The organism is Porphyromonas sp. (assembly GCF_030529325.1).
In the GTDB taxonomy this organism is placed as follows: Bacteria; Bacteroidota; Bacteroidia; order Bacteroidales; family Porphyromonadaceae; genus Porphyromonas_A.
Window position 1 is genome coordinate 1 of sequence record NZ_JAUMXC010000014.1, and the last position, 48785, is coordinate 48785.

Annotated in this window: 36 protein-coding genes, 1 tRNA gene and 3 pseudogenes; 29 read left to right on the top strand and 11 right to left on the bottom strand. The window is 41.9% G+C overall.

Going from position 1 to position 48785, the window contains the following annotated elements; all coding sequences use genetic code 11:
• Positions 1-329: 329 nt before the first annotated feature.
• From gyrA to Q4A14_RS03575, 3 genes are all read left to right on the top strand, one after another.
• On the top strand, positions 330-2876 hold the full coding sequence (gene gyrA, locus Q4A14_RS03565) for a DNA gyrase subunit A (RefSeq protein ID WP_303169990.1): 2547 nt from the start codon (positions 330-332) through the stop codon (positions 2874-2876).
• Positions 2877-3043: 167 nt separating this feature from the next.
• A complete protein-coding gene (locus tag Q4A14_RS03570; protein WP_303169992.1) occupies positions 3044-4267 on the top strand; it encodes a lipopolysaccharide assembly protein LapB in 1224 nt (407 codons plus the stop codon).
• A 558-nt stretch (positions 4268-4825) separates the two neighbouring features.
• A complete protein-coding gene (locus Q4A14_RS03575; protein WP_303169993.1) occupies positions 4826-7672 on the top strand; it encodes a pitrilysin family protein in 2847 nt (948 codons plus the stop codon).
• 206 nt (positions 7673-7878) lie between these two features.
• Here the strand turns inward: Q4A14_RS03575 and Q4A14_RS03580 are convergent, their stop codons facing one another.
• Together Q4A14_RS03580 and Q4A14_RS03585 are read right to left on the bottom strand one after the other, a co-directional pair.
• Positions 7879-8328: a hypothetical protein gene (locus Q4A14_RS03580; protein ID WP_303169994.1), complete on the bottom strand. Its 450-nt coding sequence runs from the start codon at positions 8326-8328 to the stop codon at positions 7879-7881.
• A gap of 64 nt (positions 8329-8392) precedes the next feature.
• On the bottom strand, positions 8393-8674 hold the full coding sequence (locus tag Q4A14_RS03585) for a hypothetical protein (RefSeq protein WP_303169996.1): 282 nt from the start codon (positions 8672-8674) through the stop codon (positions 8393-8395).
• Positions 8675-9398: 724 nt separating this feature from the next.
• On the opposite strand from Q4A14_RS03585, the pseudogene Q4A14_RS03590 reads away from it, so the two are divergent.
• A pseudogene (locus tag Q4A14_RS03590) lies at positions 9399-9658 on the top strand (hypothetical protein); the annotation flags it as partial.
• A gap of 9 nt (positions 9659-9667) precedes the next feature.
• Here the strand turns inward: Q4A14_RS03590 and Q4A14_RS03595 are convergent.
• Positions 9668-10040, bottom strand: a pseudogene (locus Q4A14_RS03595) (PcfJ domain-containing protein); the annotation flags it as partial.
• A 182-nt stretch (positions 10041-10222) separates the two neighbouring features.
• Between Q4A14_RS03595 and ppdK the strand changes: the two are divergent.
• The 21 genes from ppdK to cbiB all read left to right on the top strand — a co-directional run bounded on the left by ppdK (position 10223) and on the right by cbiB (position 35387).
• Positions 10223-12952, top strand: a complete 2730-nt coding sequence (gene ppdK, locus Q4A14_RS03600) for a pyruvate, phosphate dikinase (RefSeq protein WP_303169998.1) — start codon at positions 10223-10225, stop codon at positions 12950-12952.
• 220 nt (positions 12953-13172) lie between these two features.
• A complete protein-coding gene (locus tag Q4A14_RS03605; RefSeq protein WP_303169999.1) occupies positions 13173-15185 on the top strand; it encodes an LptF/LptG family permease in 2013 nt (670 codons plus the stop codon).
• A 24-nt stretch (positions 15186-15209) separates the two neighbouring features.
• Positions 15210-16421, top strand: coding sequence for a bifunctional 3,4-dihydroxy-2-butanone-4-phosphate synthase/GTP cyclohydrolase II (locus Q4A14_RS03610; RefSeq protein WP_303170001.1), 1212 nt, complete (start codon positions 15210-15212; stop codon positions 16419-16421).
• Positions 16422-16864: 443 nt separating this feature from the next.
• Positions 16865-17978, top strand: a protein-coding gene (gene prfB / locus Q4A14_RS03615; RefSeq protein WP_303170002.1) for a peptide chain release factor 2 whose coding sequence is annotated in 2 segments (ribosomal slippage) — positions 16865-16927 and positions 16929-17978 — 1113 coding nt in all. Because the reading frame shifts where the segments join, the coding sequence is not laid out codon by codon here.
• Positions 17979-18023: 45 nt separating this feature from the next.
• Positions 18024-18590 carry an elongation factor P gene (gene efp / locus Q4A14_RS03620; RefSeq protein ID WP_303170003.1) on the top strand — a complete coding sequence of 189 codons (567 nt, stop codon included), beginning with the start codon at positions 18024-18026 and terminating at the stop codon, positions 18588-18590.
• A gap of 156 nt (positions 18591-18746) precedes the next feature.
• The gene (locus tag Q4A14_RS03625) at positions 18747-20252 is read left to right on the top strand and encodes an Mfa1 fimbrilin C-terminal domain-containing protein (RefSeq protein ID WP_303170004.1); all 1506 of its coding nucleotides are present in this window, start codon (positions 18747-18749) and stop codon (positions 20250-20252) included.
• A gap of 125 nt (positions 20253-20377) precedes the next feature.
• Entirely contained in the window at positions 20378-21031 is a 654-nt protein-coding gene (locus Q4A14_RS03630) for a rhomboid family intramembrane serine protease (protein ID WP_303170005.1), read from the top strand.
• A 14-nt stretch (positions 21032-21045) separates the two neighbouring features.
• Positions 21046-21720 carry a rhomboid family intramembrane serine protease gene (locus Q4A14_RS03635; RefSeq protein WP_303170007.1) on the top strand — a complete coding sequence of 225 codons (675 nt, stop codon included), beginning with the start codon at positions 21046-21048 and terminating at the stop codon, positions 21718-21720.
• A 2-nt stretch (positions 21721-21722) separates the two neighbouring features.
• The gene (locus tag Q4A14_RS03640; protein ID WP_303170008.1) at positions 21723-22841 is read left to right on the top strand and encodes an endonuclease/exonuclease/phosphatase family protein; all 1119 of its coding nucleotides are present in this window, start codon (positions 21723-21725) and stop codon (positions 22839-22841) included.
• A 33-nt stretch (positions 22842-22874) separates the two neighbouring features.
• The gene (locus tag Q4A14_RS03645) at positions 22875-23753 is read left to right on the top strand and encodes a phosphatidate cytidylyltransferase (RefSeq protein ID WP_303170009.1); all 879 of its coding nucleotides are present in this window, start codon (positions 22875-22877) and stop codon (positions 23751-23753) included.
• 292 nt (positions 23754-24045) lie between these two features.
• Positions 24046-24909, top strand: a complete 864-nt coding sequence (panC, locus tag Q4A14_RS03650; protein ID WP_303170011.1) for a pantoate--beta-alanine ligase — start codon at positions 24046-24048, stop codon at positions 24907-24909.
• Between the two features lie 5 nt (positions 24910-24914).
• On the top strand, positions 24915-26426 hold the full coding sequence (locus Q4A14_RS03655; protein ID WP_303170013.1) for a glycoside hydrolase family 10 protein: 1512 nt from the start codon (positions 24915-24917) through the stop codon (positions 26424-26426).
• 93 nt (positions 26427-26519) lie between these two features.
• Entirely contained in the window at positions 26520-27698 is a 1179-nt protein-coding gene (locus Q4A14_RS03660) for an AIR synthase-related protein (protein WP_303170015.1), read from the top strand.
• A 6-nt stretch (positions 27699-27704) separates the two neighbouring features.
• Positions 27705-28793, top strand: coding sequence for a peptide chain release factor 1 (gene prfA, locus Q4A14_RS03665; RefSeq protein ID WP_303170017.1), 1089 nt, complete (start codon positions 27705-27707; stop codon positions 28791-28793).
• Between the two features lie 24 nt (positions 28794-28817).
• Positions 28818-29330 (top strand): bifunctional adenosylcobinamide kinase/adenosylcobinamide-phosphate guanylyltransferase, encoded by a 513-nt coding sequence (locus Q4A14_RS03670; RefSeq protein ID WP_303170018.1) that lies wholly within the window; start codon positions 28818-28820, stop codon positions 29328-29330.
• 21 nt (positions 29331-29351) lie between these two features.
• Positions 29352-30368, top strand: coding sequence for a nicotinate-nucleotide--dimethylbenzimidazole phosphoribosyltransferase (gene cobT / locus Q4A14_RS03675; RefSeq protein ID WP_303170020.1), 1017 nt, complete (start codon positions 29352-29354; stop codon positions 30366-30368).
• A 226-nt stretch (positions 30369-30594) separates the two neighbouring features.
• Positions 30595-31389, top strand: a complete 795-nt coding sequence (gene cobS, locus Q4A14_RS03680) for an adenosylcobinamide-GDP ribazoletransferase (protein ID WP_303170021.1) — start codon at positions 30595-30597, stop codon at positions 31387-31389.
• Positions 31390-31393: 4 nt separating this feature from the next.
• Entirely contained in the window at positions 31394-31945 is a 552-nt protein-coding gene (cobC, locus tag Q4A14_RS03685; protein WP_303170023.1) for an alpha-ribazole phosphatase, read from the top strand.
• A 4-nt stretch (positions 31946-31949) separates the two neighbouring features.
• Positions 31950-33416 (top strand): cobyric acid synthase, encoded by a 1467-nt coding sequence (locus Q4A14_RS03690; RefSeq protein ID WP_303170025.1) that lies wholly within the window; start codon positions 31950-31952, stop codon positions 33414-33416.
• Positions 33413-34441 carry a histidinol-phosphate transaminase gene (locus Q4A14_RS03695; protein WP_303170026.1) on the top strand — a complete coding sequence of 343 codons (1029 nt, stop codon included), beginning with the start codon at positions 33413-33415 and terminating at the stop codon, positions 34439-34441. The genes Q4A14_RS03690 and Q4A14_RS03695 overlap by 4 nt, the downstream gene beginning before the upstream one ends.
• A gap of 31 nt (positions 34442-34472) precedes the next feature.
• Entirely contained in the window at positions 34473-35387 is a 915-nt protein-coding gene (cbiB, locus tag Q4A14_RS03700) for an adenosylcobinamide-phosphate synthase CbiB (protein ID WP_368492354.1), read from the top strand.
• A gap of 81 nt (positions 35388-35468) precedes the next feature.
• Here cbiB and Q4A14_RS03705 read toward each other — a convergent pair whose 3' ends face one another.
• The 3 genes from Q4A14_RS03705 to tsaD are packed head-to-tail and all read right to left on the bottom strand — an operon-like array spanning position 35469 to position 38537.
• The gene (locus Q4A14_RS03705; RefSeq protein ID WP_303170028.1) at positions 35469-36998 is read right to left on the bottom strand and encodes an ATP-dependent DNA helicase RecQ; all 1530 of its coding nucleotides are present in this window, start codon (positions 36996-36998) and stop codon (positions 35469-35471) included.
• 8 nt (positions 36999-37006) lie between these two features.
• Complete coding sequence (locus tag Q4A14_RS03710; RefSeq protein ID WP_303170029.1) at positions 37007-37501, bottom strand: CinA family protein; 495 nt, start codon at positions 37499-37501, stop codon at positions 37007-37009.
• Position 37502: 1 nt separating this feature from the next.
• Complete coding sequence (tsaD, locus tag Q4A14_RS03715; protein WP_303170030.1) at positions 37503-38537, bottom strand: tRNA (adenosine(37)-N6)-threonylcarbamoyltransferase complex transferase subunit TsaD; 1035 nt, start codon at positions 38535-38537, stop codon at positions 37503-37505.
• A gap of 545 nt (positions 38538-39082) precedes the next feature.
• On the opposite strand from tsaD, the gene Q4A14_RS03720 reads away from it, so the two are divergent.
• From Q4A14_RS03720 to Q4A14_RS03735, 4 genes are all read left to right on the top strand, one after another.
• Entirely contained in the window at positions 39083-40708 is a 1626-nt protein-coding gene (locus Q4A14_RS03720) for a glycosyltransferase (protein ID WP_303170031.1), read from the top strand.
• 75 nt (positions 40709-40783) lie between these two features.
• Positions 40784-41332 (top strand): 1-acyl-sn-glycerol-3-phosphate acyltransferase, encoded by a 549-nt coding sequence (locus tag Q4A14_RS03725; protein ID WP_303170032.1) that lies wholly within the window; start codon positions 40784-40786, stop codon positions 41330-41332.
• Between the two features lie 5 nt (positions 41333-41337).
• Complete coding sequence (locus tag Q4A14_RS03730; protein ID WP_303170034.1) at positions 41338-42138, top strand: nitrilase-related carbon-nitrogen hydrolase; 801 nt, start codon at positions 41338-41340, stop codon at positions 42136-42138.
• A gap of 145 nt (positions 42139-42283) precedes the next feature.
• Positions 42284-42358: transfer RNA gene (locus Q4A14_RS03735), tRNA-Pro, on the top strand.
• 157 nt (positions 42359-42515) lie between these two features.
• Here the strand turns inward: Q4A14_RS03735 and Q4A14_RS03740 are convergent.
• From Q4A14_RS03740 to Q4A14_RS03760, 5 genes and pseudogenes are all read right to left on the bottom strand, one after another.
• Positions 42516-43037 (bottom strand): hypothetical protein, encoded by a 522-nt coding sequence (locus Q4A14_RS03740; protein WP_303170035.1) that lies wholly within the window; start codon positions 43035-43037, stop codon positions 42516-42518.
• Positions 43038-43153: 116 nt separating this feature from the next.
• Positions 43154-43690: an HXXEE domain-containing protein gene (locus tag Q4A14_RS03745; protein ID WP_303170037.1), complete on the bottom strand. Its 537-nt coding sequence runs from the start codon at positions 43688-43690 to the stop codon at positions 43154-43156.
• A 189-nt stretch (positions 43691-43879) separates the two neighbouring features.
• Positions 43880-45220 (bottom strand): serpin family protein, encoded by a 1341-nt coding sequence (locus Q4A14_RS03750; protein WP_303170039.1) that lies wholly within the window; start codon positions 45218-45220, stop codon positions 43880-43882.
• A gap of 295 nt (positions 45221-45515) precedes the next feature.
• Positions 45516-46774, bottom strand: a pseudogene (locus tag Q4A14_RS03755) (IS5 family transposase).
• A gap of 223 nt (positions 46775-46997) precedes the next feature.
• The gene (locus tag Q4A14_RS03760) at positions 46998-48485 is read right to left on the bottom strand and encodes an IMP dehydrogenase (RefSeq protein ID WP_303170040.1); all 1488 of its coding nucleotides are present in this window, start codon (positions 48483-48485) and stop codon (positions 46998-47000) included.
• Positions 48486-48785: the final 300 nt, after the last annotated feature.

A 48785-nucleotide genomic window follows, 5' to 3' on the forward strand; every position in this document is an offset into this window, starting at 1 on the left:
GCCGTACCGGAAGGTGCGGCTGGAACACCTCCTTTCTGGAGTCTCTGAGATCTTGAAGTATAGACGATCTAAATATAAGATATCATACTGTGAGACTATTGACTTGCTTTTGCTCTTCAATATGAATTATATAGCATCTTTCGGTTGCCAAGACAATTGAAAGATGCTTTTTTGTCTCTTTTTCTCTGTTAATATTATGTTTTACTGTCTATGTGATTTCTAGAAAAATAAGTATCTTTGGGCTTATGTTAGTGCCGGTTGGATGGTATTATTCAATCATAATCCTGTAGGATGAAGTGGCACTTTTATTCAATTAATTTCTGTAGACAATGCAAGAAGAGTTTGAGAATAACAAGGATAGGGTCATCAAGGTAAATATTGATGATCAGATGAAGTCTGCGTACATAGACTATGCGATGTCCGTTATCGTGAGTCGAGCACTTCCCGATGTAAGAGACGGCTTCAAGCCAGTTCATCGTCGCATACTTTATGGTATGAATGAATTGGGTAATACTCCGGATAAGCCTTACAAGAAGAGTGCGCGTACGGTAGGGGATGTGATGGGTAAGTATCATCCCCACGGTGACGGCTCTATCTATATGGCTCTCGTACGCCTTGCGCAGGATTGGTCTATGAGATATATGTTGGTAGATCCGCATGGAAACTTTGGTTCTATCGATGGTGATATGCCTGCTGCGATGAGGTATACTGAGGCTCGCCTCGCACCTTTGGCGATGGAGATGCTATCCGATATCAATAAGGAAACCGTAGACTTCGTGCCCAACTATGATGATTCTACAACTGAACCATCCGTACTTCCCTCTCGCATCCCTAACTTGCTTGTCAATGGAGCCTCTGGTATCGCTGTTGGTATGGCTACCAATATGGCACCACACAATCTTACTGAAGCACTCAATGCTTCCTTGGCTTACATAGACGCTCGCGGGGAGATAACTGTAGATGAACTTATGGAGTATATCAAGGCTCCTGATTTTCCTACGGGAGGTATTATCTATGGTTATTCTGGTGTGAAAGATGCATTTCATACAGGTCGGGGACGCATTGTCATTCGGGGAAAGGCTGAGATCGAGACAAGCGCTCTCCACGATCAGATCATCATCAATGAATTACCTTATCTTGTCAACAAATCAGAGTTGGTTAAGAGTATCGCCGAACTCGTCACCACAAAGAAGATCGAGGGGATTTCTAACATAGCAGATGAAACAAGTAGCAAAACCGGTATCCGTATCGTTATCGATGTCAAGCGTGATGCTCATGCTGCTGTTATTCTAAACAAACTGTATAAATACACAGCGCTTCAGTCTTCTTTCAGTGTTAATAATATTGCTCTCGTTGATGGGCGTCCACAGTTGCTAAATCTGAAAGATTTGGTAGGAGAGTTCGTGAAGCATCGTACAGATGTTGTAACTCGCCGTACGAAATATGAACTGCGTAAGGCTGAAGAACGCCTGCATATTCTCGAGGGACGTATTATTGCGACAGACAATATCGATGAGGTTGTGTCTATCATACGTGCTTCGGCTCGTCAAAGTGAAGCAATAGAGAAACTGATGGAACGCTTCAACCTCTCTCAGATACAGGCTCGCTCTATAGTTGAGATGCGTCTTGGCCAACTTACAGCTCTTGAAATGAACAAATTGAGAGAGGAGTATGATGGTCTTGTCAAACAAATCGAGTTCTTCAATGAAATACTTACAAATGAGGATGCGCTTTACCGTATTATTTCTGAAGAGCTTATAGAGATACGTGATAAGTATGGTGATGTGCGTCGATCAGAGATTGTCTATGCTTCTGAAGAACTAAATCCCGAGGATTTTTATGCTGATGAAGAGATGATCATTACTCTCTCTCATTGCGGTTACATCAAGCGCACGCCACTTTCTGCATTTAGAGCACAATCAAGAGGTGGTGTGGGTGCAAAGGGATCAGATACAAAAGAAGAGGATTTTGTAGAATATATCTACTCGGCATCTATGCATGCGACACTGTTGTTCTTTACCGAGAAAGGACGTTGTTATTGGTTGAGAGTATTTGAGATCCCGGAAGGGTCTCGAACATCGAAAGGCCGTGCGATCCAGAATATTCTGAACTTAGACTCTGATGACAGGGTCACAACATGTATTCGAGTGAAGAACTTGACGACAGATACAGAGTATGTAAACTCCCATTATTTGACATTTGTAACTCGTAGAGGAACTATTCGTAAAACCACTCTTGAAGCGTTCTCACGCCCAAGAGCTAATGGTATCATTGCTATCGGATTGCGAGATGAGGATAAGGTCGTGTCTGTCTTGCTTTCAAATGGCAAGTGTGAGTTTATCCTTGCAAGTCGTAACGGAAAAGCTATTCGTTTTCACGAGTCTTTGTTGAGACCTCAAGGGCGTCAGACCATGGGTGTCCGGGGTATGCGTCTTGAAGAAGACGGAAAGGATGAAGTAATAGGAGCTATTTGTATTAAAAAACCTGAAGAAGAATCTATCCTTGTAGTATCCGAGAATGGATATGGTAAGAGATCGCAGATCGATGATTACCGTATAACAAATAGAGGGGCCAAAGGTGTAATAACTCTTAAGGTTACAGATAAGACAGGTGATCTTATTGAGATTAAAAATGTAACTGATGAGCATGACATAATGATTATCAATAAGTCCGGAGTGACCATCCGAACTCATGTCAGAGATATTTCTGTACAGAGTCGAAATACTCAAGGGGTTAGGTTGATTAACCTTGAACGTCGAGGAGATGAGATTGCGTCTGTATGTCGTGTGGAAGCTCAAGAGGAGGAATCCGGTGATGATGTCATTCAAGAAGTTGAAGGTGTTTTGACCGATAACCCTAAAGAATCAGAAGAGTAAAATAATTATTGAATTTGCTATTGATCATCTCTTCTGTATTAGTGATTAGTTATTTGGATATCTATGCTGACATGGGATTGTTGTGTGGTGTTGATGATTTTTTCCTAAATTTGGCGCTAAGGAGTAGATTTGATCGTAGTATTCACTTATAAAGTTAAATCATAAACATGAAAAGAGTATTTTTATTTGCCGCAATGTCTCTTGCCATAGCATCCCCTGCTTTGGCTCAGACGAAGAGTGTGAAGCAAGCAGAACGTATTGCAAAGGATGATAAACCTGACTTTGCTCAGGCTCGTAGTATCATACAGCCTACATTGACCAATCCGGAGACAATGAACGATGCTCGTGCTTGGTACGTTGCCGGTCTCATTGAAGAAAAGCAAGTAGATATGGAAAAGATCAACATGTCTTTGAGCAAGCCCTTTGATGAAGTTGCTTTCTACAGTGCATTGTATGCAATGTATCCATACTATATCAAGGCTGACTCTTTGGATGCTCTTCCCAATGAGAAAGGTAAAGTAAAAAGAAAGTTTAAAAAAGAGATTTACAAGGCATTGAGCGAAAATCATGGCTTCTTTGTCAATGCCGGATCTTTTTATTTTGACAAGGAAGATTATGACAATGCTCATAAGTTCTTCAAGCAATATTTGAATGTCAAGAAATTGGAAATGTTCCAAGGAACTCCAATTGCTGAACAGGACTCAATGTCTATGCAGATTGGCTTTTTCTCTGCTTATGCAGCTTCAAAAATGAAGGATAATCTCAAAAATGCAATTGCAGAGTACGAAGAGATCAAAAATGTTGATTATAGAAGAAATGATGTATATCAACTTCTTGCCTCTGCTTATATGGAACTTGGTGATTCTGTTAACTATGAGAGAATTTTGGGTGAAGGTGCAGCTATTTTCCCAAAAGAAAAGTATTTCGTGTTCAATCTGATTAATATTTTTGTCAGAAAAGGAGAGCATGAGAAGGCAAAAGTATTCTTGGAAAAGGCGATAGCCCAAGATCCTCAAAATAAGCAACTTTATAATGTGTTAGCGACCGTCTATGAACAAGGATTCAAAGATATTGCTAAAGCAGAGGAAATTTATGGGCAAGTTTTAGCACTTGATCCAACGTACGCTGAAGCTATCATAGGTCTTGGTCGTATTTACTATAATCAGGCCGTTGCGATCCAAAGTGAAGCAAACTCAATCAATGATGTCAAGAAATACAAGGCTAAGGACGCAGAGGCAAAAGTCCTCTTCAAGAAAGCTCTTCCTTACTTTGAAAAGGCCGTTGAACTTGAATCTACCAATACAGAGTATCTCATGGCTTTGCGTGGTATCTACTATAATCTTGATATGAATGATAAGATGGAAGAGATAGAAAAACGCATCTCTCAATAAATAGTCCATATTGAATTTTATAAGAAGGTCGCTTGAGTAATTCGCTCAAGTGGCCTTTTTCATTTTATCATCGGTTGGAGAATCATATTTGTATGGTAGCATAAAAAATCCTTCCTTTGCAGTTGGTAACAGCCGGGTTAAGAAGGCTTTTGGTAGTCCTTGACACTTCATTAGGTTTTACCATTTTAGCATTAAGCATGTAGTTTGAGACTCTCCTCAGAATGTAGAAGCTCATATGATACAAATATATCAATAGCTCAGGGCTTTATATCCGAACAGCATGACATTATGTGTAATGTGATCTCGTGATAGAATATTGAAGCTTGGGATATTATAAGTCTTTCTGTACTTCTTTTTATGGGAGTTTTGGATGGTTGTCTGTTTTTTGACATTATCATCCAATAAGATTATTTTGTTGGTATATCAAGGAGAATAATATACCCCTTATGATTTTTATGAAATAACTGTCTTGGTGTAAAAGATCAGATTTTCATAGACCACTATTATTATGACTAATGCTTAGATACGTATTTTACAACATTTTTATTGATAGCAATCATGACTTTTGAATCTATTGCATCACCGATCAAGGTAAAGGAAATAAAGTTGAAGAATGGTTTGACAGTGTGGTTGAATGAAGACCGCTCTCAATCCAAGGTTGTTGGCGCTCTTGTCGTCAAGATAGGGGCAAAGGACTCTCCTAACACAGGTATAGCACACTATTTTGAGCATATTATGTTCAAGGGTACCGACCGTATAGGTACTGTTGATTATGATGCCGAAAAAGTGATCCTTGATAAGATTGAGTCTAAATATGCAGAGCTCAAAACCAAGATCAGTGATGCCGAAAGACTTGAGGTACAGAAGGAAATAAATCAACTTTCAATAGAGGCTGCAAAATATGCCATCCCTAATGATTTCAGCAATCTCATATCCAAGTATGGTGGTACCAGACTGAATGCCGGTACATCTTATGATTATACGGTCTATCACAATGTTTTTACTCCCCAGTATTTGGAGCATTGGTGTGAACTCAATAGTGAGCGGATGATCTCTCCGGTCTTTAGACTGTTTCAGAGCGAGCTTGAGACTGTTTATGAGGAAAAGAATATGTATGACGATCGCATCCAAAGTGGTGTGATGAAAGCCATCATCGAGCGCATTGCAGCTCCTCATCCTTATCAGTATCCAATCACAGGAAGTACAGAGAATCTCAAGAATCCGGATCTCACAGAGATGAGGGCATTTTTTGAAAAATATTACATTGCCGGCAATATGGGGCTTATTTTGACCGGAGATTTCGATGCCGATACAGCTATTCCGATTATAGAGAGAACATTCGGACGTATACGTGCCGGTGAAGTGGAGCGTCCCGTAGCAGCTCCTCCAAAGCCTTTTGTCGGTGCCGAGAGGTTCACGGTCAAGTTCCCGATACCATTCATCAAAGGAGCGATGATGGCATGGCATACCGTACCTACGTATCATGAGGACAAGGAGGCTATTGATGTCATGGTAGCTCTGTTGTCCAACGAAGGAAAGACCGGTCTGCTGGATCGCTTGACGGTGGATGGTAAGGTCATGATGGCTCAAGCCGCACATGTCTCTTTGTTAGACTTTGGGGCGTTGCTCGTTTTTGCTGTGCCCAATCCTCCGCTTCAGCTTACCTCATCTGCTCAGAAGAAACTAAAGAATGCTGTATCTGCTATTAGGAACGGTGACTTCAGCGAAGACTTCTTTCAACGTGTCAAGAGAGAGCTCTTGAAGAACACTTTGCTGAGCCTTGAAGATCCTATTGAGAGAGCGCAGATCATGTATAATGCGTTTGCCTCGGGTTTGTCTTGGGATGGGTATGAGCAGAGACTTAAGCAGATGGAGATGCTTACAAAGGATGACATTGTGAGAGTCGCTAATATCTATTTAACTCATAATTATTTGGATATCAGAAAGAAGACTGGAAGATACCCTAAGGATAAGATTGCTAAGCCTCCTTTTGCGCCGATTCTTCCTCCTAATAGAGGTGCAGAATCACCTTTTGCTCAACAATTGGCAAAGTTGGCTGTGCCTGACAGTGATGTACACATACTTGATTTTGACAGAGATGTAGAGAGGATTTACCTCGGTGATAACAAACTGGCCACACTCTATGTCACGGAAAATAAGGTCAATGATATATTCTCTCTTGATATAGTATACCAATGTAATCAGTACAATGACCCAAGATTGCAGTATTTAGACGAATATATGACTCTTTTGGGATCAAATTCCAAGAATGCTCACGAAGTCAATGAGGCTTTTCAGAACTTGGGAGCGTCCCTCACATGGAGTGTTGCACGACGTGAAGGGGTACGTATCAGTCTGACAGGATATGATAAATATTTTGAGGAGACAATCCGATTGCTACATGACTTTATTTTCGATCCGAAGGCGGAGCAAAGGAAGATCAAGAAACTTGCAGATAACAAGAAGCTATATGACAAAAGTGTCAAAAAATCATCTGATGAACTTTCCACTCGTCTCTTTGAGTATGTAAGGTACGGGGATGCTTCTGACTTCAGACGGATGTTGACGCTTTCAGAAGTAAAGAAACTCAAAGGTGAAGATCTGTTACAACTTCTTCGTCAGGTGTTGAAGACTGAAGTTGACATCCACTATACCGGACAACTAAAGGCCGGAGAGATATCCGATTTGCTTTATAGTGCATTGAAAATAGGTGAAGTAAATAGGGCGGGGGATACACTCTCATTCTTGGAGCCTCTCAAGCAGCAGGAGACAAAGATCTTTGTCGTGAATGAGCCTAAGGTCAATCAAGCCGTGATCCGAGCATATGTTGGGATTGATGATCTAACCTCTAAGGAAATGGATAGTGCAGAGCTTTATACGACATACCTTGGAAGAGGCATGAATTCTCTTTTGTTTCAAGAGATCAGAGAGTATCGCTCCATGGCATATGGTGTTGGCGGTTATTTTGACTCTTTGGACCCTATATTTGAAAAGGAAAAGGGAGATCTTATCCTTTATATGTCTACTCAAGCCGATAAGACTGCTGATGCCATCTTCCTCCTTGACTCTCTTGTCCGACTTTCGCCCGAAGTTCCGGAGAGATATGAAAACGCACGGAAGTCTCTCATAAATATCGCGTATACAATGTATCCCGATATCAGGCGAAAGGGCAGAAGAATAAGTAATTTGAGACGTCGAGGATTCAAAAATGATATTGCTGTAGATTACCTGAATATTGCAGCCAATGTATCTCAAGAGGAGGTGAAAAGATTTCATCAGCATAAGATACAGGAGGCTCCGATAATTTATACGGTTGTCGGCAACACGAAATATATCGACATAAAGAGACTCCGACAGCTTGGAGAGGTGATCTTTCTCAAGGATAAAGACTTCTTGAGATTTTGATCTCTTAGGATAAGGCTGTAAAAAAGGTTGTCTAACTTAAAGAATAAAGTCGTCTAACTTTCGGAAGAAAGTTAGACGACTTTTTTTGTCTCTTCTCTGTCCTTGTATATCATTCGTCTAAAACTTCATTTCCTTATACGAGAGAGTTCTTAGGCATCTTAGATGATAATATGCCCCGGAGGTGACAATCCTTAGAAATGCTGATTTTAATCTTCCGTAGGCTTCTGAACGCTTCTATAAATCCTTATAGACAAAATCGTTTTGCCATTATAGAAGTTCCCAAATTGCATAGGTGTCAGGTCGAATGTTGTCTTGGTTTCATAGTGGTGGTAAAAGAAGTGCCCAAGCAATTCCTCTAGGAAAACGATATTGTTTGCCTCTAGAAGTGCCTTAAACTCCTTAATCATTTTCCAATCCCCTTCATAGTCCCAATAGGCTAGATTGATGTCTTTATAAAACCCATAAATCTGCTCAACCTGATCGACAAATGGGTGTCCCTCCGGTAGCTTATGTGGAGGATCTAGTTTGGTATAGAAGCGGTATGCTCTCGCTAATAGTGGAGAGTCTTCTTCTTTTGCATTGAAAAACCAAAAACGTGAAGGCGGGGTTGATAGTTTCGCGTCTTTTGTCCCGGCGTGCTGTTCTTCGTAAGTCAATACTCAGCTTTCTTTTTACCGTGTATGTTCTCTTTCACGTGTCCTGCGTATCCCTACAATCCTTTTAATGGCAATCCGGACTAAAATGTTGGATATGGTTGTGGCTGTTGAGGATCATACAATATATTGATGCTCGCTGCCCCCTCAGATTCATATTTGACAAAGGCATTGAAATGATCCTTTTCATTGGAAAACTCTGTCCTATTTTTTTGCTCTTCGTTTTCAGAAAACCATAGGACTCCATGAACTTCTCAAACTTTTCTCCACGGAAAAGGGCTTCATCCGAAGTAGGTATGCTCACGCTCATATAGTTGCTACTTGAGCTTTTCTTGAACTTATACTTCATGTATGGAAATGCTTTTACACCTGTATAGAAGCGATAGACTGTTTTTATTGAAGGTATTATTTGGGGTCAAAATAAGTGTATTCCCTTTGGCATTTTCATATTTTATCACGTCAGGAATTTTCGCCGGACTTTTCAGAATCGGAACTATCAGAGTCATCACTCCCTCTTGCTTTACAGATATCTCTTTCACACCCTTTTCTGTGTGTACAAGCGGACTCCCCTCTCACATACAGGGCTTCATTAGGCTCTGTTTCAAGAGTGAGAAAATTATCTCCTTGATTGTAGGACTCTTTCATCCAGGGTGTATTTTCGACTTTGAGATCAAGTTTACCGATATTGGAGTCAAATCTGAGTCTCTTTACAGTCGTATTAGGCCCGAGTGCGATTTCTTTTGCATCTATGTTGAATATAATATCTCATCTTCTGCATCTTGAGATATTTTTACTTTGCCGATACTATTCCCTGTTTTTACAATGATGTAAGCTATTCTGTTCACGGATAGGGATTATAATCGACTTTTATGAGAAGCCTATCCCTGTCTTTTTTCAGTGAAAATCATGTGCCTTCATGATCCGAAAGCGCGGACCATTGAGAGGCATTAGTCCTGATAGTTATGCTTTTTTCTGACGGATCTTTGGTAAAGTTGACCGTCATATCGGAAATATCAAGGGTGACATCATTGAAGATATTATCTTTCCCGAACGATACTAGAAAGAGCAGCAAAATAACGCACAATATTCGTTTTATCAATTTTGTTTGCTTATCCTGTTGCTTCCTCCTTTTCGCTCAGGAGAGCGGAAAGGCAATCTTCTCACTTCCATCATTCGAGCATGCCGTTATCTGTATCAAACACTTCGAAGGTTACATACTTTGAAAGGCTATCCCTATGTAGGTTATGGGCACAGACTTGTGCTCGAAGAGTAGCCTAGGGAGATGATGACGGAACGGCAGGCGGATTCCTTGGTTCGGGCTGACCTGATGAAGTATTTTGTATTCTACCTTTTCTCTTTGCTTACGGATTTTGCTTTGTCTGCTTTTGTGTCTTCTATGTAGGCTTGTGGGACAAGCAACTTTGGGCTGTGTATAGCCTTGCCTAATCTTTGGAGTATATCCACATAGTCGCAACATATTGAAATATTCTCTATCTCATAGCATGGTGAGTGGCTACGAGATAGGATTGCCAACAAGCATCAAATGTCCTAGAATTGAGAAGAAGGTATTTCAAATATTCAGTTCTATCTGCTTTCAGCTGGGCTTTCATACGGCTGTCAGATAACAATGGAGGAATAAAGATTGTAGGTACAGTACCGTGAAAATTTTCCTTGAACCCATTCTTGAGAAGTATATCCGTAACCTTGAAAAATGGGATTCTGATATTCGTGTTTTGATCTATTTGGGGGTGGGGGAAGTCTGTGATTTTGTTACACTTTGGCAGAAAATATTTATTCTGATATCAGGGTTAGATAAGTAATTATTCGTATTTTTGTAACACTGAATACATTAGATTGGCGTGATAAGCCTCATTTATTAAATCAAAACAAAACTTAAATGTCTACTAAAAGAGTTTATTTCTTCGGTAATGGTACTGCCGAAGGTCAGGCAGGCATGAAACTGCTATTAGGTGGAAAGGGAGCAAACTTGGCCGAGATGAATCTGATCGGTGTTCCGGTTCCTCCGGGATTTACTATTACCACAGAAGTGTGTAAGGAATATTATAGCTTGGGTAAGGAAGAGGTCATCAAACTTATCACTCCCGAAGTGGAGGAAGCCATTGCTAAAGTTGAGGACTTGATGAAGTCTAAGTTTGGTGATGTCGAAAATCCTCTTCTTGTTTCTGTACGTTCAGGTGCTCCTGCTTCTATGCCTGGTATGATGGATACAATCCTCAACCTTGGTCTCAATGATGAGGTGGTCGAAGGACTTGCTCGTAAGACGGGTAACGAGCGCTTTGCTTGGGACTCTTATCGTCGCTTCGTGCAGATGTATGGCGATGTTGTACTTGGCATGAAGCCCGTGAATAAGGAAGATATCGATCCATTTGAAGCTATCATCGAAGAGATGAAGGAAGCTCGTGGTGTCGAACTCGATACAGAACTTACTGTCGAAGACTTGAAGCTCCTCGTGGCTAAGTTCAAGGAGGCTGTCAAGGCACAGACAGGACATGACTTTCCTGCTTCTGCTTATGAGCAGCTTTGGGGTGCTGTCTGCGCAGTATTCAGCTCTTGGATGAATGAGCGTGCGATCCTATATCGCCAGATGGAAAATATCCCTGAAGAGTGGGGTACTGCTGTCAATGTCCAAGCAATGGTCTTTGGTAACATGGGTGAAACATCTGCTACTGGTGTTTGCTTCTCTCGTGATGCAGCAACTGGTGAAAACCTTTTCAATGGTGAGTATCTTATCAATGCACAAGGAGAGGATGTCGTAGCAGGTATCCGTACTCCAAGAGAAATTACAAAGATCGGTTCACAACGCTGGGCAGATAGAGCGGGTGTCAGTGAAGAAGAGCGTGTAGCTACTATGCCTTCTCTCGAAGAAGCAATGCCGGAGATTTACAAAGAACTCGATGCTCTCCAAACTAAGCTTGAAGATCACTACCGTGATATGCAAGATATGGAGTTTACCGTACAAGAGGGTAAGCTATGGATGCTTCAAACTCGTAACGGTAAGCGTACAGGTCTCGCAATGGTAAAGATCGCTATGGATCTTCTAAGAGAAGGGTATATCGACGAAAAGACTGCATTGATGAAGATCGAGCCTAATAAGCTTGATGAGCTTCTTCACCCTGTATTTGATAAGGCTGCTCTTGCTTCAGCCAAACGCATCACTCGTGGTCTCCCAGCATCTCCAGGAGCAGCAACAGGTAAGATTGTGTTCTTTGCTGATGACGCAGCTAAGCTTTACAACGAAGGTGGTCACCGTGTTATCCTTGTCCGTAATGAGACTTCTCCTGAAGACCTCGCAGGTATGCAGGTGGCAGAAGGTATTTTGACTGCACGTGGTGGTATGACATCTCATGCTGCTGTTGTTGCTCGTGGTATGGGTAAATGTTGTGTCTCTGGTGCCGGTGCGTTGAAGATCGACTATAAGGCTCGTACTTTGACCGTTGATGGCAATGTATATAAGGAGGGTGATTTCATCTCTCTCAATGGTACTACCGGTGAAGTGTATGAAGGTATGGTAGATACCAAAGCTGCAGAACTTGATCCTGACTTCGAGGCACTTATGGCTCTTGCTGACAAGTATGCTAAGCTTACTGTACGTGCCAATGCTGATACCGGTCATGATGCTAAGATCGCTCGTTCGTTCGGTGCACAAGGTATTGGTCTTTGCCGTACAGAGCACATGTTCTTCGAAGGTGATAAGATCAAGGCCATGCGTCGTATGATCTTGGCAGAGAATGCAGAAGGTCGCCGCGAAGCTCTTTCAAGAATCCTCCCATACCAGAAAGATGACTTCAAGAGCATCTTCCGTGAAATGAATGGTTTGCCAGTGACAGTACGTCTTCTCGATCCACCTTTGCACGAGTTCGTCCCACACGATCTAAAGGGACAGCAAGAAATGGCAGAAGATATGGGGATCTCTATGGAGCAGCTCCAACACCGTATCGAGAGCTTGAGCGAACAAAACCCAATGCTTGGTCACCGTGGTTGCCGTCTTGGTAATACATATCCTGAAATCACTGAGATGCAGACACGTGCCATCATCTCTGCAGCTCTTGAGCTCAAGAAAGAGGGTGTGACTGCGGTTCCTGAAATCATGGTACCTCTTACAGGTATCTTGTATGAGTTCAAGGAACAGGAAAATGTCATTCGTGCAACAGCAGAAAAGGTGTTTGAGGAAATGGGTGATCGTATTGACTTCACTGTTGGTACGATGATCGAAGTTCCTCGTGCTGCTTTGACAGCCAATAGAATAGCATCATCTGCAGAGTTCTTCTCATTCGGTACAAATGACCTTACTCAGATGACATTTGGTTATTCACGTGACGACATTGCTTCCTTCCTTCCTGTTTATCTTGACAAGAAGATTCTCAAGGTGGATCCATTCCAAGTCCTTGACCAAAACGGCGTTGGACAGCTTGTGAAGATGGCTACTGAAAAGGGTAGAGCGCAGCGCCCAAATCTCAAGTGTGGTATCTGTGGTGAGCATGGAGGTGAGCCGTCAAGTGTGAAATTCTGTCACCGTACAGGCCTCAATTATGTGTCATGTTCTCCATTCCGTGTGCCTATCGCTCGTCTTGCAGCAGCTCAAGCTGTGATTGAAGAGCAAGCGTAATCTTGTATAATATAATTCTGCAGGGGATGCACTCATGAGTGCATCCCCCGTTTTTTATATCAAGGGATAAACGTTTCTCTTACTTCTTGAATTGCGGGAGATTATCTTCAAAATTGGGGATGATAAGAGACTTATATGTCATTTTTACTTCTCTTTTTTCCTTATCTTTGTACTTCGTAAATACATAAGTTTTTATCGAACAGTGACCTAAAAAAGTTTTGTGAGTATTAAGAAGCTCTATATATACATCATCAAGACATTCTTGCCTTTGTTGCTTGTCTCCTTTTCGATCTCATGGTTCGTTGTGGTCATGCAGTTGCTTTGGAGATTTGTCGATGACCTTGTTGGAAAGGGTATCGATGCAATAATTTTTGTCAAACTGATGTTCTATGCAGCGATGACAGTGGTTCCTCTATCTCTGATACTCGCGATACTTGTGGCTTCACTTATGACTTTTGGTAATCTTGGGGAGCGTCTTGAACTTTTGGCGATGAAGTCTGCCGGGGTACCCCTTTACACCATAATGAAGCCGATTTTCATTTCTGTGATTGTGATATCTGTCGGCTTATTTATCTTTCAGAATGATTGGATGATTAAGTCTCAAGTGAAGTTTTGGACGTACTATTTTTCTATTAGGAATAAATCTCCGGAGCTCGCAATACCTGAAGGTGTTTTTTATAAAGATTTAAGTGGTTATAGTATCTACGTAAAGGAGAAAAATTCAGATTCTAAACTGCTTAAAGGTCTTATGATATATGATTATAGGTCAGGTATCAATGATGCAACTGTAATCCTTGCAGATTCAGGCCGTATATATAGCACAAAGGATAACAAAGCCCTCATATTGGAGCTGTATCGGGGTGAATCGTTTAAGAATCTTAGAAAGCCCTCTTATGTTGATCCGCAAGAGCTTATACCATATTTGAGAGAGAAGTTCAGACAAAAAACAGTACATATCAATTTTGATTCTAATATGGATATGTTCGATGAGGGGGCAATATCATCTCAGTTTGTTGGAAAGAATATTATAGAACTAAGACAATTTTCAGATTCACTGCAGTATGTCGTTGACTCTTTGGAGGTAGTTGCCGCAAGAGAAGTTGTCGGCAACTCGTATCAAACGAGGTTTCTATCCGTGGAAACAGGTAATTACTCTAGGGATGAAGTTTTGGTGGGGGAAGATGAGGATGCCGTTAGATCTGATACAGATGAGATTGTAAGAGGTGGAGATAAACAGTCTTTGTCCATTGCGGAGTCTTATCCTTCAAAATTTAAGGGCCTGCCAGTACCTTTGCAACAGAGATTCTCAATGAAAAAGAGACTTTCTGATATGGGAATGAAAGAGATGATAAATCTCTACACAAATACTGCCGAATTAATCTCAAATAGGTTGTCAATGACGAGTTTTTCTCGTTCTGAAAGAGAAGGGACGCTCTCAACTTTGCGCAAGAATGAGTTTGAATTTCATCGAAAGATAACTTATCCTGTGGCATGTATTGTCTTCTTTTTTATCGGGGCTCCTTTAGGTGCAATTATCCGTAAGGGGGGGCTGGGTACTCCAATTGTCACTGCAGTCCTTTTCTTTATTATCTACTATGTCCTTGAGACAATGGGCTTAAAGATGGCTAAGGATGGCAAGGTTGAGGTCTGGATAGGGATGTGGCTACCATCTATGGTGTTAGCTCCCATTGGTCTATGGTTGAGTTATATTGCAGCCAAGGATTCTGCAAAACTTAATCTTGATAACTATATTAATGCGGTGCGAAAGGTTCTTGGTACATCTACAATACGTAAGATCGTCTATAAGGATATTACGATGACAGATGTAGACTATCTTCAAGCTACAAAAGATCTGGAAGAGTTAGAAGTCAAGGTGAAAAATCATCTTTCTTCTCCTGCGATGTCTTATGCTGATTTTTTTCTCAACAATAATGGACATCTTCAGAGACAGGATATATTTAACCTGACAGAGAAAGTGGTAGATAATCTCTCTAATTCAAGAGACTATCTTCTTATAAACAGGTTAGCAAACTATCCTTATTTGAAGGATTTATCACGCACTCTGAGATTGAACAATCGGATTGGAAATCTGTTGCTGATGGTACTATTCCCATTAGGATTGACATTTTATGGGATCTATCTTTATCGAACTAAGGCCTACAGACGAGAGATGAATAATATCCTCATTACAAATAAACAGATTGTGGAGCTACTCCCTGGAAACAATGAATAATCAAACACTTATATCATTATTATAATGGAAAGAATATTAAACACGATCGAGGAAGCCATTGAAGATTTTAAGAATGGTAAAATCATCATTGTTGTTGATGATGAAGATCGTGAAAATGAAGGAGACTTTATCGTCGCTGCAGAAAAAGTAGATCCTGAGATCATTAACTTTATGATGAGATACGGCCGAGGAGTGCTGTGTACTCCTATGTCAGAGGAGCGTTGTGCACAACTCGAACTGCCTATGCAGGTGAAGGAGAATACGTCTGTACATGAGACTCCATTTACCGTCACCGTTGATCTTATCGGGCATGGATGCACTACGGGTGTTTCTATGTACGATAGAGCTATGACGATTAAAGCCCTTGCAGATCCTAATACCAAGCCTACCGATCTTGCACGTCCCGGACATATCAATCCGCTCAGAGCAAGGAGTAAGGGCGTGTTGCGCAGAGCCGGGCATACTGAGGCGGCTGTTGACTTTGCTAAGTTGGCAGGCCTTGAGCCTGTGGCTTGTCTCATTGAGGTTATAAACGAGGATGGTACTATGGCACGTTTGCCTGAGCTTCTTGAGATAGCGAAGAGGTTTGACTTTAAGATCGTTTCGATTGCGGATCTCATTGCGTATAGGCTCAAGAGTGAGTCAATAATGATAAAGGGTGTAGAAGTTGCCCTTCCTACTTATTTTGGTGAATTTCGTATTGTGCCTTTCAAGCAAAAAAGTAATGGTGTCGAGCATGTTGCGTTGATCAAAGGTGATGTCAGCAATGGTGAGCCTGTCCTTGTGCGTGTGCACTCCTCTTGTGCTACAGGTGATATTTTTGGATCTCAGCGATGTGAGTGTGGGGAGCAACTACATACAGCGATGCGAAAGATCCAGGAAGAAGGTCGAGGGGCTATTATCTACCTTAATCAGGAAGGGCGAGGCATCGGCTTGTGTAATAAGATACATGCTTACAAACTTCAAGATGAGGGTATGGATACTGTTGAGGCTAATATCGCTCTTGGTTTTCAGCCTGACGAGAGGGATTATGGTATCGGGGCCGAAATGCTTCGCGCTATGGGTATCCAAAAGATGAGACTCATGACAAATAATCCGACCAAAAGAGTCGGTCTTGAGTCTTATGGCCTCGAGATTGCAGAGGTTGTCCCTATTGAGATCTTGCCGAATAAGCATAATCTTACGTACCTTCAAACTAAAAGAGATCGTATGGGGCATAATCTTCATGAGCTTTGATAAGCTGATCTTTTACCAAGGAGTGAGTCCTTGAATACTGAGATAATGAGAGCCTGATATATATCATATCAAGCTCTCATTGTTTTAATCCTAAATTTATTGGTCTGGATGTGTTTTTTGATACCGGCAGACAAGAACATGTACAACAGTTAAAAGCGATATGCTTATCCTGACTTATTGATGTGTCTATATTATCGTAATAAGTTAGACGTCTGTTTTTTTATTTGTATTCTATGCTGGTGGACTGCGTGACCGGAGTTCCTGTAACAGGGTAATTTTTGTGTTGTTTGGCTTTCATGATCTTTAACATGAGTATAAGGTAGACATTCCTTACCAGATTCTAAGCCATGTAATATCTGTTAGTTATTGGGCGATTTTTCTTATTTTTGCAGTTCAAACAGAGTAAGTATAACCAACCATTGTATTAGAGTAACTACAATAATATGATTACATCAGACCAACTAAGCCAATTGTTGGAGCGCCGAGATGCGCTGAGGGGGTATCTTTGACATTGACCAGAAGAGAATTCAACTGGAAGAGGAAGAATTAAGAACTCAAGACCCTCATTTTTGGGATGATCCCAAGAAGGCAGAGTCCCATATGCAGATCATAAAGTCTCTTAAAAACTGGATAGAGGGATTTGAGAATGTCGATAGTATCGTAGAAGAGACAAAACTATCGTTGGATTTCTATAAGGAAGATCTTGTTACAGAAGATGAGGTTGATGACAACTATGCTAATGCTCTTAAAAAAGTCGAGGAGCTTGAGTTGAGAAATATGCTTCGTCGAGAGGAAGATCGGCTTGGGGCAGTGCTGAAGATCAACTCAGGTGCCGGCGGTACCGAGGGGCAGGACTGGGCGTCTATGCTTGCACGCCTGTATCAGCGTTGGTGTGAAGCTCACAATTACAAAGTCACAATCACTAACTGGCAGGATGGAGATGAAGCCGGCATCAAGACTGCAACTCTCCAAATAGAGGGTGATATGGCATATGGCTTCCTTAAAAGTGAAAATGGTGTCCATCGTCTTGTTCGTGTTTCTCCCTATAATGCACAGGGTAAGCGCATGACTTCTTTTGCATCGGTATTTGTTGTTCCACTTGTAGATGATACAATTGAGATAGAGGTCAATCCTGCGAATATATCTTGGGACACGTTTCGAAGTGGTGGAGCGGGGGGGCAGAATGTCAATAAGGTTGAAACAGGTGTACGTCTTAGATATATGTACACTGACCCTGACACAAAGGAAGAGCGTGAGATAATTATCGAGAATACCGAAAGCCGTTCGCAGCTTAATAATAGAGAGAATGCTATGCGCCTCCTTAAGAGCCAACTGTATGATCTCGAGCTCGAACGCCGTCGCAAGGCTCAGGCATCGATTGAGGATTCCAAGTTGAAGATTGAGTGGGGCTCTCAGATTAGAAGTTATGTCTTTGATGATAGACGAGTCAAGGACCATCGTACTAACTACCAAACAAGTGATGTCAATAAGGTAATGGATGGTGAAATCGATGAATTTATCAAAGCATATCTCATGGAGTTTGGTGGTGGAGAGTGATCTAGTGAGAAAATAAAGTAATCACGTAAAATAAATTAACTACTTATGGCTACTACAGCAGATTTTAGAAATGGTATGTGTCTGGATATTGATGGCAGCTACTATTTCATTATTGAGTTCCTTCATGTTAAGCCTGGTAAAGGTCCGGCTTTTGTGCGCACAAAACTTAAAAATGTAGAGACTGGTCGTGTCCTTGACAAGACTTGGAACTCTGGGGTTAAAGTTGAAGAGGTGCGTATTGAGCGCCGTCCTTATCAGTATCTTTACAAAGATGATATGGGACTTAACTTTATGCATCCTGAGACTTTTGATCAAATTCAAATCCCTGAGAAGAGCATCACAGGTGTGGAATTCCTCAAGGAAGGGGATATGGTCGAAGCTATGGTACATGCTGCGAGTGAAACAATTCTTACTTGTGAGCTTCCGGCTCATGTCACTTTGGAAGTTACATATACTGAGCCCGGCATCAAGGGAGATACTGCTACCAATACACTCAAGCCTGCGACTGTAGAAACAGGTGCAGAAGTGCGTGTCCCTCTATTCATTGAGACGGGAGAAAAGATCATCATCGATACAAGAGACGGATCATATCAGGGGCGCTCAAAGGAGTAAGCATAATATATATTGAAAAATGAAGGAGACTCGGAGATCAGATATAATCTTCCGAGTCTCCTTTATTTTAGGTTATGGTCTGTTGGAATTTAAGTTGAAAGGCATTATTTTTGCCATGAAAAATAACGTTTGAAAAGAATTATTAACCTAATTGCTATGATGAAAGCGATCACAAGAGTATTTCTCTTCTTTCTGACACTTATTTCCTGTCTGTCTTGTAAACAACCTGTGAAGTTGAATGAAGTAGACCTTGGCAATCAAGAGGTATCTGTGAGTATATCCACCCATTTTAGTTCGCTTTCCCTGGGACTTCGTTCGGAAGCCAGCAGTAGAGCTCAGTACATCGCCAATGACTTGAGACGTATTAGCTTTAATGGTATAAGAGTTGTCTTCTACTCTACAGATAGGGATGGCACCCCTAAAACTGTACTAAAAGTATTCGACAAAGATATTGAGTATGATAAAGAAGGATTAAGAGGTGCCGATGTCAACGAGAGTATTGTCGATGGAGGTTCACTTTCTCTAACCATTAAAGATATCAGAGTACCTGAGGACAACTATAGCGTCTTGATCATTTGCAACCCAACAGAGGAGTTTAAGAGCCGAACCCGAGAAGGACAAGCCTTTGAAGCACTCAAAGAAGACTTCGTACAGAGTCCTTTCGATGAGAACGGGCGGCTGTTGATGAAGTTTTTTACAAACTCAGAAAAGTTGATCAAGATCTCGAGGGACGATTTGGCAGGTTTACAGTCTCATAAAGTCCTTAGATTACGATCTGAGATGAAGCCTAACTTTGCTTATGCTTCTGTTTTCTGTAATGCCCCTGAGCTCCCGCATGGACACACTATTTCCAATGAACGTCTTGTCTTTTTTAGGGATGTCTCCAATAAGAAGTTCAGGCTTTTCCCGGAATATAAAAGCGTCTCTCTATCCAATGGAAAATCGGCACAGTATCCTATTGATGCTAACTTTTTAGGGATGTCCGGGAGAGAAGAACAACAACTCAGAGATAATTTTGCCTATGCTGAAGACTATGTTGATAAAGGGATCTTTTTTAAGTCTGTGACAAATGTCGTTGAGGAAAAGTTTCAAGGTTTTATTATTCCCGAGAATACGATGGATGGCTCAGATTTTCACGCCAAATGTGTGACGCGTCTGATTCTTGGAGTAACCTATTCTCCGGATCCAAATATTCCTATCGGTCAAGATTGGTTGACCGTTGATGGAAAAAACTATTCACGAACCACTTTTGAGCGGTTGGCAACGACAATAAAGGGTAAAAGTGCAAGCTCACAGACTTTCGAAGAAAAGAATATTATCAAGGCTTATGATATTTTGAAACCTTACTTCGAAAAAAAGGCAAAGTCCATAGAAGAAGGCTATTCTGATAAAAGTATACAATACTATAAGAAGGGTGTTTCTTACTATGCCATTCCTATTCGTCACTTTAAGGACAGTGAGGTCTCTGGAAAGAAGCAGACCGGAAGGTATGGAGTGGTACGTAACACTTTATACATGATCAATATCACTAAAATTAGTGGTCCGGGGCATGGGGATCCTCTATCATTTCCCCTCAATATGGAGTATGATGGTGAAGAAGGGACAGAGAGTAAAGTAACTTTCTCAGCTCCAAATATCATTGAGTATTCGGTGGAGCTTTAGACTCGGCTTCTCTACGATTAAGGGAACTGAGGTATGTAAAAAATGACTATTTTTGTGTACCGCAGAGCGTCGTTATCATAGCTCTTCTTGAGACAAGTTTTAAATTTTTTTATCCTCAATCATAGATGAACAATTTTTTCTCCTCCATACCTAAAGTAACCAAGAACTTAATCATTATCAATGTTATCGCTTATTTGGCGAGTTTGGCTCTGCCACGAGTAGGTATCGATGTCCTTAACTTATTGGGAATGCATTATTACGGTGCCGATGCATTCAGCATATATCAGATGCTGACCTACATGTTTCTTCATAGTACTTCCGGATTTGGGCATTTGTTTTTCAATATGTTTGCACTTTATATGTTTGGAGGACTATTGGAGAGAGTTTGGGGGGCTAAACGTTTTCTGATCTATTATATCATTACCGGGGTGGGGGCAGGTATTATTCAGCAGATAGTTTGGGCATTGACAACAGCCCCCTCTCTACCTGTATTTTATCATGATCTCTTGTTGACCATTGGAGCCAGTGGGGCTATATTTGGTATTCTTCTGGCGTTTGGCATGATGTTTCCCAACATGCCTCTATTCATTATGTTTATCCCTATACCCGTCAAGGCTAAATACGTTGTCATAGGCTATGGAATACTGGAACTACTGGCAGGTATTGCGGGTCGCGCGGGAGATAATGTTGCTCATTTTGCACATCTTGGAGGGATGTTGTTTGGTCTTGTTCTCATTCTTTTGTGGAGAAAGAAACACGGAAGAGATCAACTTTATTGATTCGAAGATAGTTTATGCAAGTTGTGTACAAGGCACTGCTTCCATTGAGCCTTTTTATAGCTTTTTTGTGTCTTCAGTCAGGTGTAGCTGATGTTACTGTGCTATGTTTATATGGGGATTGGGAAGCTTTGATCTCGCATCCATGGTCTATACTTACCTATGCTTTCATACATCTATCTGCTTTTCATCTTGTTCCTATACTTGGTGTCTTTTTTATTTTAATCTCTCTCACAAAAAAAAGGCTTTCAGTAAGCACGTATTATTTTTTGTTTTTTCTTGGTGTTATTTCGGGGGCACTGATGTTTATTTTGATTGAGTCTCTCTCCCCTGCCTCCATGCTTACATCTCTTACCGGTGCTTCAAGCGGTTTGACTGCATTGGTGGCCTATTGCTTGCTTAAGATGCCTCAGAGATATAATTTATTCTTGCGAATTTTATCTTTAGTTTTCATTATTATAGCAGATAGGCTTACTCTTTCTTTGTATAATGACTTAGGGTTTTATAGTCATCTCTCTGGTTATCTATTTGGGGCAGGTGTGGCATTATTCACAACTTATAGAACAAATAAAAATCGTAAATTAGTGGATCATAAGACTATTCTTATATCCAAAGCTAATAATTCCGGATATGCCTCTCTCTCTGACTCGGAAAAACAAATAATTCGGAAACCGGCAGAAGATAAACGCTAAAGATGATGCGTAAGTACAATATATTTGCAAAGACTAAATGGACTATTGAGCTTGTCTTGGAGATCATTCTTGTTGTTCTCTATGGTGGCTCTCTTTTGTCTCCTTATGTCTCTCCCCAAATAATTTCCATTCCTGCGGTCCTTAATCTCGCTTTCCCTGTCATATTAATTGTATTCCTTTTGATGACATTTATGCATCTGTTTAGGAAACGCTGGAAGTATCTTTTAATTCATGCGGTATTTCTTGTCATATCCGCAGGTTATATCAAAACCTATTATCCCATTACTTTTAATGAGTCCACATTACCCCATGATCTTAGGGTAATGACATATAATGTCGGAGGTTTTGCAGGGCGTAAGGATGCCCCAAGTATTCGATCAATTATTTTGGAGAAAGATGCGGATATTGTATGCCTGCAGGAGGCCATACTCTCACGAGATGAAGATGCAAATTCTTTGGAGTTTAGGAAACAGTATGGTAAGAGGTATCTATACCGGGATGCGCATTTTGATTACAAGACGCATACACAAGGATTGGTCTTGCTGTCCAAATATCCGATACTTAATAGGTTCGCCATTGAATATCCATATAAAACTGATGGTAATGCATCTGTAGCGTATCTTCTTAAGCTGCCTCATGACAAAACTCTGCTATTGATCAATAATCATATGGAGTCTTATCGCTTGACAAAAAAGGAGAAGGACTCCTATACAGATGTTACACGTCCTAATTTTTTCAAGCGCATACCAAGCCTTATAAGAGAGCTGTATAGTAGGCTTGGAAAGCCATTGTCTAAGCGCGCTCTTGCAGCCAAAGAGGTTCGTAAAGAGATCAATCGTCTTATGTCAGAACATCGCCCTGACTATATCATTGTTACGGGGGATCTCAATGATACTCCTATGTCTTATACTTACAGTAAACTTAGAGGCAGACTCCGAGATGCGTACAAAGATAAAGGGTGTGGCATTGGTGTCTCTTACAATGAACCTATATTCTATTTTAGGATAGATCATCTTTTTTATAATGAAAAGATGACTGTTTTGAGGGTTGATTTGCCTCGGTATGGCAAGAGCAGTGATCATAATCCACTCATTGCCGATTTTTCGTTGACAAAACCATAATTACTTAATAGAATTCTTATATCAAAACTTGTTATGAAGGTCTCCAATCTTTTAGCTCGGACTATTACCGGAGTCATTTACATTGCCATTATTCTGTCCGGGATATTGTCTGACTCCGTCATGATAGTAGGCATGGTTTTTGCAATCTTTGCAGGACAGGCCAATTTTGAACTACAAAGTATTATCGGAATTAATCGCAAAAGGCTGATGCTAAAAATAGTCCATGCCCTTATGACGATTCTTCTCTTTTATGTCATTTTTACCAGTTCGATGCAGGATGTCTCATATAGGGACTTTTTGATCCTATTGCTTCCGTACCTGGCGTACTATCTGTTTTATCTCACAGCTGAACTCTATCGCAATCGCCAAAATCCGATATATGAAGTCGGCCTCGCATTTTTCAGCCATCTATACATTGCTATTCCTCTTGGGATGTTGATGTTGCTGTGTGTAGACAAAGGGACTACCAGCGGCCTTGATTTGGGTAGTATGAGTTTCCATCGAACCTTTTGGCTCCTGCCCATTTTTGTTTTTGTCTGGCTCAATGATACCGGTGCATATCTCGTCGGGTCAAAGTTTGGTAAACATAAGTTATTTGAACGTATCTCTCCCAAAAAGACATTTGAGGGATTTGCTGGTGGGATACTTTTCACTCTCCTTGGAGCTGTTGCTTTTTATTATATATTTCCGGAAGTAACATCGGTATTTTACTGGTTGATACTTGCTTTGCTTGTAGGAGTTTTTTCAACTTGGGGAGATCTCTTCGAATCTTTTATCAAGAGAACTTATGGTGTAAAAGATTCCGGCAATATATTACCTGGTCATGGAGGGATTCTGGATCGTATCGACAGTATTCTTTTTGCAGCCATTCCGGCTTTTATGTTTATTGAAATCATAGTATATCTGAAGTAAATCAGGCTTTCAGAGATTCATCACATACAGCCCTCAAAGTAAGCTAAATGCCTACTTTGAGGGCCTTTTTGTCTGTTGACATGTATCCCCTTTATCCGGACATTCCGGAAGAGGCCTGAGAAAGTTGTCTAAGTTATCACATCAAGGTAGGCACATCGATTCATCAAGGTAGGCACAATGATTTTGATAGATGTATATATTGTTGTGGTGTTACAAAATCCGAAAAAGGCCGAGTTGTAGCATATGTTTTGTAACTTTGGGGTCTGTAGAATAACAAATGAAAGATAACGCTATGATCATAATAAGAGAAAAAGCCGCTCTTATAGAGGCTGTCAAAAAAGCTAAGTCTGAAGGTTTAAGCATCGGCTTTGTCCCTACAATGGGAGGATTGCATGCCGGGCATCTCAGCCTTATCGATAGGTGTAAAGCTGAGACTGACTTTTGTATTGCGAGTGTCTTCCTTAACCCAACGCAATTTAATGACAAAAATGACCTGATAACTTATCCACACGATCCTGTGCAAGATGAATCTCTACTTCAACTTGCAGGTGTAGATGTGATGTTTGCTCCTTCGGTTGAGGAAATGTATGATGCCGGAGAGACTGCTCCTAAGTTCAATATTGGTAGGGTGGCAGAGGTCATGGAGGGGGCACACCGTCCCGGGCATTTTGAGGGTGTTGTATGGGTGGTGAGCAAACTTTTCAGATTGCTTACTCCTGATAAGGCTTTCTTTGGAGAGAAGGATTTCCAGCAGATTGCCGTCATTCGCCGTATGACAGAGGTCTCTGAGGATATGAATCAGATAGAGATTGTTCCCTGTCCTGTTATAAGGGAGTCTGATGGACTTGCGATGAGTTCAAGAAATAACAGGCTTTCACTTGAACAAAGAAGTGCGGCTCCTGAAATTTTTGAAGCGCTACAAGCCGGAGTCGATGCGTACAAGTCAGGTGCGGGTATTTCTGAGGTTCATAAGCTTGTTGTTGATTTGATAGATCAACATCCTCTTCTCAAGGTAGAATACTTCAGTATCGTTGATGGACACACTCTTGAAGATGTGAAAAATTGGGATGATGCTGATGATGTGGTAGGGTGCATTACAGTATTTTGTGGAGATGTTCGCTTGATTGATCATATTCGCTTTATCTCTAAAGAATAACGGTTATGAGGAAATTCATAATCCTCGGGCTTCTGGCAATCTCTGCACTTTTTTACAGATCGATTGCTTGTGCTTCCGCAGGACTCCAAGTGGACAGTCTCACAGCCAAGAAGTATGAGGTGCGTGCAGTTTGGCTCACTACGATATTTAATCTTGATTGGCCGAAAAAGCCGGCACAGACCCTAAATGATGAAAAGCGGCAGCAGAAGGAGTTGTCTGCTTTTCTCGACAGGTTATACAATGCCGGCATCAATACTGTCTACCTGCAAGTCAGAGGTCGGGGAGACTTGATATATCCATCTTCAATAGAACCCATCAGTCCGGCAATAAAGGGTAAGTCCTTGAATGCCCTTTCCTACGATCCTCTCCAATATGCCATAGATGAGTGCCATAAAAGAGGGATGCGTGTTCATGCATGGCTTGTGACATTACCACTCGGAACCTCTTCGTACATAAAGACTTTGGGACACAATGCTTATGTCAAGATGTATCCCGGGCATTGTCTCAGATATAAAGGCGAATGGTACATGGATCCTTCATCAGAGCATACCATACGGCATTTGAAAAAAATAGTCAGAGAACTCGTAAGTCGGTATGAGATAGATGGTATCCAATTGGATTACATCCGCTATCCGTCCAACAAGGAGGATTTCCCCGATAAGTTAGCCTATGCAAAGTCCGGTACTTCTCTTAGTAAGGAAGAGTGGCGAAAATCCAATATTAATCGTATCGTTTCAGGTATATATGAGCAGGTCAAAGAGCTGCGTCCGGAGATAGAGGTGAGTGCTTCTCCTCTTGGTAAGTATAGAGAGGTCAAGGCCCTGGGTGAGGTGGGATGGACCGCTCTCGAAAGTGTACATCAAGACCCTCTCCAATGGGAAAAGGACACCAAGATAGATGCTTTGGCTCCTATGCTGTACTACAAGGAAAATTTGTTTTATCCTTTTGTTGAAGATTGGATCAATTTATTCAAGACTCCTATCATTGTAGGACTTGGTTCTTACAGACTGATGAGGGGCGAGGGTGACTGGAAACTATATGAAATCTTGGCTCAGGTAAGGTATGTACAGCAGCACCAAAAAACATCAGGCATAGCATTTTTTAGAGCGGATCAGGTTGCTTCACCTACATTTGGACTCTATGAGCAACTTAAAGACAGTCTTTTTGCTCGTCCCACACTTCCTTTTAAGGGCGATAGCCTTTTGATCGGAAATAAGCCTTCAGAGATAGAGGTTAGAGAAGAAAAAGAAGGACTTCGGATGTCTTGGCGATATGAGGTGTCGGCAGGAGATAAGGTCATGTATGTCGTCTATATCTCTCCTACTGGAGAAGTGAATCCGAATCAAGCCGGACACATGGTAGCACGAAGTCTTACAAATGAAGTTCTCATACCTTGGGCACATATTCCACAAGATACTCTCATTACATTTACCGTTTCGGTCTATAATGTGAGGAACGGCCAGGAAGCCGTTTCTACTGAAAAGCATGCTTATTATAGGACTTCGACGCAGAAATAAACTCTCTATCCCCCACCTTGTCAAACGGTTTGAGAGAGAGCATTTCAGTGTAATATTTGGTATATTTGTATCAGCAATAAATAATGAAATACTATGGCAACAATAAACCCCAGTGAAATGTATCGCCTCAGAGGTGTCTCCGCTGACAAAGAGGAGGTACATAAGGCAATAAAGAATGTGGATAAAGGGCTCTTTCCTCAAGCATTCTGCAAGATAATTCCCGATCTCCTTGGCGGTGATTCGGAGTATTGTAACTTGATGCATGCTGATGGAGCCGGGACCAAGAGTTCATTAGCCTATCTGTATTGGAGAGAAACCGGTGACCTTTCGGTGTGGAAAGGCATAGCGCAAGATGCCATAGTCATGAATATAGATGACTTGCTCTGTGTGGGGGCTACGGACAAGATACTCTTGTCATCGACCATCGGGCGTAATAAAAGGCTTGTCCCTGGTGAAGTCATCGGAGCAATCATCAATGGCACAGAGGAGATCCTTCAATCATTGAGAGACCAAGGCGTGGGGATATATTCTACCGGTGGGGAAACCGCCGATGTGGGTGATCTCGTACGTACAATCATTGTTGATAGTACTGTGACTTGTCGTATGCGTCGTGATGAAGTCATAGACAATGCTAATATCAAAGGAGGGGATGTCATCGTAGGGCTTTGTTCATATGGCAGGGCAACATACGAAGATGCTTATAATGGCGGTATGGGTAGCAATGGTCTGACCTCTGCTCGTCATGACGTATTTGCACACTATCTCGCAGAGAAGTATCCGGAGTCCTATGACACCGGACTACCTGACGATGTTATTTACTGTGGCAAGAAAAGTCTTACAGAGCCTGTTCCGGAGACAGATGTTGACTTTGGTAAATTGGTACTTTCTCCGACCCGCACATACGCCCCTGTCATTGCCAAGATACTCAAGCATCATAGGAAAGGTATCCATGGCATGATTCACTGCACCGGTGGAGGGCAGACAAAGGTCATGCATTTCGTCAAAGGAAAGAAGGTTGTTAAAGACTCTTGGTTCGAGATACCTCCTTTATTCAAGACGATCATGGAAGAGGGGAAAACTCCTCCTCAGGAACTATACAAGGTCTTCAACATGGGACATCGTATGGAACTTTATGTGCCTGCAGCATTAGCTCCTGAACTCATAGATATCTCTCGTAGCTTCAATATTGACGCGAAGATCATAGGCCGTGTGGAGGATGCAGAAAACAAACAGCTCGTACTGGATACTCCTTTGGGATATTTTGAATATTGATACTAAATGGCAGACGGACTTGACATACTCAAACGGACGGAAGGTCTGAAGGAGAGATTTGCTGAGGTCATGACAATGATCTCGGATCCTGACGTCATATCTGATAGAGCAAGATTTGAAAAACTCAGTCGTGAATACAAAGATTTGGAAGGTATTGTGATCACGACGGACAGGTATAGAATACTCTTAGGCCAACTTCAAGAAAATAGAGAACTCTTGTCTTCGGAAAAAGACGAAGACATGGTAGCTTTTATCAAAGAAGAAATCGTGTCTATAGAGGATGAGATCCCTCGTATCGAAGAGGAAATAAAACTCTTACTTGTACCCAAAGATCCTGAGGATAGTAAGAATACGATCATCGAAATACGTGGTGGCACGGGTGGAGATGAAGCTGCTCTATTCGCCGGAGATCTGTATAAAATGTATGTGCGCTACTGTGAGTCTCGTGGATGGAAGTGCACTACGACATCTATGAGTGAGGGCACACTGGGTGGGTTTAAGGAGATCGTCTTCACTGTCGAGGGTGAAGGGGTTTATGGGACTCTTAAATATGAGTCAGGGGTACATCGTGTACAGCGTGTGCCACAGACTGAGACGCAGGGTCGTGTGCATACTTCTGCAGCCACAGTGGCAGTATTGCCTGAAGCGGACGAGTTTGAGGTTGACATCAAAGAGTCTGATATACGTATAGACCTTTTCTGTAGCTCCGGAGCCGGAGGACAGTCAGTGAATACGACTTATTCTGCGGTGCGACTGGTACACATCCCTACAGGTATCGTTGTGCAGAGCCAAGATGAACGCTCACAGCTGAAAAATAAAGCTAAGGCAATGACAGAGCTTCGGACTCGTATATACAACCTTGAGCATCAGAAGTACTTAGATGAGATTGCCTCTAAGCGTAAAACAATGGTATCTACAGGTGATAGATCAGCAAAGATCCGTACGTACAATTATCCTCAAGGGCGTGTGACCGATCATCGTATCAACCTCACGTTGTATCAACTTAACGATATTATTGGTGGAAATATACAGCCTCTCATTGATGCCCTGACTGTGGCAGAAAATGCCGAACGCCTAAAATCCGCTGAGTTATAAACTCTCTCTTATCTTCTGACAGCTATGCGTAAGATTATATTTGTAACGGGAGGACAGCGTTCGGGCAAGAGTGCTTTTGCTCAAAGTCTTGCAGAAAGCCTTTCGAGTTGCCCCACATATTTAGCTACTGCAAGGCACTGGGATGCAGACTTTGAGAAGCGCATCCAACTTCATCAGGAGGCGAGGGGCGATAGTTGGGAGACTCTTGAGGAAGAAAAACACCTCAGCAGGCATAATCTGTCCGATAAAGTAGTACTACTTGACTGCGTTACTCTTTGGTTGACAAATATATATCATGATAATGATTATAAGATGCAGCCATCTTTGACAGAAGCCAAGGAGGAGTGGAACAAGTTTATCGCACAAGACTTCATCCTCATCGTGGTCAGCAACGAAATAGGTATGGGAATGCATGCGATGGATGAGTCCACCAGGCACTTTGCAGACATGCACGGATGGATCAATCAGCATATCGCCTCTTCTGCGGATGAGGTATATCTCACAGTCTCAGGAATCCCTGTCAAAATTAAGGGTTAAACTCTCTAAAATATTTTTCTGATGAAGACATTTGAAGAACAACTTTGGGAGAAAATAAATACTCGCACCAAGCCTCTTGGTTCTTTGGGTAAATTGGAGCAGATCGCATTCAAAATAGGAAAGATACAACAAAGTCTCTCTCCCGAGTTGCGACACCCCTCGATGCTCGTATTTGCCGCAGATCATGGAATTGCTGATGAGGGCGTGAGTCCTTGTCCTAAAGAGATAACATGGCAGATGGTGCAAAACTTTGTCAACGGAGGTGCAGGTATCAGCGTATTTTGTAAGCAACACAGCATACACCTCCGAGTTATCGATGGCGGAGTGGACTATGATTTCCCTAAGGAACTTAACGTAGAGAGTTGCAAACTCGCAAGGGGTACTCGTAACATGAGGTACGAGCCTGCCATGACCATCGAGCTTTGTCAAACAGCCATGCAAAAGGGAGCTGAGTATGTGAGAGAAGAGTATAACAAAGGCTGTAACGTAATAGGATTCGGGGAGATGGGGATCGGAAACACCTCTCCAGCCTCTCTCCTTCTGCACAAGTTCGTAGGGACACCTCTTGAAGTTGCTGTGGGAAGAGGTGCAGGACTTACCGATGAGGGGCTAAAACATAAGTACAATATCCTAAAAGAGGTTTCAGAAAAATATAACCCACAAACACCTCTTGAGACTCTTGCCACCTTCGGAGGTATTGAAATTGCCATGATTTGTGGTGCAGTGCTTGAGGCAAAGCGACTTAATATGTTGATCATAGCTGATGGATTTATCACATCATCGGGGTTCTTGGCTGCTTACGAAATGCAACCGGATATAATGGACAATGTTATCTTCAGCCATGCATCGAAAGAGCCTGGACACGCATCCATGGTCGAACACATGAAGGGAGATCCCATCCTGCACTTAGACTTACGTTTAGGTGAAGGTACGGGGGTAGCTATTGCCTATCCTATCATACAATCTGCTTTGGTCTTTCTCAACGAAATGGCAAGTTTTGACGAGACCGGTGTCTTCGAGGTCGAAAAACATAGATGAGGACCTCAGAAGCAGGAGAAATAGAAAAAGTCATTCACTCTTAATCCCCCCTAAAAAACATAAGAAATTAGAATAAGGCTATCGGCTTTGTTTGACGACAGACAGAATCCATTCTGTCACGGAACGGAAAATATTCCGTCAAGGCACGGACGGTCGTCCGTGCCTCAACAGAAACCGAAAGCTTGCCCTTCTGTCAGTCAGCCCCTAATAAACACGTCCAACAACGATGCGTAAGACTCCAAAGTTTCTGCTATCAGTTCGAAACCAATTGAATTTACTTCGGCATGCCTTCCTCTTTTACAGCAGGATTCCGATAGGAAAGATCGACTACTCTGATCAGAATTTGATCAAAGCCTTTCGTTACTTTCCTTTGGTGGGGATTGTTGTTGGCGGGATATCAGCCTTAGTATACACATTGTCTGATCTCATCTTACCTCAGTACATCAGTGTGCTGTTGGGCATCATAGCCGGGGTAATTATGACAGGAGCCCTTCATGAAGACGGTTTCTCGGACTTCTTTGATGCCTTTGGGGGTAGTCATGACAAAGAAAAGGCTTTGGAAATAATGAAAGATAGCCATATCGGAGCTTATGGAGTCTTGTCTCTGATCTTTCTACTTCTGACCAAATACACCTTACTTTTATCACTTTCAGGGCAGTATATTCCTTGGATATTCATTGCCTCAGGTGCTTCTGCTCGTCTCATGCCGATCATTACCTCCAAGATATCGACATACGCAAGAAACGAGAATCAAAAAAGCAAATCTCTACACCTTCGCATCAGGATAGACAACGTCACGACAACTATTGCAACACTTTTTGCCGGTCTCCCACTACTGCTCCTACCATGGGAAGTCTCAGCGATAGTCATACCTGTATATGTACTCATACTTTTTGTCATGAAATGGTATACAGAAAGACGCATCGGAGGGTACACCGGCGACACATTAGGAGCACTTGAGCAGTTTTGCGAAGTTGCATTTTACCTCTCTGCCAGTGTCATGCTATCTATATATCCTTAAGATTATGACTCTCTCTCTTCTGCGTCATACACAAGTCTCTTTGCCTCCCGGCATTTGCTACGGACAAATGGATGTAGCTCTTAGCTCATCTTATGCAGAAGAATGGGAGAAAATATCGTCATCGCTCGGAGGAAAAACATTTGGGGCCGTATTCTCTAGTCCTCTGTCTCGGTGTAAACTCCTTGCCAACTACTTGAGTCCTACAGCCATAGAAGATCCAAGACTTATGGAGCTAAACTTCGGAGTCTGGGAGGGCTGGCAATGGGACGACATATATAGCACAAGAGAGGGCAAAGAGTGGTTCGACGACTATGTCAATACTCCAACACCTAACGGAGAGTCCTACTTCGCCTTGATACAAAGAGTCCATCACTTCATCTGTGATTTGCATCAAAAAGGAGGTGAAGAGATCCTCATCGTCACCCATGCAGGGGTCATCCGAGCGTTCATGCACCTATTGGATGGCATCAGTGTGGACGAAGCCTTCCAAACGCCCATAGACTATGGGGCTCTCATAACTTATCCCCATATAAACCTCTCCTCTTTCATCAAATAGATAAATGAAAAAACTCCGTCCCATAATGTTCGTTGGCACAGGCTCCGACGTCGGAAAGTCTGTCATCAATACCGGTTTCTGTCGTATGTTCGTTCAGGATGGATATCGTCCTGCACCCTTCAAGGCACAAAATATGTCGCTCAACAGCTACGCAACCATAGACAACCTTGAAATAGGACGTGCCCAAGCGGTTCAAGCCGAAGCCTGCAAGATACCTTGTTGTGTGGAGATGAACCCCGTGCTGCTCAAGCCTACCAATAATCTCACCTCACAAGTTGTACTCAATGGGAAACCATCAGGCAATAAGTCGGCATCTGAATACTTCAACGAGACCGACAGAGATGCACTGTTTGAGGAGGTCATAAAGTCATACAACAAACTTAGTGAGAATTACAATCCTATAGTTATAGAAGGAGCGGGCAGTATTTCGGAGATCAACCTTTGGAAGAAGGATATCGTAAATATGAGGGTTGCACTAAGGACCGGAGCTGCAACTTATCTTGTCGCAGACATCGACAGGGGAGGTGTATTTGCGAGTGTATATGGAACGATAGCCTTACTCCCAAAGGAGCAAAAAGAAGCCATCAAGGGAATAATCATCAACAAGTTTAGAGGGGACTTGCGCCTCTTTGACGAAGGACGTAAAATCATCGAAGAGCTTACGGGCATACCCGTCGTAGGAGTAGTCCCCTACGCCAAGGACATATTCATCGAGCAAGAGGATGGTGTCGCGATAGACCACAGTAGCAGGGCTCCCATTGAGGGGAAGATAAATATCGGTGTGGTACTGCTCAAGTATATGTCCAACTTCACGGACTTCAATATGCTTCAGCACACCCCTGGTGTACACCTATATTATAGTGATGATCCGGAAAATCTTCTGTGTGCTGATATTATCATCATTCCTGGATCAAAGAATACTATTTCCGATCTTAAAATACTAAAACAGAAAGGTATAGATAGGGTTATCAAGGAACATATATCTAAAAATAAAAGCTTGTACGGTATCTGTGGAGGTTACCAAATGATGGGCAAAAAAATTCTTGATCCTTATGGAATTGAGGGTGATATTCCTGAGATAGAAGGTCTTAATATAACCCCAACGGTCACAACTCTTGAAAAAGGTAAGCAGACCAGCCAATGCAGGTTTACATTTATAAAGAAAGACGTGTCTGGCGAAGGGTATGAGATACATGCCGGGAAAACCGCGACAACCCAGCCAAGTCCCCTATGTATTCTCAGCAATGGCTACGAAGATGGATACTACCTGAATGACAAAGTCTGGGGAACCTATGTTCATGGTATTTTTGATAACGCTTCTGTGATCACATTTGTCATCAAACAAATTGACCAGACATTTTCCTCAACGATAGACTATAAGTCTAAAAAAGAGGAGGGCTACGATCAGTTGGCTCAACTCATTCGAGATCATATTGATGTGGATTATGTATACAAAACTCTTGAGTTATGATACATGGGCATGGAGATGATGCATATAAGTATTTGAATAAAATCATAGGCGATTTTAGTTCGAACGTACCTTATTGCCATCACGGAGATCAAGTAGCCGAACATATCAAAGATAATCTACGGTGTATACATAATTACCCTGATCCATCTGCCAGCAAGCTGACAGCTTTACTAAAAGACCATCATCAGCTGACATCGGCGAATGACCTTTTGGTTACAAACGGATCGGCAGAGAGTTTTTATCTACTTGGACATCTCTTTGAGTCTCAAAGATCTATTGTGACCTATCCGTCTTTTGCAGAGTATGAAGATGCTTGCACCTTGTATAAGCACAAGATAGAGTTTGTTCCGATAGAAGCATTGGCAACAACTAAGATACATCAATCCAAAACCATTTGGTTTGCTTTGCCCAATAACCCGGACGGTTTTATCATTCCTATTGATGCTGTCGAAGAGCTCTGTAGGAAGAATCCGGATACCTATATCATCGTTGACAGTGCTTATAGCGAACTGTGCCCTGGTATCTCTCCTATAGTCAAACTTCATGATCAATATCCCAATCTGATCACTATCCACTCGCTGACCAAGACTTTTGCAATACCCGGTCTCAGGCTGGGTTATGTGATAGCATCGGCCAAGATTATTTCCCAATTAAAGCATTTTCGCCTGCCTTGGAGTGTAAATAGTGTTGCGCTGATTGCAGGAGAGTTTATAGTGAAAAATTATGATGCTCTACAGCCGGACGCTGAGGCCTTGTGCAAAGAGTCCCGACAGTTCCAAAAAAAACTAAGTCAGATCGATGGGATTGAAGTAGTCCCTTCTCAGTGCAGTTTTTTTCTCTGTCGATTGAAAAAAGGCACAAGTGCCGAACTAAAAGAATATTTGGTGGCACAACATGGGCTATTGATCCGAAATGCTGATAATTTCAGGGGATTAACCAATCAGCATTTTAGGATATCAACACAAGGCGAAGAAAGAAATGATCTTCTTTGCCAAGCAATATCAATGTATATCCAGTCACTGTAACATGCAATTCAACCCGGACTTATTGATCCCCATGTTTATCGGGATTACATTGGACAGTATTATTGGGGATCCTTATCGGATGCCTCATCCTATAAGGTTGTTTGGTAAGGTGATTTCATGGTGCGATAGGAGATTCAATTATGGGATGCATCGAAAAGTCAAAGGAACGATAGTTGCCTTAAGTCTTGTAGCCTTGACATTTATGATTTTTTATCTGATCAGTTTCTCACTCCGTGATAACGACATCTTACGATGGTGTATTGAATCGATTTTTTTCTTTTTCGGGGTATGTAATCATAGCCTTATTAAGGAGGCATGGAAAGTAGAGAGAGAAGTAAACAAAGGAGACCTGGCAATTGCTCGCAGGCAAGTCGGATATATAGTAGGTCGAGATACATCTAACCTCTCTTTTCATCAGATAAGGACAGCGACCCTTGAGACTCTTGCGGAAAATCTTAGTGATGGAGTCATAGCTCCTCTTTTCTTTTATGCTATTGGAGGCATTCCATTGATGATGGCTTACAAGATGATCAATACTCTTGACTCCATGATCGGGTATAAAAATGATAAATATGGAGATTTCGGGTGGTTTGCTGCGAGGATATTGGATGACGGTGCAAATTATATTCCGGCACGTCTGACAGCATTTATTATGGTTTTATTACCACCGAGTCTAAGAGGGTTCAAGTCAATGCAAAAATATGCCCGCCATCATTCAAGCCCCAATTCCGGGTATCCTGAATCCGCCCTTGCAGGGATATTGGACTGCCAATTTGGAGGCCCCAACATTTACCATGGAAAATTGGTAAACAAGCCATACATCGGAGACAATCCGAGGGAGGTCACCCACTCAGATATCATCAAAGCTTGTATAATAAACGCCAAAACAACAGCCATAATGGTATTTCTTATTGCTTTGATAAGTACGTTTATCTCTTGTTTCTAACACCGGAAAAGGTTTTAGGGATAAGTATTGATAGGATATAACTATTCAATAAAGAATCAGGACCTTTAAAAAGTCCTGATTTTATTTTTTTAACATGAGAGGTATCAATCTGAATGGTCTTTTTCCCCTTAGAACTTCATGTCCGATGAGGGTCACTTTAAGCGCATAGTTATTCACGTAATCAATTTTAAGGAGACCATTTTGAATCATCTGATATATGTATTCCCTCCAGTGTACAGTCGACAAATCTTGTCCCACTCCATAAGTAGGGAGATGATGATATTTGTTTGCAAGGACTTCATATTTTTTTGATCCCCTCAAGATATCTATTGTCATACTGAGATTGACGCGCTCGCCAGTACGTATTATTGCACTCATAGCCTTTTGGGCTATAGTGACCCCATCTATCGATTGAGGTGCAGGATTGAGGCAGACATCACAGTTGTTACAATTATCCTTGCGAGGGTAACCGAAATATCCCAAAAGTATTTTTCGACGACATATATTTGCCTCACAATACCTCTTCATGTACTCCATTTTTTGTCGGACAAGATCATGCTGTCCACTCTCACTGATCAGTTTCTCAACGACAAAAATATCTGTATAAGAGTAGAATAATAAAGTATCGGCAGGCTGACCGTCACGTCCGGCGCGTCCAATCTCTTGATAATATCCCTCCACATTTTTCGGCATATTGTAGTGGATTACCCAACGTATGTCAGCTTTATCTATCCCCATTCCAAATGCTACTGTTGCACAGACAGCCTCCACTTGGCCTGAGACGAAGGTCCTATGTACTATTTCCCTATCTTTGACAGACATTGTGGCATGATACGGCAGAGCTTTGATCCCCATGGCATTAAGCTCTTTTGACAGGGTCTCTGTCTCACTTCGTTTGTTGCAATAGATAATTCCGCATGAGTTGTCATGGTCATTGATAAATTGCTTTATAGCGATCAGCTTATCTGCCTTTTTATACCCTCTTCGTACTTCTAAGTAAAGATTAGGCCTATCAAAATCTCCAACGATTATCTTGGGTGTATGAAGTTCCAACTTTGAGACGATATCTTGTCGAGTTGCCTCATCTGCGGTTGCAGTGAGAGCAATGATGGGGAGGTCAGGGTAATATCGTTTGATAATCCCAAGTTGAGAATATTCGGGTCTGAAGTCGTGCCCCCATTGAGATATACAGTGTGCCTCATCGATAGCAACTAAAGATATAGGAGCACGCTGAAGCATATCAAATACAGAAGGAGAAAGTAACGTCTCCGGAGCCACATACAACAACTTAAGATGGCCCATAAGCAAGCGATTCACTACTTCCTCCCGTCTTTTGCTTGTCAGAGTACTGTTGAGTGTTGCAGATGGAATACCTCTGTCTTCCAGAGCAATGATCTGATCTTTCATCAAAGCAATAAGGGGAGATACGACCAATGTACAGCCTTTCATTAACAATGCCGGCAATTGATAGCAAAGAGACTTTCCTGCCCCCGTAGGTAGCACTGCCAGTTGGTCATGACCTGCCAGTACTGTTCGGATGATCTCTTCCTGTAGAGGTCTAAACTCTTTGTGCCCGAAGTACTGAAATAATGCTGATTTCAGATCTGTCATGATTGTGGCTATTGCTTGTTAATGATTGAGAGGAGTAGAGTAAGAGAAGCTTCAGTTGTAGATAAGATGTTTTGTTCTCTTCCGGCATCTGTTGACTGATAAAGATAGCTATAGACTCCGTCTGCCGATGCTACGGCGATCCATACATAACATGGGGCATGTCCCTCATTTTCGGTGGGACCGCATACTCCCGTTGTCGCAATAGAAAAAACTGTAGAACTCAGAGACCGGACATTGATGGCCATAGCCTCTGCGGTTTCCCTTGTTACCAAACCTTTATCAAGTATGCTTTGGGGGATGTTTAGCTGATTTTTTTTACTCTCATAAGTATAGGCGACAATACCGGTATCGAACCATCCGGAAGCACCCGATATGGCACAAAGAGACGATGCAATAGCCCCTCCCGTACAACTCTCAGCCACTGAAATAGTCGATGCTGTAGAGGAAAGTCTTTCTGCTATAGCGTTAGCTATTTCATATATGTTTCTCCTTAGATCTGACATATTATATTTGCACACGAGAGTAGGGTGCGGCATCTATGCTGCAACGATGCCCCTCTGCAAAGGCAAAGCTACCGGCCATGGCAACCATGGCTGCATTGTCTGTCGTGTATGCGAATGGTGGTATAAATACTTTGTTCCCTGTTCGTTGACCGTACTCAACAAAGGCATCGCGCAATCCTGAGTTGGCCGAGACTCCACCGGCAAGAGCAACCTCCTTGATGCCATGAGCTTTTGCGGCCTTTTCAAGTTTATTCATCAATATATCTATGATGGTTTTTTGAAGCGAAGCGCAGAGATCCTCTTTCCGATTGACCACAAAATCCGGGTCTTTTGCAAGTTCATCCCTGAGAGTGTAAAGGAATGATGTCTTGAGTCCGCTAAAGCTATAATCAAATCCTGCAATCTGAGGCTTTGCAAAGTGAAAGGCTTCAGGGTTGCCTTGCAGTGCCAACTTGTTGACGATAGGTCCCCCGGGATAACCAAGCCCCATAACTTTAGCACACTTGTCAAATGCTTCTCCGGCAGCATCATCGATGGTTTTGCCGATAATTTCCATGTCAAAGGACGATCGTACAAGGATAATCTGGGAGTTTCCTCCGGAAACAAGCAGACAGATGAAGGGAAATTTTGGTGTCTCGACCCTTTCGTTCGGCTTTTGGATATAATGGGCGAGTACGTGAGCCTGTAAATGATTGACATCTACAAGTGGGATATCAAGCCCAAGGGCTATCCCTTTCGCAAAGGTCGTGCCAACTAATAGCGACCCCAATAGACCTGGGCCTCTTGTGAATGCAATGGCATTAAGTTCTTCGGCCTTGACTCCAGCTTGTTTGAGAGCCTCGCTGACCACAGGAACGATATTTTGCAGATGGGCACGGCTTGCCAATTCGGGGACTACACCTCCGTAAGCCTCATGCACCTTCTGCCCTGCTATGACGTTGGACAAAAGTTGGTCTCCACGTAACACCGCAGCAGAAGTATCGTCACAAGAAGATTCGATCCCAAGGATTAAAGTATTTGGATTGATATGTGTCATGAAATATATGTTTCAAAATATTATAAATGTCCGAAAGCGAACACTCTACAAATTTACGCACATTAAATATCAGCCCCAAACATTTTTGAGTTTGATGTCTGTCCATGAAATATGTCGTGGTGCCATGTGTTTATTGTGGGATCTTAAAGGTTAGCGCTATTGAGATGATGTTTGCTTGTTGATATTTTCTCGGTGGTGATGGTTTTGATCTCTTTGGAACCAAGATATACAACCTTCGACATCAAGGTAGGCATCTTGATTTCTCAAGGTCTTTACCTTGATGAAACAAGTTAGACAACCTTTTTCAGAGGATATTTAGACTTACTAAAGATTGGAATCCCATGATTGTATGAAAAAGATTTCATATGGAGATTGTAGGGGACTTGGATATTGGTTTTGACTCATTCTGGTCACGAAGAGTCTCTGCATCTGATTTTGTGGGAATTTGTGGATACTTTGATACAACTTTTTGTTGTGTTTAAGGGTTTTACTAAAGATATATCTGTTAAAAACAGTATCAAAAATAGAATTTACTGAGAAGAACAATGATAAAGCCTGATTTTATATTTGAGACTTCGTGGGAAGTATGTAACAAAGTTGGAGGCATATACACTGTATTGAGTACACGTGCTGCTGTGATGCTTGAAGATATGGGAGATAGGGAGCGAATACTTTTTATCGGCCCCTGGATAGATGGTAGAGAATCAACTGATTTTAATGAGGATAAAGTACTGACTGAGAGATGGGGACTCGCTCTTTCTGAGGTTACTCATTTGCCTGTCAAAATCGGCTATTGGGACGTTCCCGGACAGCCGTTGTGTGCCCTCGTGGACTTTAGATCACTCTATGAGCAACAAGACGCGTTGTATTTTGAAATGTGGGAGAAGCATGGTATCCGTAGCGAACTGGGTTATGGAGATTATGATGAGGCGTGTATGTTCAGTATTGCTGCTGCTAAAGTGATGATGGCTTGGCAACAATTGGGGGCTATCGATGGTAATATTGTTTCGATTTTCAACGAATGGACTACAGGCATGGGTCTCTTATACCTCAAGTCTTATACTCCGTCCATAAAGACAGTTTTCGTCACTCATGCCACAACTGTAGGTCGATCTATTGCAGGGAATGGTAAACCTCTGTATGACAGTATGAAATACTTTAACGGCAATCAAATGGCATCTGAACTGAACGTACAGGCAAAGCATACTCTCGAACGACTTGCAGCGCATCAGGCTGATGCTTTTGGCACTGTCAGTAAAGTGACGGATGTGGAGTGTGGACAGCTTTTGGGAAAGGCTGTTGATGTAGTTGTTCCGAACGGTTTTGAGCCGGGGTTTGTTCCTGATTCTGCAGATCTCAAGGATATAAGAAATACTGCGCGTCAGAGGATTATAAAGATTGCACATACTCTCTACGGTAAAGCTATAGAACCCGATGCTCTCATCATTGCGACTTCAGGGCGGAGCGAGTACCGAAACAAAGGGTTGGATGCTTATATTGAGGCCATTGCCCATGTAGCGGAGGATGAGAAGGTGGATAAGGATATCATAGCTCTTGTTCTCATTCCCGGATGGATAAGCGGAGCAAGAGAGGATTTGGCAAATGCGTTGAAAGTGGGTGGCGTGTTTTCCAAACCGATGAGAGAGCCAATGTTGTCTCACCGATTGAATGAACCTCACAACAATCCCATATACAAACATTTGTCATCTCATAAGGAAAAATGGGGGGTAGGGGTGTATCCTGTATATGTCCCTTCATATCTTGATGGGAATGATGGTATCGTTGATATGAACTACTACGACTTCTTGGCCGGGACTGATCTTACTCTTTTCCCCTCATACTACGAACCTTGGGGGTATACACCTCTTGAGAGTATTGCCTTTGGAGTGCCTACTGTGACTACGGATAAGTCCGGATTTGGAATGTGGGTAAAGGAAATGCTTCCGGAACCATCTGTCTCAAACTGCGGGGTCGAGATTCTACACCGTAATGATCATAATATGCAATACTTGGCTGAGAGATTGGCACAGATAATATCATCATTTACAGTCTTACCCGAAAAGGAAAGGAAGGATGTGTCAGTGGCAGCAATCAAGCTCTCTAAGGAAGCCTATTGGGGTAAGTTTTATACACACTATAAGCAGTTGTTCAATAAAGCATTAGGCCGGTAGAGTATCGTAAGATCTTCATATGTGGGAGAAAAACGGTAAATTTGCGACTGATTTATAACGAATATACTATTGACAATGGTAGAGTATAGGCCCTTTTGGGGTAAACTTCTTAAAATATTTGGCTGGAAGCCTATTTATCCAAAACAGCTCTCTCGCAAATCTGTGATATGTGTTGCACCTCATACGAGTAACTGGGACTTTCCCTTAGGGCTTTTTTATTACCTGTCCATGGGACGTAAGCCTCACTTCTTGATCAAAAAAGAGTGGTTTGTATTTCCTCTCAACTTCTTTTTTAAGTTGCTCGGAGGAGTCGCTGTTGATAGAAATAAGAAAACTTCTACTGTGGATCAGATCATCGAAGGGTTTGCAAAAAAAAACGACTACAATATCGCTGTGACTCCTGAGGGCACTCGATCAAAGAGAGATGAGTGGAAGACAGGCTTTTGGCGTATAGCCTCAGGGGCAGGTATTGTTATTGAGTTGGCAAGAATAGATTATAGAAAGAAAGAACTCGGAATCTTTGAGGTCTTTACTCCAACTGGTGACATGGTGGCTGATATCGCTTATATACGTTCGCGCTACAGCGCAGATATGGCGAAATTCCCTGAAAAGTATAGCGAGTAGTGCTAATGGAAGCTAAAAATATCATCAATGTTGCTCTGATTCAGATGCAACAGGTACAGTGTGATATCGATCAAAATATTGCGCATCTTCGTTTGATACTGGAGCACACCGCTTTGGATGAAATTGACTTATTGCTCCTGCCTGAAATGTGGACAACCGGTTTTGTCACAAAAATGGAGACCGGTATTTCGGATGCCTATGACCGAGGCTTGAATATCATGAAAGAACTCTCTAAGAACTACGGTTGTGCTGTCTATGGAAGCCTGCTCAAAGTTTTGGACGGGGGAAAGCTTGCAAATGCCGGGGTATTTCTGGATGTCTCTGAAGGAGTTCAGGAGGAGTACCACAAGGTACACTTATTTGGACCCGGGGGCGAAGCTAAATTTTTTGAAGCCGGAAACAAACGCTGTATGGTGAGTTGGAGAGGTTGGAATATCTTTCTGACGATATGCTATGATTTAAGATTTCCGGTTTGGATGAGGTACAGTGATGAGATACCTTATGATATGATCCTTTGCACTGCAAATTGGCCTTATCCTCGTCAAGAGGCTTGGAAAGCTTTGCTTCGGGCGAGAGCGATCGACAACCAGGCTTATGTTTTGGGATGTAATCGAGTGGGGCAAGGACCAAAGACTTTGCTCTATCCCGGGGATTCTGTTATTGCAGGACCTAAGGGTGATCTGTTGCATGAAATAATCAGAGATGAGGAGTGTGTCATAAAGGTTTCTTTAGACAGATGTGAAGTGAAAGGATTTCGGAATTCATTTCCTGTCCTTCAAGATGCGGACATTTTCAAGCTATTGTAATTTTTTTTCTCTGCCTATCTTGTTGATAAATATTTTGTTACCGAATTCTTATTTGAAATCGTGACAATGAAATGCTGAAAAAAGCGTCTAAATATTTGGATGGTCTGAAATAAATACCTAAATTTGCAGAGCAAAAGAAAAAACACGGGGTGTAGCGCAGTCCGGTTAGCGCACCTGCTTTGGGAGCAGGGGGTCCCAGGTTCGAATCCTGGTACCCCGACTTGAAACAAAGGTGTTGATAATCAAAGTCAAAGATTTGGTTATCAACGCTTTTTTTATTATTCCTACGTGTGGGATTGCATAGTGATTTCAGAGAGATGATTTCTAAAGAAAGATATTTTGTCGCAGATAAATGCTGTTATGCTCTTTATGGGCAACTACCATAATGGAAATGTTCCGGGAAGGTGTTCTTTGATGTTAAAGGAGCATCCTACATAAAATCCATATCTGGTGTATGTCGCATATAAGTTTATATTCTTGAGATCTATAATCATCATGGCTCCAAAGTCCATTCCCCTTTTCTTCTCTGATTCGTCTGTTCCATATCTTCGAAAACTAGCATAGCCAATCAGAGGAGCAATCCTGAATCTGTTGTGAAATGGGATTTGGTATCCTGCATGGATCAAAGAGCCCCGAGTCTTTATCTTTTGCCCGATATTGTTTGGGTTTTGCTCTCTGGGAAATCCAACCAAACAACTTAAAAAGCCTCCACAAAAATTTATATTTACTGCAAGTCCGATATTTGGTTTCATGTCCTCTTGCATTTTTAATGTGCCTAAGCCTACGCCTAAAAAGGACTCCTCGTAAACTCCTTCAAAATCAAAGAATGGGCTGATTTGGGCCTTTGTGCTATATGATACGGATAGAAAGATAAAAAGAAGGTAGAGTTTTAGTTTCATATTGGCAGAGAAATTTGATATGATTGAACTAACATCGTCCAAGATACAAATATTTGACTGATTCCATACCCGGCAGAGTTAACCATAGTAGTTTACTGCATTATTTCCCTTAAAAACTAAGCCGCTCTTTTTTCTTGCCACTGGTTAAACTTGCTCATTAGTAAAAATGAGATGGGGAAAGTAACTATCATTATTACTACACCTATACCTCCCCAAAGAGTCATTTGGAGTATTGACAGTGCGGCATTCTTCCAAAATACTATAAATGTATAGATACAATATGGTAGCGTTAGTATTGTTGTGATAATAACGGGAATATATCCGCGGTAGGCAATCCATTGGCCAAGATGTACAAAAAGATGAACAAAATATGCCATAAATGCTGCAAACCACAATCCATGAGCTCCGAAGCAAGTTGCAGTCAGAGAAACTCCGGAAAGTAGGATAAATTCATGTAAAACTCCTACTGCGAAGGTGGAAGTGGAGAATTTAAAAAGTCCTTGTTTCTCAATAAATTTTTCTATTTTAGGAAAACGTGTCTTCAACTTTATCCTATTTTTTGCAAGCCAATTTTCAAACATGATGATCTCTTCAAAATCGTGTAGCATGAAGATCACGGGTAAAATCATCATTAAAAATTCTAATGACTTCATAAGCAATTTATTTTATTATAATGTCTTTTGTGTTTTAAATGTACAAAAAGATGCCGACTCTCAATGATATTTGAGATGTCGGCATCCTCAGCATAAAAGATTCAAGTACGACTTCTAAGATTACAAAGCTCTAACTTGTTCCGGCTGTTTCTTAGCAGAGTTTATCGGCCTTCATTGCCGGTAAAGTGATCATATCTTATTAACCTGGCCAACAAACATCAACTTATTGCTACCGGCATGAGTGATTGTGAAGAAGAAAGGATGATCTACCCTAAACTCAAAGCCTGAAACAGGAGGCGCCTTGTCTATTACAGCGACCGCTGTGGCTGCTGCTGCCTCTACGCCCTTTTCGTTCCACTTAACCACACACTTTTGTACGATCTTGCTGATTTGGAGATCAGGATTGTCTATGATGTTGACTAATGCGTTAGGTCTAATGAGTTTAGACAACCCTATTGCCGCTGCAAGCTCAGGTTTGTTCTTATCAATGAGTGTGAGTAGTTCTGTTGTGAAATTAAACTTCGGTAGGTAAACATTTACAGGAAGCTGGCGAGAATATTTTTTGAATACCTCATGTGGGGCATATTTTGTCAAGAATTCAGGAGTAAGCGGTTGATTTTTGTCTTTTGGCAAGATGATATCTACAAAGAATCCTCTACCTTCCGTTGGGAGTCTTAGTATTTGCACATCAGGGAGATCAACAAATGTTTCAACCTTCTGATCTCTCATCATATCTACTTCTTGCACTGTTCCATCAGCTGCTGTGAAGTTTTCTTTCACGGTATTGTTTTGATCGAATGGGCTCTGCCATGGGGAATTGAAATATAGAGCATTGGTTAATATAAAAGAAAGATTACCAGAGGCGATCGACGGGGAAAGGAGATTTTTAATTTTGCTATAAGTTTTACGTTCTACCCAGTTATTGATATGAGAGATAGCTTCAGGCTGAGACAGGTCAAGTATAGACATACCAGCGCCGAAGTACTCTTTTAAAATCTTTGGGTATTCTTCATTCACTTGCTGGATCCTATTATCATCGATCCACATGGCATTGGAAGTGAACACCCTTTGGAATGAGCTGCTTGTTTCCAAGTGTCGTGTGAGGCGTTTATGATAAGCTGAGATATCTGGATCTTTGACTCCGTTCCATCCCATTGTCTCTGTCAACTCCTCCCAAACATCTTTTGCTGCTCCTGCTGCGACCATTGCTATAGCATAATCCCAAGAGAGTGGTGATAAGATAAGGTTCTCTCCCTTGTATTTCTCAGCTTGCTGTGCAAACATTTTATATGCAAAGTCATTACTTCCCTCGACAAAATCTTTGTCATTTTCGCTGATTGGTTCCTCTTGTGTATTAGGAATCACAGGGACAGACGCTCCGAGTTCCGGTAGATCCACCTCTGAGAGCACCTTCACTTTGTCCGGTGGTAGTGGGGTGTCCGGATTGTTCGGGTCGTTAGGAGCGTTCTTATTACAACCAATGATAAGTATCAGTGCTACACCCATCAGATAAGTCAAATGTTTTTTCATGTCTCTTTTGTTATTTAAGTGTTATTAAATCCGTAGGAAGATGTTACTCTTCGTTCTCTCATGTAACAGATGCCGTATTGTTCATATGGCAACCCTTTCAACCATTAAATCCTCAAATAATCAAAATATTGCATCTATTATCTACTTTTTATTATCCCCAGGTTTCCTAAGTTGTTTTTTAATTTAATTATCCGGCTTGAGAAATCTTGTTTGTGGAATGCAGCCATAATAATTTATATAGTCGTCCCTTAAAAAGCGTTTATAAGCGAGAGATTCTCCAACAAAGGTCTCCCGCTTATTGTTTTGAGAGGAGCCAAAGAGCTCTCATGGCTCTTTTGAAGTTGTAAGCTGCCGCCGCCAACAGTAGGTTCACAGTATCCCCCATCACCCCCTTGTAAAAGTTGCGCCCTAAACGATGATCTGATTTCAAATGTCCAATGGTAGGTTCTATCCCTGCTCGCTTGCAGCATAGTTTGTGTTTCTTGCGCCTCTGATACCTACTATCCGAGGGCTTGGGGATATCGGGTATGAGAACCTGAGTCCCATTGACCTCTTTCTTACCCCGATAGCCTCTGTCGTCTGCCGGTATTTTGATCTTTCTTTGTGTAAGACGCTCCACTTGTGCCAACGCTGCTTCTATCGTTTGTCCATCATACTCATTACGAAAAGATTGGGCGCCAAGAATAATCTCGGTAGCCGAGCGTATGATGGATACCTTATTACCAAATTCGTACTTCTTATGCTCTTTACCCTTGCTGATGCATTGCACCTCGGGTTCGTGAATAGAATAAATCTTGTTCTGACTATAACGTCCTTGCGCAAGAATCGCCTCAAACCTCTCAATCAGCTCACTGTAAACAGAATGCTCTCCAAGATTACGCTTGAGTTCTCGGACTGATCTTCCGGCTATGATCCGCAATTTCTTGTCTGCCTTCAGTGCCTTCTTGCGATTCTTCGGATGATTTCGGAAACGCCGGTTCTGATAAATGCGATTTAAAACAACGGTATAGCTTTGGCGAAGAGGAAGATCCGATTTATGCACGATCTCCAGAACCTTGCGCACGATCTTTTTATGCAACTTGGCATCAGTCGGGAAGGTGATATTCTTTTCTTGAACGGTCGAATCAATAAAAGCAGTGTTATGATGGTGATCGTCATCATCTTCATTATTGACACGAATGCTCTCCTGAAAAATGAGTTCTATCCCCTTTTCTCCAATACGATTATGAAAGTGTACCAACTCAGAAGAGGCACAGGGAGCACCGGGGGTAAACTCTTGCCTACCACAAAAGTATTGGTAGTAAGCGTTTTCACTCCATTGCTCCACAACGGATTCATCTGAGAGATTACGAAGGTGTTTGAGAATCAACAAGCCACACATCAAACGAATGGGTTTAGCAGGGCGACCATTATTCTGACAATAGAGAGGAACGAAAGCTGTGTCGAATTTCTCCCAATGTATTTTGTCGGCTAGTCTGTAGAGTGGGTGTGATTGTTCAGCATGTCCGATAGACTGCTGAATAATGATGGAATGCTATGGGACTTTGTAATCATGAAAAATCTGCAAGTTTCCTACCTCGAAGATAACAAAACCTGCAGATTTGATAAAGAATATCAATGTATATTCCCCTGAATAACAGAGATTAAATATCTTTTCAAGGGGTGACTAGATAAGAAAATTAAGCTATATCCAACCAACGGTCTAAAATACAAATCCCTGTATCTTACCAAAATCAATAAGATACAGGGATTTGTGCTTGTACGTTGATATCTGATATTACTCCTTCAGTATGACATCGTGAGCACCACCTTCCACTATAGAAGTGCTTGAGACTAATGTGATCTTTGCATATTTTCTCAGGTGATTAAGATCTGTGGCTCCGCAGCTGCACATGGTTGCTTTCATCTTACCTAAAGTGACAGCAAGATTGTCCTTCATTGCCCCCGCATATGGTACATAGCTGTCCACTCCTTCTTCAAAAGTAAGACCCTCTTCGCCTCCACTATCGTACCGCTGCCAGTTTTTTGCTCTGTTTGAACCCTCTCCCCAATACTCTTTTACGTAGTTATTCCCGACCTTGAGAACCTTTGTTGGGCTTTCGTCAAAGCGTGCAAAGTAGCGACCCATCATCAAAAAGTCCGCCCCCATGGCTAAGGCCAAAGTCATGTGGTAATCGTGGACAATACCTCCATCACTACATACTGGGATATATGTTCCTGTTTTTTCAAAATAACGGTCACGAGCCTCAGCGATATCTATTACTGCAGTTGCTTGCCCACGACCAATCCCTTTTTGCTCGCGGGTGATACATATCGATCCTCCGCCGATACCAACCTTGATGAAGTCTGCTCCGGCCTCAACGAGATACAAAAAACCCTCTTCGTCAACGACATTGCCGGCTCCCACGGGTATATCATATCTTTCCTTGATCCACTTGAGGCACTCCGCCTGCCATTCGCTGTAGCCATCCGAAGAGTCTATGCACAAGACATCTGCTCCTGCTTCTACTAGTGCGGGGACACGCTCCATATAATCTCTGGTGTTGATACCAGCCCCTACCAGTAGAGTTTTGTTCTTCTTGTCGGACAGTTCGTGTGGGTTTTGTCTGTGGCTGTCGTAGTCTTTACGGAATACAAAGTAGCAGAGACGACCATCTTCGTCAATGATAGGGAGTGTATTGAGTTTGTGTTCCCAAATGATGTCGTTAGCTTCGGATAGAGTGATACCGAGTTTGCCTACGGTAAGTTTGTTGAACGGAGTCATGAACTCCTCTATCTTTCGTTCTCTGGAGTCAGTGCTGAGTCGATAATCCCTACTGGTTACTATCCCAAGGAGCTTCCCATTGGGTTGGCCGTCATCGGTGATAGCCACTGTCGAGTGACCTGTCTTTTTGACCAGTGCTAAAACATCAGCGAGAGTATTTGCCGGAGTGAGATTGGAGTCACTGGTAACAAATCCGGCTTTAAACTTTTTCACCTTATGGACCATTTCCGCTTGTGACGCAACACTTTGAGATCCGAAGATAAATGAAAGACCACCATTTCGTGCCAATTCTATAGCCAAGGTATCATTGGATACAGACTGCATGATTGCCGACACAAAAGGGATATTAAGGTGTATCCCTGCTTCGGGATTATCTTTTGTGAATTTTGTCAGTGGAGTTCTCAGGCTTATATTGTCCGGAGTGCACTGCTTGGTGGTGAGTCCGGGGATCAATAGATATTCGCCAAAAGTGCGAGAAACGTGTTCGGTGTAAATAGCCATATTATTAGATGTTATCAAATTGAGAAAAAACAATTTGCCTACAAAAATACGAAATAATTCTCTGAAAGATAGTAGGAGCGCCACTCTTTCATGGCAACCGCATCAAAAAACTCGATAAAATACAAGTTGCTAATTTTCAAATGATTGCCTTTTGAGGATTATATTCAAAGATAAAGAATGCACTCAAAGCTATGATTGATAATCAGACACTTACATTTTGATGCGGTTGCCCCGGTCTACTGTCATGGCAACCGCATCAAAATAGGCTTATCTTTGGGTTATGGATGTACAAGATTATTT

Coding starts and splice junctions, on each gene's coding strand:
- cobT (WP_303170020.1), top strand. CDS start 29,352: ATGAAGACATTTGAAGAACAACTTTGGGAGAAAATAAATACTCGCACC.
- Q4A14_RS03655 (WP_303170013.1), top strand. CDS start 24,915: ATGAGGAAATTCATAATCCTCGGGCTTCTGGCAATCTCTGCACTTTTT.
- gyrA (WP_303169990.1), top strand. CDS start 330: ATGCAAGAAGAGTTTGAGAATAACAAGGATAGGGTCATCAAGGTAAAT.
- Q4A14_RS03760 (WP_303170040.1), bottom strand. CDS start 48,485: ATGGCTATTTACACCGAACACGTTTCTCGCACTTTTGGCGAATATCTA.
- Q4A14_RS03610 (WP_303170001.1), top strand. CDS start 15,210: ATGGAAAGAATATTAAACACGATCGAGGAAGCCATTGAAGATTTTAAG.
- Q4A14_RS03745 (WP_303170037.1), bottom strand. CDS start 43,690: ATGAAGTCATTAGAATTTTTAATGATGATTTTACCCGTGATCTTCATG.
- efp (WP_303170003.1), top strand. CDS start 18,024: ATGGCTACTACAGCAGATTTTAGAAATGGTATGTGTCTGGATATTGAT.
- Q4A14_RS03670 (WP_303170018.1), top strand. CDS start 28,818: ATGCGTAAGATTATATTTGTAACGGGAGGACAGCGTTCGGGCAAGAGT.
- Q4A14_RS03720 (WP_303170031.1), top strand. CDS start 39,083: ATGATAAAGCCTGATTTTATATTTGAGACTTCGTGGGAAGTATGTAAC.
- Q4A14_RS03750 (WP_303170039.1), bottom strand. CDS start 45,220: ATGAAAAAACATTTGACTTATCTGATGGGTGTAGCACTGATACTTATC.
- Q4A14_RS03740 (WP_303170035.1), bottom strand. CDS start 43,037: ATGAAACTAAAACTCTACCTTCTTTTTATCTTTCTATCCGTATCATAT.
- Q4A14_RS03660 (WP_303170015.1), top strand. CDS start 26,520: ATGGCAACAATAAACCCCAGTGAAATGTATCGCCTCAGAGGTGTCTCC.
- Q4A14_RS03585 (WP_303169996.1), bottom strand. CDS start 8,674: ATGAAGTATAAGTTCAAGAAAAGCTCAAGTAGCAACTATATGAGCGTG.
- Q4A14_RS03570 (WP_303169992.1), top strand. CDS start 3,044: ATGAAAAGAGTATTTTTATTTGCCGCAATGTCTCTTGCCATAGCATCC.
- Q4A14_RS03690 (WP_303170025.1), top strand. CDS start 31,950: ATGAAAAAACTCCGTCCCATAATGTTCGTTGGCACAGGCTCCGACGTC.
- Q4A14_RS03575 (WP_303169993.1), top strand. CDS start 4,826: ATGACTTTTGAATCTATTGCATCACCGATCAAGGTAAAGGAAATAAAG.
- Q4A14_RS03635 (WP_303170007.1), top strand. CDS start 21,046: ATGCAAGTTGTGTACAAGGCACTGCTTCCATTGAGCCTTTTTATAGCT.
- panC (WP_303170011.1), top strand. CDS start 24,046: ATGATCATAATAAGAGAAAAAGCCGCTCTTATAGAGGCTGTCAAAAAA.
- Q4A14_RS03725 (WP_303170032.1), top strand. CDS start 40,784: ATGGTAGAGTATAGGCCCTTTTGGGGTAAACTTCTTAAAATATTTGGC.
- tsaD (WP_303170030.1), bottom strand. CDS start 38,537: ATGACACATATCAATCCAAATACTTTAATCCTTGGGATCGAATCTTCT.
- cobS (WP_303170021.1), top strand. CDS start 30,595: ATGCGTAAGACTCCAAAGTTTCTGCTATCAGTTCGAAACCAATTGAAT.
- Q4A14_RS03695 (WP_303170026.1), top strand. CDS start 33,413: ATGATACATGGGCATGGAGATGATGCATATAAGTATTTGAATAAAATC.
- Q4A14_RS03640 (WP_303170008.1), top strand. CDS start 21,723: ATGATGCGTAAGTACAATATATTTGCAAAGACTAAATGGACTATTGAG.
- Q4A14_RS03630 (WP_303170005.1), top strand. CDS start 20,378: ATGAACAATTTTTTCTCCTCCATACCTAAAGTAACCAAGAACTTAATC.
- prfA (WP_303170017.1), top strand. CDS start 27,705: ATGGCAGACGGACTTGACATACTCAAACGGACGGAAGGTCTGAAGGAG.
- cbiB (WP_368492354.1), top strand. CDS start 34,473: ATGTTTATCGGGATTACATTGGACAGTATTATTGGGGATCCTTATCGG.
- Q4A14_RS03625 (WP_303170004.1), top strand. CDS start 18,747: ATGATGAAAGCGATCACAAGAGTATTTCTCTTCTTTCTGACACTTATT.
- ppdK (WP_303169998.1), top strand. CDS start 10,223: ATGTCTACTAAAAGAGTTTATTTCTTCGGTAATGGTACTGCCGAAGGT.
- Q4A14_RS03645 (WP_303170009.1), top strand. CDS start 22,875: ATGAAGGTCTCCAATCTTTTAGCTCGGACTATTACCGGAGTCATTTAC.
- Q4A14_RS03730 (WP_303170034.1), top strand. CDS start 41,338: ATGGAAGCTAAAAATATCATCAATGTTGCTCTGATTCAGATGCAACAG.
- cobC (WP_303170023.1), top strand. CDS start 31,394: ATGACTCTCTCTCTTCTGCGTCATACACAAGTCTCTTTGCCTCCCGGC.
- Q4A14_RS03705 (WP_303170028.1), bottom strand. CDS start 36,998: ATGACAGATCTGAAATCAGCATTATTTCAGTACTTCGGGCACAAAGAG.
- Q4A14_RS03710 (WP_303170029.1), bottom strand. CDS start 37,501: ATGTCAGATCTAAGGAGAAACATATATGAAATAGCTAACGCTATAGCA.